At 55.5% G+C, this 55,343-nt stretch carries 58 protein-coding genes and 1 tRNA gene; 25 read left to right on the top strand and 34 right to left on the bottom strand.

The window, feature by feature from the left end; translation table 11 throughout:
- Nucleotides 1-165: 165 nt before the first annotated feature.
- Both rpsB and tsf read left to right on the top strand, forming a co-directional pair.
- On the top strand, nt 166-966 hold the full coding sequence (gene rpsB / locus AC2FEB_RS02465; protein ID WP_117868969.1) for a 30S ribosomal protein S2: 801 nt from the start codon (nt 166-168) through the stop codon (nt 964-966).
- Between the two features lie 76 nt (nt 967-1,042).
- On the top strand, nt 1,043-1,918 hold the full coding sequence (tsf, locus tag AC2FEB_RS02460; protein WP_117868968.1) for a translation elongation factor Ts: 876 nt from the start codon (nt 1,043-1,045) through the stop codon (nt 1,916-1,918).
- Between the two features lie 367 nt (nt 1,919-2,285).
- On the opposite strand, the gene AC2FEB_RS02455 is transcribed toward tsf, so the two are convergent.
- On the bottom strand, nt 2,286-3,041 hold the full coding sequence (locus tag AC2FEB_RS02455; RefSeq protein WP_117868967.1) for an autoinducer binding domain-containing protein: 756 nt from the start codon (nt 3,039-3,041) through the stop codon (nt 2,286-2,288).
- Complete coding sequence (gene aroQ, locus AC2FEB_RS02450; protein WP_496673274.1) at nt 3,038-3,487, bottom strand: type II 3-dehydroquinate dehydratase; 450 nt, start codon at nt 3,485-3,487, stop codon at nt 3,038-3,040. Before aroQ ends, AC2FEB_RS02455 begins: the two co-directional genes overlap by 4 nt.
- 459 nt (nt 3,488-3,946) lie before the next feature.
- Here aroQ and AC2FEB_RS02445 point away from each other — a divergent pair, with 459 nt between their 5' ends.
- Nucleotides 3,947-4,765, top strand: a complete 819-nt coding sequence (locus AC2FEB_RS02445) for an SDR family oxidoreductase (protein WP_496883829.1) — start codon at nt 3,947-3,949, stop codon at nt 4,763-4,765.
- Nucleotides 4,766-4,793: 28 nt separating this feature from the next.
- Here AC2FEB_RS02445 and AC2FEB_RS02440 read toward each other — a convergent pair whose 3' ends face one another.
- Nucleotides 4,794-5,360: a 2-hydroxychromene-2-carboxylate isomerase gene (locus AC2FEB_RS02440; RefSeq protein WP_496883828.1), complete on the bottom strand. Its 567-nt coding sequence runs from the start codon at nt 5,358-5,360 to the stop codon at nt 4,794-4,796.
- A gap of 262 nt (nt 5,361-5,622) precedes the next feature.
- Between AC2FEB_RS02440 and AC2FEB_RS02435 the strand changes: the two genes are divergently transcribed.
- Together AC2FEB_RS02435 and AC2FEB_RS02430 are read left to right on the top strand one after the other, a co-directional pair.
- Entirely contained in the window at nt 5,623-6,855 is a 1,233-nt protein-coding gene (locus AC2FEB_RS02435; RefSeq protein ID WP_496673281.1) for a serine hydrolase domain-containing protein, read from the top strand.
- Nucleotides 6,856-6,906: 51 nt separating this feature from the next.
- Nucleotides 6,907-7,776: an acyl-CoA thioesterase gene (locus tag AC2FEB_RS02430; RefSeq protein ID WP_496673283.1), complete on the top strand. Its 870-nt coding sequence runs from the start codon at nt 6,907-6,909 to the stop codon at nt 7,774-7,776.
- Here the strand turns inward: AC2FEB_RS02430 and AC2FEB_RS02425 are convergent.
- The 11 genes from AC2FEB_RS02425 to AC2FEB_RS02375 form a co-directional block, all read right to left on the bottom strand.
- Nucleotides 7,773-8,540 carry an SDR family oxidoreductase gene (locus AC2FEB_RS02425; RefSeq protein ID WP_117868962.1) on the bottom strand — a complete coding sequence of 256 codons (768 nt, stop codon included), beginning with the start codon at nt 8,538-8,540 and terminating at the stop codon, nt 7,773-7,775. The genes AC2FEB_RS02430 and AC2FEB_RS02425 overlap by 4 nt on opposite strands.
- 190 nt (nt 8,541-8,730) lie before the next feature.
- Complete coding sequence (gene phoB / locus AC2FEB_RS02420; protein ID WP_117868961.1) at nt 8,731-9,420, bottom strand: phosphate regulon transcriptional regulator PhoB; 690 nt, start codon at nt 9,418-9,420, stop codon at nt 8,731-8,733.
- Between the two features lie 12 nt (nt 9,421-9,432).
- Entirely contained in the window at nt 9,433-10,134 is a 702-nt protein-coding gene (phoU, locus tag AC2FEB_RS02415) for a phosphate signaling complex protein PhoU (RefSeq protein ID WP_117868960.1), read from the bottom strand.
- A gap of 16 nt (nt 10,135-10,150) precedes the next feature.
- Nucleotides 10,151-10,948, bottom strand: coding sequence for a phosphate ABC transporter ATP-binding protein PstB (gene pstB / locus AC2FEB_RS02410; protein WP_117868959.1), 798 nt, complete (start codon nt 10,946-10,948; stop codon nt 10,151-10,153).
- A gap of 11 nt (nt 10,949-10,959) precedes the next feature.
- Entirely contained in the window at nt 10,960-12,291 is a 1,332-nt protein-coding gene (pstA, locus tag AC2FEB_RS02405) for a phosphate ABC transporter permease PstA (RefSeq protein WP_496673288.1), read from the bottom strand.
- Nucleotides 12,288-13,760 carry a phosphate ABC transporter permease subunit PstC gene (pstC, locus tag AC2FEB_RS02400; RefSeq protein WP_496883827.1) on the bottom strand — a complete coding sequence of 491 codons (1,473 nt, stop codon included), beginning with the start codon at nt 13,758-13,760 and terminating at the stop codon, nt 12,288-12,290. Before pstC ends, pstA begins: the two co-directional genes overlap by 4 nt.
- A gap of 91 nt (nt 13,761-13,851) precedes the next feature.
- On the bottom strand, nt 13,852-14,892 hold the full coding sequence (locus tag AC2FEB_RS02395; RefSeq protein WP_496673294.1) for a substrate-binding domain-containing protein: 1,041 nt from the start codon (nt 14,890-14,892) through the stop codon (nt 13,852-13,854).
- A 183-nt stretch (nt 14,893-15,075) separates the two neighbouring features.
- Nucleotides 15,076-16,122: a PAS domain-containing sensor histidine kinase gene (locus tag AC2FEB_RS02390; protein ID WP_496673297.1), complete on the bottom strand. Its 1,047-nt coding sequence runs from the start codon at nt 16,120-16,122 to the stop codon at nt 15,076-15,078.
- A gap of 28 nt (nt 16,123-16,150) precedes the next feature.
- Entirely contained in the window at nt 16,151-16,675 is a 525-nt protein-coding gene (locus tag AC2FEB_RS02385; RefSeq protein ID WP_117868954.1) for a gamma carbonic anhydrase family protein, read from the bottom strand.
- Nucleotides 16,672-17,313 (bottom strand): guanylate kinase, encoded by a 642-nt coding sequence (gene gmk, locus AC2FEB_RS02380; protein WP_117872756.1) that lies wholly within the window; start codon nt 17,311-17,313, stop codon nt 16,672-16,674. The genes AC2FEB_RS02385 and gmk overlap by 4 nt, the downstream gene beginning before the upstream one ends.
- 17 nt (nt 17,314-17,330) lie before the next feature.
- The gene (locus AC2FEB_RS02375) at nt 17,331-18,221 is read right to left on the bottom strand and encodes a YicC/YloC family endoribonuclease (protein WP_496673301.1); all 891 of its coding nucleotides are present in this window, start codon (nt 18,219-18,221) and stop codon (nt 17,331-17,333) included.
- Nucleotides 18,222-18,466: 245 nt separating this feature from the next.
- On the opposite strand from AC2FEB_RS02375, the gene AC2FEB_RS02370 reads away from it, so the two are divergent.
- Complete coding sequence (locus tag AC2FEB_RS02370) at nt 18,467-19,141, top strand: PAS domain-containing protein (protein WP_496673304.1); 675 nt, start codon at nt 18,467-18,469, stop codon at nt 19,139-19,141.
- Between the two features lie 71 nt (nt 19,142-19,212).
- On the opposite strand, the gene AC2FEB_RS02365 is transcribed toward AC2FEB_RS02370, so the two are convergent.
- Nucleotides 19,213-20,583 carry a class II 3-deoxy-7-phosphoheptulonate synthase gene (locus AC2FEB_RS02365; RefSeq protein ID WP_299897138.1) on the bottom strand — a complete coding sequence of 457 codons (1,371 nt, stop codon included), beginning with the start codon at nt 20,581-20,583 and terminating at the stop codon, nt 19,213-19,215.
- Nucleotides 20,584-20,752: 169 nt separating this feature from the next.
- Between AC2FEB_RS02365 and AC2FEB_RS02360 the strand changes: the two genes are divergently transcribed.
- Complete coding sequence (locus AC2FEB_RS02360) at nt 20,753-21,757, top strand: GlxA family transcriptional regulator (protein WP_117868952.1); 1,005 nt, start codon at nt 20,753-20,755, stop codon at nt 21,755-21,757.
- A 9-nt stretch (nt 21,758-21,766) separates the two neighbouring features.
- Here AC2FEB_RS02360 and AC2FEB_RS02355 read toward each other — a convergent pair whose 3' ends face one another.
- Both AC2FEB_RS02355 and AC2FEB_RS02350 read right to left on the bottom strand, forming a co-directional pair.
- Complete coding sequence (locus tag AC2FEB_RS02355; protein WP_496673307.1) at nt 21,767-22,294, bottom strand: GNAT family N-acetyltransferase; 528 nt, start codon at nt 22,292-22,294, stop codon at nt 21,767-21,769.
- 96 nt (nt 22,295-22,390) lie between these two features.
- Entirely contained in the window at nt 22,391-23,488 is a 1,098-nt protein-coding gene (locus tag AC2FEB_RS02350; RefSeq protein WP_496883826.1) for a PQQ-dependent sugar dehydrogenase, read from the bottom strand.
- A 153-nt stretch (nt 23,489-23,641) separates the two neighbouring features.
- Here AC2FEB_RS02350 and AC2FEB_RS02345 point away from each other — a divergent pair, with 153 nt between their 5' ends.
- The 8 genes from AC2FEB_RS02345 to AC2FEB_RS02310 all read left to right on the top strand — a co-directional run bounded on the left by AC2FEB_RS02345 (nt 23,642) and on the right by AC2FEB_RS02310 (nt 30,676).
- Complete coding sequence (locus tag AC2FEB_RS02345) at nt 23,642-24,823, top strand: ABC transporter substrate-binding protein (RefSeq protein ID WP_117868949.1); 1,182 nt, start codon at nt 23,642-23,644, stop codon at nt 24,821-24,823.
- Nucleotides 24,824-24,948: 125 nt separating this feature from the next.
- Nucleotides 24,949-25,737: an ABC transporter ATP-binding protein gene (locus AC2FEB_RS02340; protein WP_496673313.1), complete on the top strand. Its 789-nt coding sequence runs from the start codon at nt 24,949-24,951 to the stop codon at nt 25,735-25,737.
- Nucleotides 25,734-26,564 (top strand): ABC transporter ATP-binding protein, encoded by an 831-nt coding sequence (locus AC2FEB_RS02335; RefSeq protein WP_117868948.1) that lies wholly within the window; start codon nt 25,734-25,736, stop codon nt 26,562-26,564. The genes AC2FEB_RS02340 and AC2FEB_RS02335 overlap by 4 nt, the downstream gene beginning before the upstream one ends.
- A 2-nt stretch (nt 26,565-26,566) precedes the next feature.
- Nucleotides 26,567-26,923: a hypothetical protein gene (locus AC2FEB_RS02330; protein WP_496673318.1), complete on the top strand. Its 357-nt coding sequence runs from the start codon at nt 26,567-26,569 to the stop codon at nt 26,921-26,923.
- A 456-nt stretch (nt 26,924-27,379) separates the two neighbouring features.
- Entirely contained in the window at nt 27,380-27,709 is a 330-nt protein-coding gene (locus AC2FEB_RS02325; protein ID WP_299636797.1) for a hypothetical protein, read from the top strand.
- A 208-nt stretch (nt 27,710-27,917) separates the two neighbouring features.
- Complete coding sequence (locus tag AC2FEB_RS02320) at nt 27,918-28,928, top strand: branched-chain amino acid ABC transporter permease (RefSeq protein ID WP_117868945.1); 1,011 nt, start codon at nt 27,918-27,920, stop codon at nt 28,926-28,928.
- Entirely contained in the window at nt 28,925-30,238 is a 1,314-nt protein-coding gene (locus AC2FEB_RS02315; protein ID WP_299897160.1) for a branched-chain amino acid ABC transporter permease, read from the top strand. Before AC2FEB_RS02320 ends, AC2FEB_RS02315 begins: the two co-directional genes overlap by 4 nt.
- 183 nt (nt 30,239-30,421) lie before the next feature.
- Complete coding sequence (locus tag AC2FEB_RS02310) at nt 30,422-30,676, top strand: hypothetical protein (protein WP_117868943.1); 255 nt, start codon at nt 30,422-30,424, stop codon at nt 30,674-30,676.
- A gap of 32 nt (nt 30,677-30,708) precedes the next feature.
- Here the strand turns inward: AC2FEB_RS02310 and AC2FEB_RS02305 are convergent, their stop codons facing one another.
- Nucleotides 30,709-32,256 carry a helicase HerA-like domain-containing protein gene (locus AC2FEB_RS02305; RefSeq protein WP_299897163.1) on the bottom strand — a complete coding sequence of 516 codons (1,548 nt, stop codon included), beginning with the start codon at nt 32,254-32,256 and terminating at the stop codon, nt 30,709-30,711.
- Nucleotides 32,257-32,704: 448 nt separating this feature from the next.
- Between AC2FEB_RS02305 and AC2FEB_RS02300 the strand changes: the two genes are divergently transcribed.
- Nucleotides 32,705-33,283 (top strand): invasion associated locus B family protein, encoded by a 579-nt coding sequence (locus tag AC2FEB_RS02300; protein ID WP_117868941.1) that lies wholly within the window; start codon nt 32,705-32,707, stop codon nt 33,281-33,283.
- A 50-nt stretch (nt 33,284-33,333) separates the two neighbouring features.
- On the opposite strand, the gene AC2FEB_RS02295 is transcribed toward AC2FEB_RS02300, so the two are convergent.
- The 4 genes from AC2FEB_RS02295 to AC2FEB_RS02280 are packed head-to-tail and all read right to left on the bottom strand — an operon-like array spanning nt 33,334 to nt 37,575.
- Nucleotides 33,334-34,542 (bottom strand): beta-ketoacyl-[acyl-carrier-protein] synthase family protein, encoded by a 1,209-nt coding sequence (locus AC2FEB_RS02295; protein WP_117868940.1) that lies wholly within the window; start codon nt 34,540-34,542, stop codon nt 33,334-33,336.
- Nucleotides 34,543-34,551: 9 nt separating this feature from the next.
- Nucleotides 34,552-34,809 (bottom strand): acyl carrier protein, encoded by a 258-nt coding sequence (locus AC2FEB_RS02290; protein ID WP_152458003.1) that lies wholly within the window; start codon nt 34,807-34,809, stop codon nt 34,552-34,554.
- A 32-nt stretch (nt 34,810-34,841) separates the two neighbouring features.
- Nucleotides 34,842-35,933 (bottom strand): UDP-3-O-(3-hydroxymyristoyl)glucosamine N-acyltransferase, encoded by a 1,092-nt coding sequence (gene lpxD / locus AC2FEB_RS02285; RefSeq protein WP_299897169.1) that lies wholly within the window; start codon nt 35,931-35,933, stop codon nt 34,842-34,844.
- A gap of 34 nt (nt 35,934-35,967) precedes the next feature.
- Nucleotides 35,968-37,575 (bottom strand): L,D-transpeptidase family protein, encoded by a 1,608-nt coding sequence (locus tag AC2FEB_RS02280; protein ID WP_496673325.1) that lies wholly within the window; start codon nt 37,573-37,575, stop codon nt 35,968-35,970.
- 350 nt (nt 37,576-37,925) lie between these two features.
- Between AC2FEB_RS02280 and mepK the strand changes: the two genes are divergently transcribed.
- Nucleotides 37,926-38,495: a peptidoglycan L,D-endopeptidase MepK gene (gene mepK / locus AC2FEB_RS02275; protein WP_117868936.1), complete on the top strand. Its 570-nt coding sequence runs from the start codon at nt 37,926-37,928 to the stop codon at nt 38,493-38,495.
- Between the two features lie 63 nt (nt 38,496-38,558).
- On the opposite strand, the gene AC2FEB_RS02270 is transcribed toward mepK, so the two are convergent.
- Nucleotides 38,559-38,888 (bottom strand): hypothetical protein, encoded by a 330-nt coding sequence (locus AC2FEB_RS02270; protein WP_496673329.1) that lies wholly within the window; start codon nt 38,886-38,888, stop codon nt 38,559-38,561.
- Between the two features lie 98 nt (nt 38,889-38,986).
- On the opposite strand from AC2FEB_RS02270, the gene AC2FEB_RS02265 reads away from it, so the two are divergent.
- Nucleotides 38,987-39,220: a hypothetical protein gene (locus AC2FEB_RS02265; RefSeq protein ID WP_496673332.1), complete on the top strand. Its 234-nt coding sequence runs from the start codon at nt 38,987-38,989 to the stop codon at nt 39,218-39,220.
- Between the two features lie 106 nt (nt 39,221-39,326).
- Here AC2FEB_RS02265 and AC2FEB_RS02260 read toward each other — a convergent pair whose 3' ends face one another.
- Nucleotides 39,327-40,523, bottom strand: coding sequence for an NADH:flavin oxidoreductase/NADH oxidase family protein (locus tag AC2FEB_RS02260; RefSeq protein ID WP_496673334.1), 1,197 nt, complete (start codon nt 40,521-40,523; stop codon nt 39,327-39,329).
- Between the two features lie 102 nt (nt 40,524-40,625).
- Here AC2FEB_RS02260 and AC2FEB_RS02255 point away from each other — a divergent pair, with 102 nt between their 5' ends.
- A complete protein-coding gene (locus tag AC2FEB_RS02255) occupies nt 40,626-41,525 on the top strand; it encodes a LysR family transcriptional regulator (RefSeq protein ID WP_496673336.1) in 900 nt (299 codons plus the stop codon).
- Nucleotides 41,526-41,851: 326 nt separating this feature from the next.
- Here the strand turns inward: AC2FEB_RS02255 and AC2FEB_RS02250 are convergent.
- The 10 genes from AC2FEB_RS02250 to iscR all read right to left on the bottom strand — a co-directional run bounded on the left by AC2FEB_RS02250 (nt 41,852) and on the right by iscR (nt 49,658).
- Nucleotides 41,852-41,928: transfer RNA gene (locus tag AC2FEB_RS02250), tRNA-Arg, on the bottom strand.
- 77 nt (nt 41,929-42,005) lie between these two features.
- Entirely contained in the window at nt 42,006-43,226 is a 1,221-nt protein-coding gene (locus tag AC2FEB_RS02245; protein ID WP_496673341.1) for a cysteine desulfurase, read from the bottom strand.
- A gap of 13 nt (nt 43,227-43,239) precedes the next feature.
- Entirely contained in the window at nt 43,240-43,767 is a 528-nt protein-coding gene (locus AC2FEB_RS02240) for a Yip1 family protein (protein WP_496761318.1), read from the bottom strand.
- Between the two features lie 26 nt (nt 43,768-43,793).
- A complete protein-coding gene (locus AC2FEB_RS02235; RefSeq protein WP_496673347.1) occupies nt 43,794-44,279 on the bottom strand; it encodes a YIP1 family protein in 486 nt (161 codons plus the stop codon).
- Complete coding sequence (locus tag AC2FEB_RS02230; protein ID WP_496673350.1) at nt 44,279-45,559, bottom strand: SufB/SufD family protein; 1,281 nt, start codon at nt 45,557-45,559, stop codon at nt 44,279-44,281. Before AC2FEB_RS02230 ends, AC2FEB_RS02235 begins: the two co-directional genes overlap by 1 nt.
- On the bottom strand, nt 45,559-46,314 hold the full coding sequence (gene sufC, locus AC2FEB_RS02225; protein WP_117868927.1) for a Fe-S cluster assembly ATPase SufC: 756 nt from the start codon (nt 46,312-46,314) through the stop codon (nt 45,559-45,561). Before sufC ends, AC2FEB_RS02230 begins: the two co-directional genes overlap by 1 nt.
- A gap of 49 nt (nt 46,315-46,363) precedes the next feature.
- A complete protein-coding gene (locus AC2FEB_RS02220; RefSeq protein ID WP_496673353.1) occupies nt 46,364-46,567 on the bottom strand; it encodes a hypothetical protein in 204 nt (67 codons plus the stop codon).
- Nucleotides 46,567-48,087: a Fe-S cluster assembly protein SufB gene (gene sufB, locus AC2FEB_RS02215; RefSeq protein WP_117868925.1), complete on the bottom strand. Its 1,521-nt coding sequence runs from the start codon at nt 48,085-48,087 to the stop codon at nt 46,567-46,569. The genes AC2FEB_RS02220 and sufB overlap by 1 nt, the downstream gene beginning before the upstream one ends.
- An 18-nt stretch (nt 48,088-48,105) precedes the next feature.
- Nucleotides 48,106-49,149 carry a cysteine desulfurase family protein gene (locus AC2FEB_RS02210; protein WP_496673356.1) on the bottom strand — a complete coding sequence of 348 codons (1,044 nt, stop codon included), beginning with the start codon at nt 49,147-49,149 and terminating at the stop codon, nt 48,106-48,108.
- Nucleotides 49,150-49,199: 50 nt separating this feature from the next.
- Nucleotides 49,200-49,658 carry a Fe-S cluster assembly transcriptional regulator IscR gene (iscR, locus tag AC2FEB_RS02205; RefSeq protein WP_117868923.1) on the bottom strand — a complete coding sequence of 153 codons (459 nt, stop codon included), beginning with the start codon at nt 49,656-49,658 and terminating at the stop codon, nt 49,200-49,202.
- 181 nt (nt 49,659-49,839) lie between these two features.
- On the opposite strand from iscR, the gene AC2FEB_RS02200 reads away from it, so the two are divergent.
- The 6 genes from AC2FEB_RS02200 to AC2FEB_RS02175 all read left to right on the top strand — a co-directional run.
- Nucleotides 49,840-50,493 carry an alpha/beta hydrolase gene (locus AC2FEB_RS02200; protein ID WP_117872752.1) on the top strand — a complete coding sequence of 218 codons (654 nt, stop codon included), beginning with the start codon at nt 49,840-49,842 and terminating at the stop codon, nt 50,491-50,493.
- Complete coding sequence (locus AC2FEB_RS02195; RefSeq protein WP_117868922.1) at nt 50,493-50,738, top strand: hypothetical protein; 246 nt, start codon at nt 50,493-50,495, stop codon at nt 50,736-50,738. Before AC2FEB_RS02200 ends, AC2FEB_RS02195 begins: the two co-directional genes overlap by 1 nt.
- The gene (locus tag AC2FEB_RS02190; protein ID WP_496673360.1) at nt 50,735-51,898 is read left to right on the top strand and encodes an HD domain-containing protein; all 1,164 of its coding nucleotides are present in this window, start codon (nt 50,735-50,737) and stop codon (nt 51,896-51,898) included. The genes AC2FEB_RS02195 and AC2FEB_RS02190 overlap by 4 nt, the downstream gene beginning before the upstream one ends.
- Before the next feature lie 375 nt (nt 51,899-52,273).
- Nucleotides 52,274-52,609 carry a DMT family transporter gene (locus AC2FEB_RS02185; RefSeq protein ID WP_496673363.1) on the top strand — a complete coding sequence of 112 codons (336 nt, stop codon included), beginning with the start codon at nt 52,274-52,276 and terminating at the stop codon, nt 52,607-52,609.
- Nucleotides 52,610-52,685: 76 nt separating this feature from the next.
- On the top strand, nt 52,686-54,503 hold the full coding sequence (typA, locus tag AC2FEB_RS02180) for a translational GTPase TypA (protein ID WP_496673366.1): 1,818 nt from the start codon (nt 52,686-52,688) through the stop codon (nt 54,501-54,503).
- Nucleotides 54,504-54,966: 463 nt separating this feature from the next.
- Nucleotides 54,967-55,343: hypothetical protein (locus tag AC2FEB_RS02175; RefSeq protein WP_496883825.1), on the top strand; the 377-nt coding region annotated here is incomplete at its 3' end.

Genomic DNA, 55,343 nt, shown 5'->3' with positions numbered 1-55,343 from the left:
GGGCATTGACCCTTGCACTGCGTCCAAACCTGCCGTATACGCGCGCCATTCAAACCCGCAGGCGGGGTTTGGGCTTTGTAGGGGAGACATCCCTATCTGGCCCGCCGGTTGGAGCATCCGCTTCTTTCACCCCCGCCGAGGCGTAAACCGGAAAAGGAAAATAGCATGGCTCTTCCCGAGTTCACCATGCGTCAGCTGCTGGAAGCTGGCGTTCACTTTGGTCACCAGACACAGCGTTGGAATCCCCGCATGGGCCCGTTCATCTACGGCTCGCGCAACGGTATCCACATCATGGACCTGACCCAGACTGTTCCGATGCTGGACCAAGCTCTGCAGGCCGTTCGTGACACCGTTGCAAAAGGTGGCCGCGTTCTGTTCGTTGGTACCAAGCGTCAGGCAGCTCAGCCGATTGCAGAGGCTGCAGAAAAGTCGGCTCAGTACTACATGAACCACCGTTGGCTGGGTGGCACGTTGACCAACTGGAAAACCGTTTCCCAGTCGATCAACCGTCTGAACCAGATCGACGAAGCAATGGAATCGGGCGCCGAAGGCCTGACCAAGAAAGAGCGTCTGGGCATGGAACGTGACCAGGGCAAACTGCAGGCATCGCTGGGCGGTATCCGTGAGATGGGCGGCGTTCCTGATCTGCTGTTCGTCATCGACGTCAAGAAAGAAGCACTGGCCATCGCCGAAGCCAACAAACTGGGTATCCCGGTTGTGGCTGTTGTCGACACCAACTGCTCACCCGACGGTGTCGACTACATCATCCCCGGTAACGACGACGCAGCCCGCGCAATCTCTCTGTACTGCGATTTGGCCGCACGCGCGGCTCTGGACGGTATGACCGCTCAGATGGGCGCAGCAGGTGTTGACCTGGGTGCATTCGAAGAAGCGCCGGTTGAGGAAGCCGTTGTGGAAGAAGCACCCGCAGAAGAAGCCGCTCCGGAAGCGAAAGCCGAAGCGTAAGCTGCCCGTCACGTAAATGACATATGGGGCAGGGTAGACCTGCCCCAATTCCGTTTGAATTGAGGAGAGCCAAGAGATGGCAATCACAGCAGCAATGGTTAAAGAACTGCGCGACTCGACCGGCGCAGGCATGATGGACGCAAAAAAGGCGCTGACCGAAACCGGCGGAAACATGGACGAAGCCGTTGATTGGCTGCGTACCAAGGGTCTGGCCAAAGCGGCCAAGAAATCCGGCCGTACCGCAGCAGAGGGTCTGGTTGCAGTGCACGTCAACGATGGCAACGGTGTTGCTGTCGAAGTGAACTCAGAAACCGACTTTGTCGCGAAAAACGCGGAATTCCAGGAAATGGTCGGCAAGATTGCTTACGCGGCTGAAGGCGTAGACAACGTAGAAGAGCTGCTGGCAGCTGATCTGGGCGGCAAAACCGTTGCAGACACCCTGACCGACAAGATCGCCACGATTGGCGAGAACATGTCGGTGCGCCGCATGGCCAAACTGTCGGGCGACACCGTTGTGTCCTACGTCCACAATGCGGCCACCAATGGCATGGGAAAAATCGGCGTTCTGGTTGCTTTGACCGGTGGCGACGAAGCAATCGGCAAACAGGTTGCAATGCACATCGCAGCCGTGAACCCGGCGGCCCTGTCCGAAGCGGACATGGACCCGGCAGTTGTCGAGAAAGAAAAGCAGGTCCAGATGGACATCGCCCGCGAATCCGGCAAGCCGGAGCAGGTGATCGAAAAGATGATCGAAGGTCGTATGAAGAAATTCGTCGCGGAATCGACTCTGCTGAACCAGCAGTTTGTCGTGAACCCTGACCTGACCGTCGAAGCAGCGGCCAAGGAGGCCGGCGCGACCATCACCGGCTTTATCCGCCTGGAAGTTGGCGAAGGTATCGTGGTTGAGAAAGAAGACTTCGCAGCCGAGGTCGCCAAGGCCGCTCAAGGCTAAGTGGCACAGGAAATTGCCGAAAGCGGCATTTTCCAATAAAATTAAAGGGTTACGCATGGCGTGACCCTTTTTCTTTTGCTGTTGGCAAACAGAATACCCCAGCGATCTATAGAAGAATTGGAGGGCCCCGCATGATGGGGATGGTCGAGGCCCCCCAAAATTTCCGACACCGGCACGCGGACAAATAAGCGCCCCCTTGTCAGAGTGATCGGAGAGCTTTGTTATTGCAAAGATCCAACCCAATGTTCCCTGGCTAAAGCCACCACTCACGGAACACTCTCACTTTGCAACTTTTAGGTTTGATTTGAAAAGTAGTGATTTCCTTACCTAAGGTAAACTGACGCGGGATAGCGTCAAAATATTGCGGTTATACTTCCATAATGAACATCTGATTGTGCAGAGACGCCTTGAGAACCGCCTGCGCCGTCGTTTCGACCGAGAGAGCCTCTCGCGCGAGTCGCAGATGCTTTTCTACAGTTGCAGATGTCAGTCCCATCAACAGCGCGATATCCTGAGTGGTTTTCCCGTCTCCGACCCACTGCAACGCTTCGCGTTGTCGCTTGGTCAGTGCTCGGTTTGGCGGATGGAACGGCAATGTCAGTATTTTCAGGTGGGCGACATTGTTCATAAGTAGAATGTCGTCGCCGTGTTCTTCCCAGACCGCATCCACGTCTTCCTGGCTTAGCCCATTGGCAGCAGCCAGAGAAATCGCTCCCTTCGAGCGCATGGAAACTGAGTTGAAGCTGACGGTATAGCCAGAAACCACACCCATGGACTTGTTGAAATCGAAAACTTCGCGCTCCTTCGCGGTCATCGTTCCGCCCGAGTTCATGTCTTGCAGCATTTTCCAGCTGGCAGCGCCTTCATTGTCCAACGCCCACTTCAACATCGGGGCATGAAAATAAAGCCCATCCTTGATGAAACCGTCGACATAGGCCCGTTTGTGGTTTGTCAGAATTACGAAATCTTCGGGATCGCCCAGAGACGTCTCCGTCCTGTATTGCGTATGGCCATAGATCAGGCGGGAAAATCCGAATTCACCCATCTGGCGGCAATGTGCATCCCACAGGTCTTCCAGGGTCTTAGCGTAGCTGACAAACTGAAGATATTCCTTGAGCTTCATGTCGAGTTGCCTGCTTTCAGATGAGCCGCGAGCGCGTCCAGCGCCAGAATATAGCTTTGGGCACCGAAACCACAGATCTGACCCAATGCAACAGAGGCTACATAGGACCTGTGCCGGAAGGCTTCTCGGGCATGAATATTGGAGAGATGCACTTCGACAACCGGTAACTCTACTGATGCAATGGCATCCATGAGGGCAATCGACGTATGCGTGAACGCCCCTGCGTTCAGTATCAAGCCGCTTTGCACACCACGGGCCGCATGAATAGCGTCAAGTAGCACACCTTCGTGATTGGATTGCAGATGCGTTACATCCAGCCCTATCGACGCCCCATGCTGAACGCAGCGGTCCTCGATCATGTGCAATGTTGTGTCGCCGTAAACCTCGGGCTGCCGTGTACCAAGCAGATTGAGGTTTGGGCCATTCAATACCAAGACGTTATGCATGTTTTCACTATCCCCATACTATGGTTCATAGACACGAAAAGGCCGGGTTGTCTACCTGACACTGCCGGATTGCATCCGGTCAGTTGCTCAGAAAACAGAACTCGTGATGGTCGAAAAAACTGAGTTCAAACATCCCACCCGAAAACACCGTGTATCCCTGTGAACGTGGGCCATGCTTTTTCTCTTGGTCTTCCATTGGCGGGAAAACAGGTTTTCAGGTTCTCTTTGATCGATTTCAGGTTCGGCAACTAGGGTCTTTCCAGGATTTTCGGGCGGCCCTGCGCGACGCTGAGTAATACTTGCAAACCGTCTCCGATGAGACTGTAGATTGTTGTGTAAAATTTTTTGTGCAACCCGGGTTCGTGCCAATGCAGTGAACGGTAGATTGCCGTGTCGGCAACAGGCCTTCGAACCGGGTCAGAATGCAGACAAAACCAGACTTGATTGAGGAGCATGACAATGACACCGGATACCCTTTTCTCGTTGCCCGGCAAAACCGCATTGGTAACTGGCGGCGCCACGGGTATCGGGCGAATGGCCGCTGAAGCATTGGTCAGGGCCGGTGCACGTGTTTTGATTACCTCCCGAAACGGGGACGCATGTATCGCGGCCGCCGCCGAGTTGAATGCGCTGAAAGCACCCGGAAGTGCCGAAGGATTTGCCGGAGACATCGGCAGCGAGGCCAGCATCGCCAAACTGGTTTCGGACATTCAGAAACGCACTGAAACTCTTGATATTCTGATGAATAACTCCGGTGTGACCTGGGGTGCTCCCTTGGGGCAGTTTCCGCATGACGCCTGGGAAAAGGTGATGTCGGTCAACGTGGCCGGAGTATTCGAGCTAACCCAGAGGCTACTGCCGATGTTGATGGAGTCTGGCACAGCAGACGATCCGGCGAGAGTTGTAAACGTCGGCTCTGTGATGGGAGAGGTTCCCATGGGGGATGGCGCCTATAGCTATTCAGCCTCGAAGGCCGCTGTTCTGCATCTAACCAGAATCCTGGCCAAGGAATTGTCGCCTTACCACGTGACGGTCAATGCGCTGGCTCCGGGACCGTTCGTTTCGCGGATGACAGCCTTTGCGACAGCGGACGAGGGCAAGCGCGAAAAGGTCGGTAAGTCAGTGCCTCTTGGGCGTGTTGGCTGTGATGAAGATATAGCGGGGTGTATGCTGTTTTTATGCGGGCGCGGCGGCAGTTATGTCACCGGTTCGGTTATCCCGGTTTCAGGTGGGATCAACGTTGTAACGTCAGGCAATATCTTCGCTGACGCCTTTTGAGGGAGGCTGCGTTTGAAACCAAGACCTTTCACAACGCATTGGTTTTACTTCGCTTCTTGTTTCTCGACAGCTCAATTTCCAGGTTCGGCAAGCTGTTTTTGCCAAAGAACATTTCGGATCCGTAAAACAGGCTGGGAACACCAAAAACGCCCCGACGAACAAACGCTTTGGTCTGATCCTTCAAGTTCTGTTTGATTTCAGGACTCGTCATGGCTTCGCGCAGCTTGCGAACCGGCAGTTCGTTTTCTTGCAGAATATCGACGAGAACGGCCAACTCGTCAGCTTTTTGTCCATGCACCCAAATCGCATCAAAAACGGCGCTTATATATCGGATTTCCCATGATTTTCCTCTGGCGAAATGGGCGCCACGCATCGCGAATTTTGTATTTATCGGAAAATGCGGGCTCATATGGAAGCTCAGCCCGCGACGTCGCGCGAACCTATGCAGGTCATGGGTAAGATAAGCGGTTTTCTGACGGTTCTCAGAAAACGCCTGAAATGGGCTCTGGTTGTGCGTGGCTTTGAAAACAACAGGCAGAAGGACTGGGGTATAATTGATCTTGGCACTATGCCGCGCCGCCAGCTCTGGCAGCATCTTGTGGGCCAGAAAGGCATTTGGGCTGCAAAAATCGTAAACGAAATCTATGTTTTGCGTCATGATGTCCCTCCAGGCCGGTCCGGCATGACCCCATCCAAAAATTTACAAGCGAATCTGTATCGGTTTCACTGTATCACTTGGATGAAGGACGTGCCTCTTGGCTCTGCTTATTTAACCGTTTAATTCAGCCCGGGATCTGCTGTTGTTTCAGGCCCCACGCATGCACGATATTGGTCAACAACTGGCGGAACTCAAAAAAATGCTTCAAAAACAAGTCATGTTCGATCAAACGCGGCTTAGCCGGCTTTGCACCTGGATGGACAGCTATGTAGAGCAGCGTAAATATGCAGGTTCGTCCATTTTGCTAAAGCACAAGGGAGATGAGGTTTTTTTCCACTCGAGCGGTCTACGCAGTGTTGAGGACAATCTGCCGTTCCAACGCGACACGCTGGCGCGCATTTACTCGATGACCAAACCCGTCACTTCTGTTGCTTTGATGATGTTGGCGGAACGTGGACTGTTTCACCTCGACGCGCCTCTGTCCGATTTCCTTCCCGAGTTTAAACAGATACAGGCTCTGGTGCCCGGCGCAGAAAAGCTGGATCAAACCGAAGACGCAGCACCCCCAACTCTACATCAGTTACTCACCCACACCAGTGGTCTCAGCTATCCGTTCAATCCCGGAATTCTACCGGACGCGATGGATGAAAAGGGGCTAATCTTCAAACCAGATCAAGGGCCTCTGAGAGATCTCGTATGTGAACTGGCAGAGTTACCATTGGCATTCCAACCCGGAACACAGTGGGAATACTCTGTCGGAACCGACGTGATTGGACGCGTTGTCGAGGTCGTCTCGGGACAGGCTTTGGATCAATTCTTCCGGCAGGAAATTTTGGCTCCCCTCGGGATGGGCGAAACCGGGTTTTCAGTACCAGCCGGGGCAGGGGACCGGTTCGCATCCCTTTACACGCCGCTGGTCGGCGACGCGATGGCGTTGAACTCGCTCGACCAAGGAAGCGATACACTACGATTGATCGATTCTCACGAGGGCTCGCCATTCGAGAACGCGACGACCTTTTCAGGTGGCAGTGGGTTGGTGTCCACAATCGACGACTATGCCAAATTCGTCGAGATGCTACGTAATCGAGGGGCCGGAAATGGCCATCAATTGCTTGGTCCAAGAACAGTGGACTTCATGATGCGTAACCACTTGCCGGGTGATATCGCCTCGATGGGTCCAAAGAGCTTTGCGGAACAACCCATGGAAGGCATGGGATTTGGCCTTGCCGGATCGATTGTTCTGAATCCGGGTCGGGTGCGTGTGCCCGGATCAGTTGGTGATTTCAGTTGGGGTGGCATGGCCTCGACCTATTTCTGGAACGACCTGGAGAACGACCTGACGGCTGTGTTCTTTACTCAATTGTCGCCGTCCAGTTCCTATCCATCCCGTGCTGAACTCAAGGCATTGGTGCACGCCGCCATGATTGAATGATCTTGCTCGGGCTGATACCCGGGTCTCGAGTAATTAGCCTGAGAGCAAATAATGACCGAAGCGGAACGCATCTTACTGGATCTTCTGGATATTGAACGGCTTGAGGTCGACCTTTTCCGCGGCACGGGATCGGGTGGAGAAACACCAACCCGGATTTTCGGCGGTCAGGTCATTGCGCAGGCCTTGGCCGCTGCATACAGAACCGTAGATGACCGGTTGTGCCATTCCCTGCACGCCTATTTCATCCGACCCGGAGACCCGGAGAAGCCCGTTATTTATCAGGTGGATAGAGCGCGTGACGGAGGTTCGTTCACTACCCGCCGCGTCGTCGCAATTCAGAATGGCAAACAGATCCTGAACATGTCGGCATCCTTTCACGTTCAGGATGAAGGTTGGGAGCATCAGCATCCGATGCCAACTGTGAATCCACCCCAGACATACCCATCCCGCTCCGAACTTCGACAAGCATACGTTGATCGCGTGCCTGAAGGATTTCGCAGTGAACTTCTGCGTGAACGCCCGATCGAAGTCCGGGAGGTGGATCATCTGGATCCGTTCAACCCCGAAGTGTCGGACGACCACAACAAAACTTGGTTTCGCATGGCGGCTGCCGCGTCTGCGGACGCGAAAACTCAACATCTTCTTTTGGCCTATGCGTCAGATATGAACCTCATGTCGTCGGGTTTGCGACCTCACGGGCTGAGCTGGTTTTCCGGAGAGTTCAACGGCGCCAGCCTGGATCACGCTCTGTGGTTTCATGCACCCGTGAAATTTCAGAACTGGCATCTGTATGTGATGGATTCCCCATGGACGGGGCAGGGACGCAGTTTCAATCGTGGGTCGATCTACTCGGAAGACGGAACCCTTGTCGCGTCGGTGGCTCAGGAAGGTCTTATGCGGAAGGCTCAGAGAAAACGTTAAATATCCGGCGTAAATATTTGATTCAATTTACACATTCCGCCCAGCCAGCGGTCGTAATCAGCCGCTTTGAGCCGCAAATAATCCAGAACCTGCGGATGTGGAAGAACCAGAAACCGTTCGGATCGGATGGCTTGAACGCAGGCTTCCGCGACGTCTTCGGGCTCCAGCATTCCGTCGATCGATGCTACTGAAACCTCGTGTCCCTCAGTCATCTTCGACCGAACCGCCTGAGGACAAAGAACCGAAACCCGCAGACCTTTGGCGCCATAGGTCAGCGACAGCCACTCAGCAAATCCGACCGCTGCATGTTTCGTGACACCGTATGGCGCTGCACCTGGTTGGTTCAGCAATCCCGCTGCAGACGCCGTTGTCATAATATAACCGCCGCCGCGACCGATCATGCGAGGCACCAGATGTCGCGCGGTCCACACGTGCGACATCACGTTGATTTTCCAAATCTTTTCCCATTGATCGTCCGGAACATCCAGACCGCCAATAGTCAGGATACCGGCATTTGCGCAGAACAGATCAATTGGGCCAACAGTGTTTTCGGTGAAATCGATCAACGTCCTGATCTGATCTTCGCTGGAAACGTCACAAGTGAATGCAACGCCATCAATTTTGTTTGCGACCGCATGCGCTCCGGCTTTGTCTATATCCGAGCAGATGACACGCGCACCTTCTTGTGCAAAGCGTTCCGCCAAACCCTTGCCAATACCATCAGCGGCGCCGGTAACAACGACAGTTTTATTTCTGATCTGCATAGCACGTTCCAAAACAAGTAACTTGCGTGGTCTGGCCAGAGTGTTCACTTTGCAGACAAGTTACAAGTCGACAACTTTAACCATAATACCGATTATACGTCTTTCTGCTGAAGCATGGTGGATTCACAAATTAAATACGTCTCCTGTCAAAATTCAAATGGTTTGCACGTTATAAGCCCACACCAAGTAGCTACCCCAACGCGTATCCTGCGCCACGAACGGTTCGCACTGGGTCATTCCCACCATATTGCGTCAGAGCTTTGCGCAAACGCCCGATATGTACATCGACGGTTCGGGTATCGACATAGATGTCGCGGCCCCAAACCCGGTCCAGCAATTGCTCGCGGCTCCAGACCCTGCCCGGCTTTTCCATAAATGTGCTGAGAAGCCGGAATTCGGTCGGCCCGAGCTTCAGGGGTTTGTTGTCCCGGCTGACTTTGTGTGTTTCGGAATCAAGAACGATGTCATCGAACTCGAGGCGCAAACCAACAGTCGTGGGACGGACGCGGCGCAATTGCGTGCGAACGCGTGCCATCAACTCGACCACTGAATACGGCTTGACCACGTAATCATCCGCCCCGGTTTCAAGACCGCGAACCTTGTCCACTTCCTCGGACCGGGCCGACAGCATGATAATCGGGATTGAACGTGTATCCGGGCGGCTTTTCAGACGACGACAGACCTCTATGCCACTCAGATTGGGCATCATCCAGTCCAGAACGATGATGTCCGGACTGTCTTCGTCAACCAACAGCATGGCCTCATCACCGTTGGCAGCCTTGGAGACCCGAAATCCTTCAGCTTCAAGATTGTAGGCCAGAACTTCACGCTGAGCCATTTCATCCTCTACAACCAGAACGGTAGGTTGATCTGCGGACATCTCACTCGCCTCCTAAACGGTTTGCGACGTGTTGTCGGCCTTGGGCCGAGCCTCGGTCGGGCGGTCGCCAGTGACCAGATACACAACCTGTTCGGCAATCGAGGTTACATGATCGCCCATACGTTCAATGTTCTTGGCGATGAAATGCAGATGCATGCAGGCCGAGATATTGCGCGGATCCTCGGCCATGAAAGTCAGAAATTCGCGAAACAGGCCGTTATACATCTGGTCGACCTCTTCATCGCGGTTGATGACATCTGTGGCCAGCTCTGCATCGCGCTGAATATAGGCATCAAGCGCATCACGCAGCATCCGTTCGACCTCGCGGGCCATACGGCGCAGAGCGGCGGCGCTTCCAGTGATCTCGCCCGCATTGACCAGAACGGTGGTTCGTTTGGCGATATTCTTGGCATAGTCGCCAATGCGCTCAAGGTTGCCGGACACCTTCAGAACCGACAAGATCAGTCGCAAGTCACCGGCCGTGGGCGCACGCAACGCAATCAACCTGGCAGTTTCTTCGTTAATAAGCTCTTCAAGCGCGTCGATGGCTTTGTCGCCCTTGCGCACTTCTTGCGCCAATTCTTCGTCGCGTGTTTCAAGCGAGCGCGCCGCGTTTATGATGGCGGCCTCGACTAGCCCGCCCATCTTCATGATATGCGCCTGGATCGCTTCAAGATCGCGGTCAAATGCAGATGCAATATGTTGTTCGCTCATTGTCAGATACCTGTGCTTAGCCAATACGGCCGGTAATGTAGCTTTCCGTGCGCGGATCGACCGGATTGGTAAAGATCTGTCCGGTTTCGCCGAATTCAACCAGATTTCCCAAGTGGAAGAAGGCCGTTTTCTGACTGACACGCGCAGCCTGCTGCATCGAGTGGGTGACGATCACCACCGAATACCGCGAGCGCAATTCGTCGATCAGTTCCTCGACCTGTGCGGTTGCAATCGGGTCAAGGGCCGAGCACGGCTCGTCCATCAACAGAACTTCGGGTTCGGTGGCAACCGCACGGGCAATGCACAAACGCTGCTGCTGGCCGCCGGACAGGCCCGTTCCAGGCGCATCCAGACGATCCTTGACCTCATCCCAAATTGCACCACGGCGCAAGGATTTTTCTACGATTTCATCCAGTTCCGCCTTATTTCTGGCCATGCCGTGAATGCGCGGGCCATAAGCGACGTTGTCATAGATCGACTTGGGGAACGGGTTGGGCTTTTGGAACACCATTCCGACCTTGGCGCGCAACTGTACTGGGTCGACACGCTTGTCATAGATGTCCTCGCCATCCAGCAGGATATCGCCCTCAACCCGGCAGATATCTATGGTGTCGTTCATCCGGTTCAGGCAGCGCAGGAAGGTGGACTTGCCGCAGCCGGAAGGACCGATGAAGGCCGTGACGGTTTTGTCTTCGATTTCAACGCTCACGTCCTTAATGGCATGGGTCTCACCGTAGAAGACCTGAACATTCTTGGCGTCTATCTTGATGTCTTTGGAGTCCACGGATCTCTCCACTCGTGTCATGTCGTTCATTTCAGCCCCTATTACCAGCGGCGTTCAAAGCGGCGGCGCAAGATGATTGCGATGATATTCATGGTCAGCAGGAACATCAAAAGGATGATGATCCCACCCCACGCCTTCTCGTAAAAGCCGGCGTCAGCGCGTGCGGCCCATGTATAGATCTGGGCGGGCATAGCTGAATTCGGTTCGGTAAAGCCTGCGAGGAAGCCGTCAGGATAACCTCGCGCGACAAATCCAACCATGCCGATCAGCAGGAGCGGCGCTGTCTCTCCCAAGGCTTGTGCAAGACCGATAATTGTACCTGTCAAAATGCCCGGGGCAGCCAGTGGCAGCACGTGATGGAACACCGCCTGCATTTTTGAGGCCCCTACCCCCAATGCCGCATCGCGGATCGAAGGAGGAACCGCTTTCAAAGACGCACGGGTCGAGATGATGATTGTCGGCAGTGTCATCAGGGTCAGAACCAGACCGCCGACAAGCGGTGCCGATTGTGGCAGGTGCATGAATTGGATGAACACGGCCAGGCCCAGAATACCGAAGACAATGGACGGAACGGCAGCCAGGTTCGAGATATTCACCTCGATCAGGTCAGTGAACTTGTTCTGTGGCGCAAACTCTTCGAGGTAGATCGAAGCAGCAACGCCAATCGGCAGTGACAGGCAAAGTACCACCAGCATCATGAAGAACGATCCAACAACCGAGACACCAATGCCTGCACCGCCGGGGTTGTCCACGCCTGCGTCGGCACCAGTAATGAATGGCCAGTTGAATGCCTGCTTGATGATGCCTGCCTCTTCCAGCGCATCGACCAGATCCAGGTCTCTTTTTTGCAGAAACCGGCTGTCCTGCATGGTGTCACGGGACACGCGACCTTTGAAATACCCGTCAACCCGGCTGGATGCCGCCAGATCGAAACTGACCGGCTCGCCCAGCTTATCTGGGTTTTCGGAATAGAAGGTCCGGATTGTTCCGCCGACTTTACCCAAAAGACGCTCGATCGCGGCCTCATCAAAATCAACGCTGATTCCGCGTTCCCCAAGTTCACTGTTCAACTGAGCGACGAACAGGTTGGAATAGGCCTTTGTCTTGAACAAGGTCTCTTCGACCTCGTCTCTTTGCGGTTCAGTCAGCGTGAAATCCACACTGACGACCGTGCGTTGGAAGGCCGGGATCCCCTGCGACAGGATTGAAGCAAACAAGACAACCAGAAAGAACAGGCCAGTTGCAATTGCAGCGATGCCATATGCGCGAAAACGTGTTTCGGCTCTGGCCCGTTTCTTCGTGTGCGCGTCAGTAGCCGTGAGCGAGATCGTATTTCGACCGGATTGCGGGCTTTGCATGCTGGTGTCGGTCATTCGTACTGCTCCCGGTACTTACGCACGATATACAGGGCAAAAACGTTAAGCCCCAAAGTGAGAATGAATAGTGTCATGCCAAGCGCGAAGGCGACCAGCGCCTCGGGGGAGGCAAAGTCAGCGTCGCCGGTCAACTGACTGACGATCTTGGCTGTCACGGTTGTCATGGCTTCGAACGGGTTCAGGCTGAGGCGGGCCGCGGCCCCTGCCCCGAGAACCACGATCATGGTCTCGCCGATGGCGCGCGATGCAGCCAGAAGGATCGCGCCGACGATACCCGGCAACGCGGCGGGCAGAACGACCTGACGGATGGTTTCCGATTGCGTGGCACCAAGACCGTAGGAGCCGTCGCGCATCGCCTGCGGGACCGCATTGATAATGTCGTCAGACAGCGAAGAGACAAACGGGATCAACATGATCCCCATCACCAGACCGGCTGTCATCACGGCGGTGCCGGCTTTCATCCACCCCAGGCCATTGTCACCGAAAACGTCCAGCAGAAGTGGACCGACGGTCAACAGCGCGAAGAGACCGTAAACAATGGTCGGAATACCGGCCAAAACCTCAAGCAATGGTTTGGCAAAAGACCGCAAACGGGACGAGGCGTATTCGCTGAGGTAGATCGCGGCGAACAATCCTATCGGCACCGCAACCAGCAGCGCCACGACGGAGATGTAAAGCGTCCCCCAAAGCAACGGTATTATGCCGAGTTCGGACAACCCTCCGCGGCCCGAAAAGCTGGGTGCCCAGGTCATGCCGAAAAAGAAATCTGATGCGGGGTAGAGCTTGAAGAATTCCCAGGTGTTGAAAACCAGGGACAGGACAATGCCCACTGTTGTCAGAATGGCTACCGACGCGGCGGCCAGAAGAAGGGCTTTAACGCCCTGTTCAACAACGTTGCGCGCACGATAGTCAGCGTTGGTTTGCAACCAGCCCATTATGGCGCCGATCAAAGCAACCGTGAGAACAGCGACGGACATGATTACATAGCCGGTCGAGCTCATGGCCCGATAGCCCTGAGCTGCGCGCAATACCGGCTGGGTGATGTCCGACGTCACCACCTGGCCTGCTTCCTTCAGTTTCCGGGTAATCTCCGTGACATCTGCATGGGCATCGCTGGCGACAGTCTCGGTCAGGTTGCCTTGTGCGACCGCGCTGTCCAGCCCGGCGGCTGTGCGGCGTACTTCCGCCATGACCAGACTGCGGGAAGAGCCTTCCTTGATCACTGTTTCCGGTATCATGCCTGACACCTGCGAGTTAACAAAGAAAGGCTGTGCCAACAGCCAGACAATCATGAGACCGACAGCAGGGACAAGTGTCTTCAGCGCAACGTTCGCGCCATAAAAGGTGGGCAGGGAATGCAGGTTCCGACTGTCACCACCTGCGTTCTGCAATGCGCGTATGCGTCCAAGTATATAGCCGACAGCTGCGATCGCAGACACGATCAGAATAAGCCAAAGTATCGGCATGACACCCCCAGTTACTCTCGATTGCGATGAGAAAAGACAATGAAGGGGCGACGGATCAGTCGCCCCAAGATGCGTTAAACCAGTGTCAGACTTAGCTGCCCGAACCCATGGTGATTTCGTTGGCGATGGCGTCCTGAGTTTTTGCCAGCTCAGGATCAGCAACCAGTCCGTAGTTGGCAAGCGGGCCTGACGGACCGGCAATTTCGTCAGCAGTGAAGAACTGAGCGTATTCCTTCAGGCCCGGCACCACGCCGATATGAGCTTTCTTTACATAGAAGAACAGCGGGCGCGAAACCGGATATTCACCGGTGGAAATGGTCTCGGTCGACGGGGCAACGCCCGACATGGTCGCAACCTTCAGCTTGTCGGCGTTGTTTTCGTAAAACGCCAGACCAAACACGCCGATGCCGTTGGGGTTGGTGTCGATACGCGCCAGAGTTTCGGTGTAATCACCGTCGATATCGACCGATTTGCCATCGGTGCGAACCGCCAGACAAGCATCTTCAGCGTCGTCTTCGCTCATGCCGCCAGCAATCATGGCTTCCATTGCGCCGGTTTCTTCACATCCGATCAGCAGAACTTTTTCTTCAAACACTTCACGTGTGCCGTGCTTGGTGCCCGGGATGAAGCCAGCGATTTCAACATCGGGCAGTTCCGAATTGAACTCAGCCCAGCTGTTGTAAGGGTTATCAACTATCTCGCCGTCTTTCAGCACTTTTGCGCCCAGGGCATTGAAGATATCCGCAGGTTCGAAAGTAGTGAAGTCAGGCCCGGTTTGCTGGCTTGCAAATACGATGCCGTCATAGCCGATACGGACTTCCATGATGTCGGTCACACCGTTTTCGGCACAGGCTTTGATCTCTTTTTCGCGGATCGCGCGCGATGCGTTCGCAACGTCGATGGTGTTTTCGCCAACGCCTTCGCAGAAACGCTTCAGACCAGCCGACGAACCGCCGGATTCAACGACCGGGGTTGGAAAATCTGTGTTTTCACCGAACAGTTCGGCTACGATCGAGGCATAAGGCAGAACGGTCGACGAGCCGGCAACCTGAACGTTGTCACGCGCCGCAGCAGTGGTTGCCGAGACGGCAGCGATAGCCAGCGCAGATGCCGACAGTTTTACAAAGGACATTTCAGTCTCCCTGAAAAGGTATGCTTGATCACCCCCATGATGATCCTGCGGGCACCCCTATGGGGCGTGCGTAAGTCTTTTGTGACAGGTGTGTAACACTTTCATGACAACCAGGACTTTTTTGCGAGTTAACCGCTAAAACGCTGACGACCAAGAAAGCCGGAACAAGGCCGACTTAGGTGTCTATCTGGGCAAAATCACCGTAAAAACAGAACCTTTTCCCAACTCGCTTTCCACACGAAGTCTTCCACGATGACGATTTACGATGTGCTTCACGATCGCAAGGCCCAGTCCCGTTCCGCCCAGTTGGCGCGACCTGTGACTGTCCGCGCGATAGAATCGCTCTGTCAGGCGCGGCAAGTGAACGGCATCTATGCCGGGCCCTTTGTCTATGACCTGAATTCTGACAGCCGGGCCGCGCATCGCCGGATCCCTGTCCGCGGGCAGGACACGTACGGTGACGCTGCCGCCACTGGCGCCATACTTGATCCCGTTCTCGATGAGATTGGTGAAAACCTGCCGTAATTGGTCGCCGTCACCAGTGATTGAAAGCGGACCGTTTGTCACGTCCAGCGACAGTACCACGCCTGCGTCTTCCGCAAGGGGCCGCAGCGAATTTATCGTGGATTGTAGAAGGCCGGTAAGCTCCAGCTGTTGCTTGGGTCGAACACGTTCTTCGCTTTCGACCCGATTCAACGACAAAAGATCTCCGACCAGACGGTTCATCCGGTTGGCTTCATCGGCCATGATCTTGAGAAACCGATCCCGTGCCGCAGGGTCTTCACGTGCCGGACCACGCAAGGTTTCAATAAAACCCATCAAAGCGGTCAGCGGGGTGCGCAACTCATGGCTGACATTGGCTACGAAATCCCGTCGCATCTGGCTGGCATGTTCCAGATGAGTGGTATCCTGAAACGTCACCATGACGGCCCCTTCGGACGCGGCACCTACCCCGTTCAAATATCTGCATTCAACTTCGTACGCTGTGTCCTGCGCGCCATCATTGGACAGATGACGAGTTTTTTTTGCGCTTTTGCTTGTCAGGGCTTGCTCGATGGCATCCAGAACCTGCGGCTGTCTCAAAATGGTCGCGAAATGGCGCCCGACAATTTTCTGTCCCAGAAGAGACGTTGCATCCGTGTTCGCCGCAATGATCCGTTCGGTCTGATCGACCACCAGCGCCGGCAACGGGATCGCAAGGACAATTTCCTGAAGAACGTCTTCGGTCATGCTTCAAAACCCAATCAACCCAATCGCCTTACTGCGCAGGTTTTAAGGTTTCACGAAACTTGCGCATATTTTCCTGGTAGTGCAGCGCACTGAACGTGATCCTTTGTGCCGCAGCCTCGTCCAGCTGGCGCACAACCTTGCCCGGCGATCCCATGACAAGCGAATTGTCGGGGATTTCCTTGCCCTCGGTGATCAGGGCTCCTGCTCCGATCAGGCAGTTCCTACCGATCTTTGCCCCGTTCAGAACGATCGCGCCCATTCCAACCAACGTGTTTTCACCTATGGTGCAGCCATGCAGCATCACCTTGTGCCCGATGGTGCAGTTCCGACCAATCGACAAAGGAAACCCGGCATCTATATGCATCACGCAGTTTTCCTGAACGTTGCTGCCCTCACCGATCCGGATTTCTTCGTGATCCGCGCGAATCGTACAGCCGAACCAGACCGAGGCCCCCTGCTCCAGTACAACCTTTCCAATAAGATTGGCATCAGGCGCGACCCATGTATCCTCATGAATTTGCGGGGCGTGCTCGCCCAAGGCGTAAATGGTCATGACAATCCCTCGAACTCATTCTGCAACTTGCGTACGTGTTGTTGCAACGTGGGTTGCTGAATGCGGCGCATCCGTTCAGCGCTTACGATAGTCTTCAGCTTGTCCTCGGTTGCCTCGAGATCGTCGTTGATCAGGACATAGTCGTAATAGCCCCAGTGACTGATCTCGTCCCAACTTTTGAGCATCCGTCGGCCGATAACGTCATCACTGTCCTGCCCACGGGCTTCCAGACGGCGACGCAGCTCGGAGATAGACGGCGGCAGAATGAAGATCGACAGGGCGTGCTTGCCCAGATCCGAATTTCTGATCTGCACTTCACCCTGCCAGTCGACGTCGAACAATACGTCCCTGCCAGCATTGATCGAGTTTCGGACCGGCTCAGCGGGAGAGCCATAGAAATTACCAAATACATGGGCATGTTCCAGCATCTGCCCATCAGCGACCTGCTGTTTGAATTCGTCCTCGGACAAGAAGAAATACTCGCGCCCATGCTCTTCCCCGGGACGCGGAGCACGAGTTGTCGCCGAGATCGAGAATTCCAGATCCGTATCCCAGGCCATCAGCCGTTTGGCCAGGGTCGACTTGCCCGCGCCGGAAGGAGAAGACAGGATGATTAATAGGCCTCGGCGGTCCGCCATGTCAGTTGTTCCCATTCTTATTCTACGTTCTGCACTTGCTCTCGCATCTGATCGATCAACGCTTTCAATTCCAGCCCGACGGACGTCAGATCCGAGCTTTGCGCCTTGGAACACAGCGTGTTGGCCTCGCGGTTGAACTCCTGCATCAGGAAGTCCAGCTTGCGGCCCACGGCCCCGTCCTGCGCCAACAACTCACGTGCGGCACCTACATGCGCGGTCAGGCGGTCGATTTCCTCGGTGATGTCGGCCTTGACCGCGATCATCGCCAGCTCTTGCGCGACACGATCAGGATCTGCGCCTTGCGTATTCTCCAGCACCCGCGCGAGGTTTTCACGCAGCGCCTCGGCCATTTTGCCCTTGCGTTGCTCTCCAATCGTCGCTGCTTGCGCCGTCAGTTCCGCGACCTGATCCAGTTGCGTGTTCAAGACCGCCGCCAAAGCTTCCCCTTCGGTCTTGCGCATGTCTATGAACGCGGCCAGAAGATCTTTGAATTCGGACGTCAGATGCGCAACAAGCGGAGTCGGATCGTCGGCCTCGGTTTCTGCATCCATCATCCCCTTGAGTGCGAGGAGATCTGACGCACGTGCCGGCGCGAGCGTGATGCCGCGCGCAGCTGCCAGCGCCTCTGTTTGCTCAAGAGCGGTCAGGGCCGCAGCCATCGAGGCTTCGTTCAAGGCCAGCTCCAGTGCGGAATCCTCTCGGTTCACGCGCATCGACAGGGTCACGTTTCCACGGCTCAGAGAATTGGACAGGGTCGCCCGCAGTGAAACTTCGAGGCCGGTCAACCAGTCGGGCACGCGCAGACGCATGTCCAGTCCCTTACCGTTAACGCTGCGAAGCTCCCACGACCAGCTGTGCGGGCCGTAAGTTCCCTTCCCCGAGGCAAACCCGGTCATGGATCTGATCATGATGGCCCTTTCCTGTTCCCCTGCTGTTTCGAGCACGTGCCGCACCTAATGCTATTGACTGGTGCAGAGCAAGAGCTTGCTGAAGATGCATTTGTTTGGCGCAAGTTAACCATTCGTTAAAGAATTACTCCAAAATTGAATTAACCCGAGTCAAACTGCCCCTAGCAATGGCTTACGGGCCGCAGGTGCTTCCATTGTGTTGCATTTTATGAAATTAGCGGCCAATTGACGTTAGGGTAATGAAAATGAAAACCTTTTTCGGGACAGGTTCCGGGTCAGAATTTGGAAAGATCGTCGCAATGGATCGCTTTGACAGTGGGCGCAGCCTATCGCCGATCCGCCAGGCCGAGGCGTATTGGACCGCATTGTTGAGCCGCGACAGCGTACCGATGCGGTCTCAAATCGACCCGCGCGGGCTAGAGAATGTTCTTGAGTATACTTTTATCCTTGAACGTATAGCACCCGGGCTGGCCCGATTTCGTCTGGCAGGCAGCCATCTGAACACACTTGCGGGCATGGAAGTCCGGGGGATGCCTTTGACCGCATTCTTTCAACCCGATGCCCGAGCGCAAACCAAGGATATACTGGAACAGGTTTTTGCGTCCCCAGCTGTTGCCGAACTGGGTTTGATCTCGGGTGGCGTGTTGGGGCGTACGAGGATGCAGGCCCGGATGATCCTTCTGCCGCTGAAAAGTGACCTGGGGGATGTCAGTCGTGTTTTGGGGGTCATGATCGCCGATGGCGCAATCGGCAAGACACCGCGCCGGTTTTTACTATCTGATACACGGATCAAACCGGTTTCTGAAATTCAGGTGCCCGCGCCCACTCCGCGCCGTCCTGTGGAAGGTTTTGCCGAGGAACAACGCGAATTCAAACGCTCTGCCGGCCACCTTCACCTGGTGGTATCACGCGACGATTGAAACCCGTAAGATTGCGGTGAACAAAAAAACAGCGGACCGATGGCCCGCTGTTGTCAGTGTTAAAGTTGCGCTTAGCTTACCGCGCGTTTGGAGCCGTTGCGGCGTAGGTTGGTCAGTTCTTCCGCCACCAGGAATGCAAGTTCCAGCGACTGCGATGCGTTCAAACGCGGATCGCAGGCGGTGTGGTAGCGATCAGACAGGTCTTCTTCGGTCACAGCGCGTACACCACCGGTGCATTCGGTCACATCAAGACCGGTCATCTCGAAATGCACACCGCCGGGGATGGTGCCCTCGGCCTGATGCACACCAAAGAAGTCACGCACCTCGCGCAGAACTGAATCAAACGGGCGGGTTTTGTAACCCGTGGCCGATTTGATCGTGTTGCCGTGCATCGGATCGCAGACCCAGGTGACCTTTGCCCCTTCTTCCTTCACGGCCTTGACCAGACGTGGCAGATGCTCACCAGCTTTGCCCGCTCCGAACCGAGCAATCAGGGTCAGACGCCCCTCTTCGTTGTCGGGGTTCAGCTTGGACATCAGAACCTTGAGGTCCTCGGCCGTGGTGGTCGGGCCGCATTTCAGACCGATCGGGTTCAGAACTCCGCGGCAGAATTCGACATGCGCGCCATCAGGCTGGCGCGTACGGTCGCCGATCCAGATCATGTGACCTGAACCCGCCAGCCAGTTGCCCGAGGTCGAATCCAGGCGCGTCAGTGCCTCTTCATACTCCAGCAACAGACCTTCGTGGCTGGTGTAGAATTCAACAGTCGAGAATTCATGCGTTGTTTCCGCAGTAATACCAGCCGCTTCCATGAAGTCGATGGTGTCTTGAATACGGTCCGCCACCTCGGAATACTTCTGAACGTCCTGTTCATCCGCAAAACCCAGCGTCCAGGCGTGCACGCGGCTCATATCCGCGAATCCACCGGTTGAGAAAGCGCGCAGCAAGTTCAGCGTCGCCGCCGCTTGCGTGTAGGCCTGCAACATCCTGTTGGGATTCGGAATCCTGGCTTCCGGCGTGAAGGCCAATTCGTTGATGATGTCCCCGCGGTAGCTGGGCAGTTCAACGCCATCCACAACCTCGGTCGGGGCGCTGCGCGGCTTGGCAAATTGTCCGGCCATACGACCAACTTTGACCACTGGCACCTTGGCACCATAGGTCAGAACCATTGCCATCTGCAGCATCACCTTGAAGGTATCGCGAATTGCATCTGCGCTGAATTGTTCAAAGCTTTCAGCGCAATCCCCGCCTTGCAAAAGGAAGGCTTCGCCGCGTCCGGCGGCACCCAGATGTTGCTTGAGACGCCGCGCCTCACCGGCAAAGACCAGCGGGGGATACTGTGAAAGCTGAGCCTCGACCTTGGCCAGCGCGGCCGCGTCGGTATACTCTGGCATCTGAACCCGGGGCTTGCTGCGCCAGTTCGATTTTTGCCATTCGGTCATAGCTTTGATCTCCGCTGAAGTTTTCAGGTGGTCTCTATACAAAATGCAAGGAAGAGTGACCATATCCCATTTGCGCCTCTTGACGACGTAAACAAGCTTTGATCATGGTGGCTGTCAAATCAGCAGCTGGATGATCGTCCGTCCCGCCGCGAAGTAAGGACATCTCGCCATGCAAGAGCAACGCCAAGTTGTCACGGTGGAAGACACTGCGGCTCCACCTCGGAATTTCGTTTTTGTCCTCTTGGACAAATTCTCTCTTCTGTCCTTTGCTTCGGCGCTTGACAGTCTGCGCATCGCCAACCGCATGGCGAACAGGCAGCTATATACCTGGAGGTTGCTGGGAGAAGGCGGTGAAACGGTAACCTGCTCGGCCGGGACCGAGTTCAGTCTGGACAGTGATCTGGTAGAGCTGCAGCGCGACGACGTTGTTCTGATCTGCGGTGGCGTAGACGTTCAGGCGGCCACCAGCAGACGCGTGCTGAACTGGCTGCGGCGCGAAGCCCGAAGGGGCTTGCGGATCGGTGGCCTCTGCACTGCGGCCTATACTCTGGCAAAGGCCGGGCTGTTGGATAGCAAGAAGGCGACGATCCATTGGGAGAATTCTGACAGTTTCATAGAGGAATTTGATGAAGTAGAACTGACCAAAGCCGTCTTTCAGATCGATGGCAATCGTATGACGACTGCGGGCGGCACCTCTTCGATTGACCTTATGCTCAAGCTGATTGCGGATGACTATGGCGAGGATCTGGCCAACGCGGTGGCGGATCAGATGATCTATTCCTCGATCCGAACCGATCAGGACACGCAGCGCCTGTCAACTCCGACCCGAATCGGTGTCCGGCATCCGAAGTTGAGCCAGGTTATCCTGATGATGGAAAAGAACATCGAAGAGCCGATCTCGCCCTCGATTCTGGCCAAGGACGTAGGTATGTCGACCCGCCAGCTGGAGCGTCTGTTCCGCCGGTATCTCAGCCGTTCCCCCAAGCGCTATTACATGGAATTGCGGCTGCACAAGGCGCGAAACCTGCTGATGCAGACCGACATGAGTGTCATCAACGTGGCGCTGGCCTGTGGGTTCGCCTCACCTAGCCATTTTTCGAAATGCTACCGGGCGCATTACAACACCACGCCCTATCGCGAGCGTGGTGCGCAAAGTGGAAGATTGTCAGTCTAAGGTTCAGCGTCAAAGCTCTTTGACGAAATAGTGCAAGTACGGTCGGAGCATGGGCTGATCTTTGTAGGTTGTTGTCTTGATCGGAGAGTCCAGTTCAACAAACCCGAGTTTGGGATACAAAGACCGCATTTCCACATTTGGGGTGAGTGTATCTGCGATTAACCGCTTCAGCCCCATAGCTCTGGCGGCTTGTTCTCGTGCTTGAATCAATGCGCGCCCCACTCCAGTGCCCCGAGCATCTTCAGTTACAAATACACGTTTCAACTCGCCGGTATACTGATCAAACCGTTTCATCATTCCACACCCCACTATTTTGCCACCGCGGTTTCTTGCGACGATCAGGCATCCGTTCGGAGGCATATAGTCATCCGTGTTCGCCCAGAATTCCTCAAGTGCGCTTTGCGGTGCGGAAGGATCCAATTCGAACCCCATACCCTGCATTCTTTGAGCAATAAGAGCATAATATTGCTCCAAAATCACATTCAGCTCGGTTCTTGGCGGGATACTTGTGCACAATTCAATGTCGAAATCACTCATTGATATCCTCTTAACCGTGTAACCTGTTGGACAGACTGACTGCGGCGATGGAAACGCGCAAACGGAATTGTAAAGTCTGCTGGCATGCTTCGTATGTCACTGTTTGACAGACATCCTGTAAACCGCGCCCTGCCCGACTGAGATGAACCAGATCGCCCCATCCGGGGCCTGCACGATGTCGCGGACCCGTTCGGTCTCGGGGCCCTTGATCTGCTCGACCTCGCGCAGCGGGTCTCCGGACAGCCGAGCGATATAGTCGAATTTCAGCGAACCCACGAAAATGTCGCCCCGCCATTCAGGAAACATTTCGCCCGAATAGACCATCAATCCCGACGGCGCGATCGACGGGTCCCAGTACAGGCGCGGCTGTTCCATACCGGGCTTGCTGGTGCCCTCGCCGATCTTTTTTCCGGAATAATGTGTGCCGTACGAGATGACCGGCCAGCCGTAATTGGCGCCGGGTTTGACAAGGTTCACCTCGTCGCCGCCGCGCGCACCGTGTTCCGACACCCACAACCTACCGCGCGCGTCCAGATCGGCCCCCTGTGGGTTGCGATGCCCATAGGTCCAGATTTCAGGTCGGATGTCTGCCTGTCCGACGAAAGGATTGTCTGTTGGCACCGAGCCGTCACGGTTGATACGGATCACGGACCCGATGGGGTTCGAACGATCCTGCGCCAGCGGCCCAACCCCTCGATCTCCAATGGTTACAAAAAGCGTGCCGTCCTTCGCTTCTACTACGCGTGAGCCGAAGTGCCGCCCGCCTGATCCGCCGGGGGAAGCCTCGAAAATGAAACGTAGATTTGTCAGGCTCGTGCCGTTCTCGGACAGGCGCGCAACGGCGACAGCTGTGCCCGCGCCACCATTTTGCGGTTTTGAAAAGGTCAGAAAAACCTCGCGGCTTTGATTGAAATCGCGCGGGATCGTGACGTCCAGCAATCCACCCTGCCCTGAAGCTGCGACCTTGGGAGCGCCGGATACGGCATTCGCCTCTCCGTCCTGAACATAAAACAGGTTTCCGTCCCGTTCGGTGACAAGAAAACTGCCGTCAGGCAGGATACCGACGGCCCAGGGTGTATCCAGCCCGCCTGCCATTTTGGTGAGTTCAAGATCCCCGACCGAGGTCGACAATGCCTGTGCCAAGGCACTTTCGGTGCAAAATGTGACGAACAGAATCGCAGCGGCTCTGAGCATGTTGAACCTTCCCCGGACAATCTAAGGCAAACCCTAACAAAACAGATAGATTTCCAATCGATAAAAACACGATTGCGTTAGGACTTTTCTTTTCCGGGTAGCTTGCCTAGGTTCGTGGCCAGAACGAACACGTTCACAATAGGGAGTAACCATATGAAAAAGCTGCTTACAGCAACTGCAGCATCCGCCTTGCTGGCCGGACCTGCGCTGGCCGAAGACATCACGCTGGGCGTTTTGTTCGGGTTCACCGGCCCAATCGAATCGCTGGCACCTGCAATGGGTTCTGGCGCCGAGTTGGCAATTTCGGAAGTCACCGAATCCGGAAAACTGCTGGATGGATCCAAAGTGTCCGCATCGCGCGCTGACACCGGCTGCATTGATAACGGTCTGGCCACTTCGAACGGCGAACGCATGATTGCGGACGGTGTTGCCGGCATCATCGGCGGCGATTGCTCGGGCGTGACCGGTGCGATCCTTCAGAATGTCGCGATTCCGAATGGCATGGTCATGATCTCGCCCTCGGCGACCTCGCCGGGCCTGTCGACCATGGAAGACAACGGCCTGTTCTTCCGCACCGCGCCGTCAGATGCGCGCGAAGGCCAAGTGATGGCGGATATCCTGAAAGATCGCGGCATCAACTCGATCGCTCTGACCTACACGAACAACGACTACGGCAAGGGTCTGGCGGACGCGATCCAGTCCTCTTACGAGGCGGCGGGCGGTGAAGTTACCATCGTTGCAGCGCACGAGGACGGCAAAGCCGACTACTCGGCCGAAGTCGGTGCTCTGGCCTCGGCCGGTGGCGACATTCTCGTTGTTGCGGGCTATCTGGATCAGGGCGGCCTGGGCATCATCCAGTCGGCGCTGGACAGCGGTGCATTTGACACCTTCGGTCTGCCCGGCGGCATGATCGGTGACTCGCTGCCGACCAATGTCGGCCCCGACCTGAATGGTTCGTTCGGCCAGATCGCCGGTTCGGGCGGTGAAGGCGCCGAGAAGTATTTCGCCATGGCCGAAGCGGCAGGGTTTGACGGTTCGTCGCCCTATTCACCCGAGTCCTATGACGCTGCGGCTCTGTTCATGCTGGCCATGCAGGCTGCTGGATCGACCAATCCGGCCGACTATGGTGGCAAGATCATGGACGTCGCCAACGCCCCGGGCGAAAAGATCTATCCCGGTGAACTGGCCAAGGGTCTGGAATTGCTGGCAAACGGTCAGGACATCGACTATGTCGGTGCGTCCGGTGTCGAGCTGATCGGCCCCGGCGAAAGCGCTGGTTCCTATCGTGAGATCGAAGTGACCGACGGTGAAAACAAGACCGTCAACTTCCGTTGATTGATCGTCAAAGGCTATGAATGAAAGCAGCCCGGGCCTTGTGTCCGGGCTGTTTCAATGAAAAAAGACCGCACCCGATAAACGGGGTCGAAACAACAGCGCCGAACAGGCGGCAAGGGGAAAAGATGATCGTCGTCGAGGACGTGCACAAGCATTTCGGCGGATTTCATGCGGTGGACGGGGCATCGCTGGGAATCCAGAAAGGGTCGATCACCGGCCTGATCGGGCCAAACGGGGCAGGAAAAACCACTCTGTTCAATGTGATCGCAGGTGTTCTGCCGCCGACCAGCGGCAAGGTGGTGATGGACGGCGAGGATATCACTGGCTTGCCCCCTCATGAACTGTTCCATAAGGGTCTGTTGCGCACGTTTCAGATTGCACATGAATTCCCGTCGATGTCTTGCCGTGAAAACCTGATGATGGTGCCTGGCGCGCAATCAGGCGAGTCGCTCTGGAACACGTGGTTCGGCCGCAAACGCATCGCTGACGAAGAACGCGCGCTGAAGGCCAAGGCCGATGAGGTGCTGGAGTTTCTGACGATCGAACATCTGGCCGATCACAAGGCGGGTCAGGTTTCCGGCGGTCAGAAGAAACTGCTTGAACTGGGCCGCACCATGATGGTGGACGCCAAGATCGTGTTTTTGGACGAGGTCGGCGCGGGTGTGAACCGCACCCTGTTGATGACCATTGCCGATACCATTCTGCGCTTGAACAAAGAGCGGGGCTATACCTTCGTCGTCATCGAGCATGACATGGATTTCATCGGCAAGATCTGCGATCCGGTCATCTGTATGGCCGAAGGCAAGGTTCTGGCCGAAGGTACTTTGGATGAGATCAAGGCCAATGAGCACGTGATCGAGGCCTATCTGGGCACCGGCCTGAAGAACAAAGACAAGCTGGAGGCCGGGGCATGAGCGACAACCCCTATCAGGATGACAAGGGCAACAAGGACGCCTCGATTACCAATCCGCACGGTGTCGGCACCATGACCCCGGCCCATCGCAAAAGTGGTGCGACGCACAAGGTCGAGGGCGGCCCTTTTCTGATCGGCGACACCATGACGGGTGGCTACGGCAAAGGGCCGGACATCCTGCATGATTGCACTATCGCCGTGGACAAGGGTGAAATTGCAGTCATCGTCGGCCCCAACGGTGCCGGCAAGTCGACAGCGATGAAAGCTGTGTTCGGGATGCTGGATGTCCGTTCAGGGTCTGTGCGTCTGGACGGAGAGGACATCACCAACCTCTCCCCGCAGGACCGTGTAATCCGTGGCATGGGATTTGTGCCGCAAACACAGAACATCTTCACTTCGATGACGGTGGAAGAGAACCTTGAAATGGGTGCCTTCATCCGCCGTGACGACATCAGCCAGACGATGGAGCAGGTCTATGACCTCTTCCCGATCCTCCGCGACAAGCGCAATCAGGCCGCCGGAGAACTGTCAGGCGGACAACGCCAACAGGTCGCAGTGGGCCGCGCGCTGATGACCCAGCCCAAGGTGCTGATGCTGGACGAGCCGACTGCGGGCGTTTCGCCGATCGTGATGGATGAACTGTTCGACCGGATCATCGAGGTGTCCCGCACCGGCCTGCCGATCCTGATGGTCGAACAGAACGCCCGCCAGGCTTTGGAGATTGCCGACAAGGGATACGTTCTGGTTCAGGGGCGCAATGCCTATACCGGCACGGGCAAGGAACTGCTGGCCGATCCGGAGGTTCGGAAGAGTTTCTTGGGGGGGTGAGGATGGTTAAACTCGCCGCAGCTTCAATTTTTCTCGCAATCGCATCAACCACCGCTCTGGCATATTCGGGACCGCAAAGTCTCTACTTGGAGTTGGAATGCACGATCTTTGAAAAATGCGACCACCAATTTCTGTGCAAAAAGACCAATGAATCAACCAGTATAACCTACACTTTTCTGGTTTATGATTTAGAAGACATCGACCCAATCGATAGACAAGCGCTATCTTTTCTTGATTGGCAAGAAGAAACGGTTTGGGTGGACTTCATTAATCCGAAAGCGGGCAAACTTCCTCTCCCCGTTTGGTACGCCGCAGATTTGGAGTACGCGCCCGAAGTTACCTTTCGTTTGCAAGATTGATTGGCTGGAGCGCAGTCCTCCCCATACGGCATAAGTTGGTTTGCCTTTGTTGTTACAAGCGACTTGTACGAGGTTGGTAATAGCAGAGCCAATTCAGACAGGAGGGATGATCTGCCGTTTGAAGTTTCCGTCTACAGGAAACTTAACGGAAAATACGCCATCCAGAACCTAAACTGTGACTCCGGTTGGTATTAGATATGGACTTCCTCAACGCCATTGTGGCGCTTTCCAACATCATCCTTGTTCCCGGAGTTTTCTGAAGTCGATTAAATACTTTATCCGAAGTTACCCGAAATTTCCCTACCATCCCAAGATTTCCACGCGTCGGCTGCAATCCGGTCACATTGTGCGTTTAGCGCCGGTCGCTGTGAAGGAAACGGTTTCCCGGTCAAACAAATCAAGTTCTGTGAAATCAAGCGAACCTTCTGAATGAAAAACTCTGTTCAGGACCCAAAAATGAAAAAATGGATGTGTGTGGCCATTGCCACCTTGTGCGCGACCGCCGCAACTGCGGAAGAACGTCACTTTGTCTGTGTGTCGGACCGCGACGGCAGTGAAGTGCGCCTAAATCGGGCACCGGAAGGAGACAAAGGCAACATCGAAACTGCAAGTGTTTCTGGCGACGCGATGGTGTTCAAAGGCGTAGGCAACATGACGTTTGTCCATATTGAAGGCGAAGATGTCATGACCTTTGTCGTGCATTATGACGACATGTCCTTTGACCTCTCGGTCAAGGGTCCCCACGCGGGAACCGATCACGGCACCTGCACCGAGACGGACGCCTGAACCCCCTTCGGACCATCTCGACCACGCACCGGAATTGGCCGGTGCGTGACTGAGCCAGACTACAATTGAAAAGTCTGACCTGCTTCCGTGTTTCCCGTGGATATTTTTCGCAACCAGCAGAAAAATATGACGCAAAACCGCGCGGGAAACATTGTGCCTGCGCGGACCGTCATGCCATAAGACCGCACCCGGACAGTGAGAAGAAATAATGGATCTACTCAACGCGCTTGTTGCGCTTGCGAATTTTGTGTTGGTGCCTGCGGTCGCTTATGGCAGCCAACTGGCGTTGGGCGCGCTTGGCGTGACCCTGATCTACGGAATCCTGCGGTTTTCGAACTTTGCCCATGGCGACACCATGGCCTTTGGCGCGATGATCGCCGTGCTTGTCACATGGGCGTTGCAGGCCGCCGGGATCAGCTTTGGACCGTTGCCGACCGCCCTGCTCGCCCTGCCCTTTGCCATCCTGGGCTGTATCGTGCTGGTGCTGATCACCGACAGGCTGGTCTACAAATTCTACCGTGAACAGAAGGCGAAGCCCGTTATTCTGGTGATCGTTTCAATGGGTGTGATGTTCATCATGAACGGCCTTGTCCGGTTTATCATCGGGCCGGACGACCAAAGGTTTTCGGACGGTGCTCGGTTCATTGTGTCGGCGCGCGATTTCAAGGCGATGACCGGTCTGCGCGAGGGGCTGGCCATCAAGACGTCGCAAGGTATCACGGTGATCGTCGCCGTTGTTGCCGTGGCGCTGCTGTTCTGGTTTCTCAACAAAACGCGCACCGGCAAGTCAATGCGGGCCTATTCGGACAACGAGGATCTGGCGCTGCTGTCAGGCATCAACCCGGAACGTGTGGTGATGATCACATGGATTATCGTGGCCGCGCTGGCGACGACTGCTGGTGTTCTCTATGGGCTGGACAAGAGCTTCAAACCCTTCGTGTATTTCCAACTTCTGCTTCCGATTTTTGCCTCGGCCATCGTGGGTGGTTTGGGGAACCCACTGGGCGCCATTGCAGGCGGGTTTATCATCGCGTTTTCAGAAGTGACAATCACGTACGCCTGGAAGAAAGTCCTGACCTATCTTGCGCCTGAAAACCTTGAACCGTCAGGTTTGGTGCAACTTCTCTCGACCGATTACAAATTCGCCGTCAGCTTTGTCATCCTGCTGATAGTGCTTCTGTTCAAGCCCACGGGCCTTTTCAAGGGGAAAGCAGTATGACCGACGCTGTCAAAAATACGCTGCTCTTCGCAATTGTCGGCGGCTTGATCCTGTTGACCGGCTTTACGCAAAGCTGGAACACCGCGATCCTGATCCTGAATATGGGGCTGATTTCCGCAATCATGGCGATCGGTGTAAACCTGCAATGGGGTTTTGCTGGTCTGTTCAACGTGGGCGTCATGGGCTTTGTCGCGCTGGGCGGACTGGCCGTTGTACTGGTCTCGACACCACCCACTCCCGGCGCGTGGGCTGCGGGCGGCTATGGAATCGTTCTGGCTTTGCTGCTGGGTGCAGCAACAGTGGTGGCGGCTGTTCTGGTGGCAACGAGAATACCGAAAGGTCGAGTGCAAACCCTCACCATCATCGCAGTTCTGGTGGTCGGCTTTTTCGTCTATCGCGCGGTTTTCGACCCCAGCATTTCAGCGGTCGAGGCAATCGACCCGGCGATTTCCGGCAATATCGGCGGTCTTAACCTACCTGTTCTGCTGGCCTGGCCCGCGGGCGGTTTGCTGGCGGCGGGCGCTGCGTGGCTGATCGGTAAAACGGCGCTGGGCCTTCGTTCGGATTATCTGGCGATTGCCACATTGGGTATCGCGGAAATCATCATTGCAGTCATGAAAAACGAAGACTGGCTGGCCCGGGGCGTCAAGAATGTCTATGGCATCCCACGCCCGTCCCCGGTAGTGGGCTACGAAGTGGACTTGCAGAGTGACCCGGCCTTTCTTGCACGGGCCGAATGGTTCGGGTTGGATCCCGTTACCGCGTCAACGCTAACGGTCAAACTTGGTTATTCTCTGCTGTTCATGATTGTACTTCTGGTGCTGCTCTGGATGGCTCAGATGGCGCTGAAAAGCCCGTGGGGCCGCATGATGCGCGCAATCCGTGACAATGAAGTGGCGGCCGAGGCCATGGGCAAGGATGTTACCCGTCGTCATCTGCAAATCTTCGTGCTGGGGTCAGCGGTTTGCGGTATTGCGGGTGCAATGATGACCACGCTGGACGGCCAGTTGACGCCAAGCGCTTACCAACCGCTGCGCTTTACCTTTCTGGTCTGGGTGATGGTGATCGTTGGTGGATCCGGCAACAATTTCGGGGCTGTTCTAGGCGCATTCCTGATCTGGTTCCTGTGGGTTCAGGTGGAACCGATCGGGTTGTGGCTGATGAATGTCATTACCGCAGGCATGCCGGATGGAAGCGCATTGAAAACCCACCTGTTGGACAGCGCCGCACATATGCGTCTGTTTACGATGGGCCTGATCCTGTTGATTGTTCTCAGATTCAGTCCAAGAGGGCTGATCCCCGAGAAATAGGCCACTTCCACCTTCAATAGGCGAAACCGTGCCTTTCATCCGGCACGGTTTCTTGATTCTTAACAATTTTCTGAATAAACGGACCCACCGCAGTGTTTTCTTTTTTTGCGGTATGTTGCCGGCGCTCACACCCGTCTACGCCGATCTGTAACGATCATTCACACTTGTTGAAAAGAGTTAGAAATGAAAGCACCACGCCTCAAGACACTTGTTCTGTTTCCGGTTATTGCCGTTGCAACAGCCGCCTGTATTCCCACTCCAGAAGAACTGGAGACGACACCTGTCAAGGTCCAGACACCCAAAGGTGTCGTAACCTGTCAGTTGTACCGCCAAGATCGGGTGACCTGGGATCGTGCAATTGATTACCCGGCCACAAAAATGTCTGTTCCCGAAGCGGATGCCTATTGCCGTCAGGAAGGTCAGCGCCGCTTGAAATAAACATTGCGGCGCCCGCGATGGGCGCCGTTCCGTCATTTGTTTCGGAACAAACCGCCAAGAATACCGCGCACGATCCGACGTCCGGTCGTTCCCTTCAGTTCCTTGATCACCGCGTCGGTCATCGCCGATGCAAAGGTATCTTTGCGGCGTTGCACCCGGGAAGAGGACCTGCCAACCCGGCTTCCCGAGTATCTGCGTGCCGAAGCATACTCCCGCTCCATCGGTGACTGCGTTTCCAGAACCTCATCGGCCTCTGCCTGTTCAGCGGCCCCGGCGGCTGCCTCTGCCCGGGCTTGCAGGATTTCAAAAGCCGACTTTCGGTCTATTCCCTTGTCATATTTTGCCGCCATCGGGGAGGCACCGAGAATGGTCCGACGCTCGGCATCAGAGATCGGCCCCAACTGAGACCCCGGTGGGCGAATCAGCGTGCGCTCGACGATTCCGGGAACCCCTTTTTTCTGAAGCATTGACGTTACCGCCTCACCGACGCCTACCTCCCGGATTGCGACTTCGGTGTCGAAGGCCGGATTCTCACGATATGTTTCGGCCGCGAGGCGCAGGTTCTTTCGGTCACGCGCCGTGAAAGCCCGCAAAGCGTGCTGAACGCGATTGCCCAACTGCCCCAGAATATCCTCGGGTATATCGGCGGGGTTCTGAGTTATGAAATAAACCCCCACCCCTTTGGAACGGATCAGCCGGGCAACCTGCTCGACCTTGTCCACCAACACTTTCGGAGCGCCATCAAACAGCAGATGTGCCTCATCAAAAAAGAACACCAGCTTGGGTTTTTCAGGATCACCGACTTCGGGTAGTTCCTCAAACAATTCACTCAGCAGCCACAGCAGGAACGTTGCATACAACCTTGGTGAGGCCATCAGCTTGTCCGAAGCAAGGATGTTCACCATCCCCTGCCCGCTTTCATCGGTGCGCATCAAATCGGACAGATCAAGCGCGGGTTCGCCAAACAGCTTTGTTCCGCCCTGATTTTCCAATACCAGCAAACGCCGCTGGATGGCACCGATCGAAGATGTCGAAACATTGCCGTATCGTAATGAAAGCTGGGTCCTGTTCTCTCCGATCCAGACCAACAATGCCTGAAGATCCTTGAGATCCAGAAGCGGCATTCCCTCTTCATCGGCCACCCGGAACGCTATATTCAAAATGCCTTCCTGTGCTTCGCTCAATTCCATCAACCGGGACAGCAGCAAGGGCCCCATTTCGGTTACCGTCGTTCGCACCGGATGGCCCTGTTCACCAAAGAGATCCCAGAACGTAACCGGGCAGGCAGAATAGGAAAAATCGTCAAATCCAATGCGGCCGGCACGGTCCATAAACGCCTGATGCAATTTCTGCGTATCGCTTCCGGGCAAAGCCAGACCCGACAAATCACCTTTGACATCGGACAAAAACACCGGAACCCCGGCTTGGGAAAACCCTTCCGCCAGGATTTGCAACGTTACAGTCTTACCGGTCCCGGTCGCACCGGCAATCAGCCCGTGGCGGTTCGCATATTTCAGCGCCAGTTCCTGCGGCAGGCCATAGCCTTCGCCACCGCCGCCCAAAAAAATATTATTGCCCATTAACACTGCCTTATATTTCACCGATCCGTCACCAGCATACAAAGTTAACCTTTGACTGCGATAGTCAATTTGCCCTGCGTTTGTTTCCTTCACGTGGGGCAGATATCCTCCCTGTCGACTGGCCGTGCCTTCGGGCACGGCTTTTTTGTCAGTCCAGGAAAGGTTTTAAAGTTCTGACGGACAGATTAAAATTTGAGGATAGCTGTTGACCCGTCAGCGCCCCTTTCGTAGGGTTTGCGCATAAATAAGTCGGCCAGTCCGACGGGGAGAACCTTTTGGGAAAGAGAGCTGGCTAATACAGCTCTCTTTTTCTGGTTCAGGACAGTTCGGTTTCGATGATCTGGCAACAATCCGTTCACGTTCGGACAAGCTTTTCTGTTAGTGCCTGACACCAGTTCAGAAGAGTGTTAAACGAGGCAAAAAGCTCAATCATCAAATCGAGGCATTCATGACTAAGAAAATCCTCTCGCTTAGTACAGTAGCGGCAGTTCTGCTATGTGGTGCGGTATATGCGCAGGACACAACGACTTCTGAACCGGATGCCGGGCTCGATCTGGGTCAGGAAGGACCGCGCCCCGGAGAACAGTTCGTCAAGGAAGAGTTCGGAGATTGGGACGTGTCCTGCATCAAGGCGCAGGAAGGTGAAGACCCGTGCGCCATCGTTCAGATACTGAAGGGCAATCAAGGTGATCCGATTGCAGAAGTGTCGATCGGGAAACTGCCCGAAGGCGGCGCGGCAGTTGCATGGGCCAACGTGATTGTTCCTTTGGAAACACTGCTGCAAGCACAGCTCGCCCTGTCCATCGATGGCGCGCCCCGCAAGCTGTATAACTATCACCATTGCTTGCCTGTTGGCTGCGTCGCGCAACTGGGCCTGAGCCAGGGCGACATCGAAGCAATGAAATCTGGCACCAAGGCTGTCTTCTCGTTGGTACCGGCCCGATTCCCGGACCAGGTTCTGGAAATGGAAATGTCGTTGTCCGGCTTTACGTCCGGCTTTGATTCCCTGACCGTCAACGGGAACTAAGAGCGCGTTTCGAATACGCCGCCGCATCCTATGCGGCGGCGCTGCGCGGACTAAATCCGCTTCAGCGCTAAAACCGCATTCAGTCCGCCAAAGGCAAACGCATTGCTGAGTGCGACGTCAACTTTGGCTTCCCGAGCTTCGTTCGGCACAACATCAAGCGCGCATTCCGGATCGGGTTCCTCGTATCCGATGGTGGGTGCAATAACACCATCCCGTAGCGCCATGATACAGGCCAACAGCTCCACCGCACCGGTTCCTCCGATCAGATGGCCATGCATGGATTTGGTCGACGATATCATCAGATCGTCGGCATGGGGTCCAAATACATCTGCCACTGCGGCACACTCAGTTTTGTCATTCGCTGCCGTTCCGGTGCCATGCGCGTTGATGTAGCAGACATCGCAGGCATTCAAGCTGGCATCGGCCAAGGCACCTGACATGGCCCGCGAAGCCCCTTGTTTGCTGGGCATCACGATATCGGCCGCGTCTGACGACATAGCGAAACCGACGACTTCGCACATTATCTCGGCGCCCCGGGCACGGGCGTGTTCGTATTCCTCGAAAACAAAGATACCGGCCCCTTCCCCTTGTACCATCCCGTTGCGGTTGGCACTGAACGGTCGGCACGCATCCTTCGACATCACGCGCAGCCCTTCCCAGGCTTTGACGCCACCGAAACACAACATGGATTCGGACCCGCCTGTGACCATGACCGGTGCAATACCGCTGCGGACCATCTGAAAGGCCTGAGCCATGGCATGGTTCGAAGATGCACAGGCAGTCGACACGGTGAAGCTGGGACCCTTGAGGTTGTGTTCCATGGAAACATGGCTGGCCGCCGCGTTGTTCATGAGTTTGGGAACAACAAAAGGGTGTACCCTGTTCTTGCCATCCTCATAGACCGATCGGTAATTGTCGTCCCAGGTCGACACACCACCACCGGCAGTCCCCAAGACAACACCTGACTTTGCAGCAAGCTCTCCGTGAAACTCGATGCCCGACTGATCTATAGCCTCTTTGGCAGCGGTCAGAGTGAACTGAGTGAACCGGTCATACAGCGACATCTGTTGACGGTTGAACCGACCTTCGGCCTCAAAGTCACGAACCTGCCCGCCGATCTTGATGGCCAACCGGTCAACGTCCCGGAATTCCAGTTCCGAGATCCCACAGCGACCTTCCCGCATGGCTTCCAGCGTGTCAGGAACCGAATGGCCCAGTGAATTGATCGTACCTGCGCCGGTAATGACAACACGTTTCATGAGCGTTTGTCAGACCTTTTCCGACACGAGCTTTTCGATCCCGGCAATGATCGCAGCAACATTCGAGATATCAAAATCGTTGGCTTCGGGTTCGTTGGCATTGAAAGGAATTGAGATGTCGAACTCTTCCTCGATCGCGAAGATGCTTTCGACCAGACCAAGGCTGTCGATACCCAGATCTTCCAGCGTGCTTTCGGGCGTCACGTCCGATGGCTCCAGCACGGCCTGCTCTGCAATGATTGCGATGACGCGGTCGCTGATGCTCATGTCGATCCCCTGAATTTCAGTTTGACGATGATTTAATCGCTTGGGGTCTGTTTGAAAACAGCCTTTTTCAATGCCTCAACGTCGCGTGCCATGCGGGGCAGTCGTCGCTGCGCCTTGTAGACATCTGTATGAGTCTCCATTTTGATGCCTGGATACCCCATGATTACACGACCGGCCGGAACATTTGACAGAATCTTTGTGCCCCCACCTGAGATGACGCCATCCCCTATGAAAATATTGTCGACCACTCCGGTCTGCCCGCCCAGAACGACGTTGTTGCCGATCTCAACCGACCCGGACACGCCCGTCTGACCGCACAACAGACAATCCTGCCCGATGCGGGTGTTGTGCCCGACATGGACCAGATTATCCAGCTTGGAGCCGTTGCCGATACGCGTGTTGCGGATGGTTCCATTGTCGACGGTGCAATTGGAGCCAACTTCCACATCGTCCCCGATCTCGACCGCACCCAAAGAGTGGATGCGAAGCCAGTTTTGGGCCTTTGCATCACCCTGATCGCCCAACGTTTTGCGGGCGTTCTCAGCGCCGGAGACCTCGGGTGTCACAAAACTGAATCCGTCACCGCCAATCCTTGCTCCAGGTTGCGCAATAAACCGATCCCCGATTTGAGCGCGCGCGCCAATGCTGACCATTTCGCGCAAAAAGGCCCGTTCGCCCAGAACGGCGTCGATACCCACCACGCAGTGCGCCCCGATTATCGAACCCGAACCAATTCGAGCCCGCGCGCCAACAACAGTCAGCGGTCCAATCGCCACATCTGATCCAATTTCAGCCGTTGGATCGATCACTGCGGAAGGGTGAATGCCCGGTTCAACCCCTTGCCCGCGATCCAGCATCGCGGTGATCCCGGCCATTGCCATGCGCGGACGTTTCACGAAAACGGCCGCTCGCAAACCCATGGCCCGCCAGTCCGCACCTTCCCAGAGAACGGCGGCGCGCGCTTCCCCGTTCGAAAGCGCCTCGGCATATTTCGGGGACATGGCCATCGCCAGATCGGTTGGTCCGGCATCGCCCGGTTCGGCCGCCCGCACGATCGTCAGGCCACCATCACCTTGGCACTCGGCACCCAAAGCGTCGGCGATTTGCTGAATGGTAAACTGCATCACGGGCTTCCTTTTGGCAGGATTTGCCCTGTGCTTAACCCTGAATGTCCGGCAGGGCCACCCCTGCCTTTAGCAGGGCCTCCCAAGTCTTGCTGTCCCGGCCATAGACATCACGGCGATACTGCACGTCGCCTTTTGGTCCGACATAGGCTGTTCGATAAATCAAGTGCACCGGAACTTTTTGTTCCAAATCGACCTTGGTTTCCTTCCCAGTGTTCAGAACGCGATGGAAGAAGGCCTTGGGATCCTCTTCCTGTTTGGCCAGCAATGCATAGGCAAATTCGAAGGGCTGAGCCAGCCGGATGCAGCCGTGCGAGAACGCACGCACCTCACGCGAAAACAGACTTTTCTGAGGCGTATCATGCAGATAAATGTTGTGCTTATTGGGGAACATGAACTTGACCAGCCCCAAAGCATTGCTTTTGCTGGGTGGCTGACGCATCGCAAAAGGAAAGCTCCGAGCAGTGAACTGATTGAAGTCAACAGCCCCGCGATTAACCTGCCGCCCCCTGCGGTCAGTAATCTGAATATGACCGACCGCATTGGGATTCGCTTTCAGCTTGGGCAGATATTCCTTGGTGATGATCGAGCGTGGAACATACCAGCTGGGGTTTATCACCATATGCTCCATCACATCCGAGAACTCCGGGCTGCGGCGATCATGTGTGTTTTTGCCGATCACCGCACGGGTTTCAAAGGTGACTTGCCCGTCGTCTACGATCTTTGCCGAAAAATCGGTCTGGTTGACAAGAATATGACGTACGCCGCGATCCCGAGGCAACCAGCGTTCCCGCTCCAGAGCAACATATACAGCCTTGAGCCGATCCGAAGCTGGTCGGTTCACCTCGGTAATCGTACCATTGCCTGCAACGCCATCGGGTTCTAACCCATGCGCGGTTTGAAAAGCTCTAACGCCTTCCAGAAGCGCCGCGTCGAAAGACGGGCTGGCCGAGGGCTTCATATAGCCCATTGACACCAACCGATTGCGAAGCTTCACGACATTGGGTCCTGTGTCGCCGTATTCCAACTTGCTTACGGGTACAGTCGCCCCCCAACCGCCCTGATCTATCAAGTTTTGCAGCGTGAGCTTTTGCTTCATCAGGGCCCGGTATTGACGCGTCTGAGGTGCCAGCTGCGCAATATACGCGGTGCCATGTGTGTCTAGTCCGTTCAGATGTTCGGCTGCGCTGAGTCGATCCACCGACCGAACAAGCCCGTCGTCGACACTGCCGGGCCGAACAGCACCTGAGTACAATGCGTCGGCGAATTCCACGAAAACCCGACTCAGTTCCGCTTCAACTTCCCCAAGGTCGCGCGTCGAGCGTGCACCTTCCATTTTCTGCAGCAAGGATGATACTGTTGCGTCGGCCTGCGGCAGACCGTGCAGGTGAGCATTTGACAGTGCCTGGATCAATGCAGCCCGGCGTTGCATATGCTCATTGGTTTCCCCCACCCATATTGGCGAAAACCCGTTTGTCCGATAGAACTCAGCGATCTGTGATGCCTGCGGTGTGTGTTCTGCTATCGCCATTTGAAACGCCATGCTTGGCGCGGGTTCAGAAGTGGTGTTTGCCACACTGGCTGTGGCCGCAAAACAAGCGGCAAGCAGGATACTGGTACTGGTTCGGAAAACAGAAAACATTGGATGGCCTTGGAATCAATGGCTTGGGTAGGTGATACGTGCGTCGAGCAACTATGGATTTTACTGCGAAGGCTTGTCTATTCACAAATTCCTTACCAAATCGCTTCTGCTTTCGCCTGATGCGCGTTTGCATCGGCCCGGTGGCACGGGGTCCACAGCTGCAAAATTTCTGTGCCTAGCTGTGACATTTGCGCAAAAAGCTGCCGAAAATTCCCCCTTGAAAAGGTAACTGTGAAACACTTCTTGGCCGCCGAATCCGATTGTGTCATAAATTTCGCATCTGGGATGGGAAAAATTAAGACAGTGCACGTAACATCGTGTGCAGGCAGGAACAGTACGGGACGACCAAAATGACCAAGAGCAGTTCCTCGGGCTTGACCCGACGTGCCCTATTGGGTGCGTTTGCAGCAACCGCAGTTGCAGCAGCACCCACATACTCCAATGCAGCAGGCTTTTTGCGCGGTGGCGGCGATATTCGTCGCATACGTATGTATTCCGGTCGCACGGGCGAACGGTTGGACATGATTTATTGGGTCGATGGTAAGTATATCAAGGACGCTGTCAAAGAAGTGCATCACTTCATGCGTGATTGGCGTACAGATCAGGTAAAATCCATCGATTTACGCGCGATTGATATCATGGCGGCATCACACAACCTGCTGGATGTCAGTGAACCTTACATGTTGCTGTCGGGCTATCGTTCTCCACAGACCAACGCCATGCTCCGCTCCAGATCTCGCGGTGTTGCCCGGAAATCGCTTCATATGCAGGGACAAGCAGCAGACTTGCGCCTGGCGTCCCGTTCTGTTTCGCAGATGGCAAAGGCCGCTATGTCATGCAGGGCTGGCGGAGTTGGTCAATACTACGGATCCAATTTCGTGCATATGGACTGCGGTGTCGTGCGCACCTGGCGTGGTTAAGACGCAAGCCTTATGAATTCAATGCACCCGACAACATATGTAACTGGTTGACCGTCATACCAGTTACATACCTGCGTCGCCTCCTCCGCCAACGTCGCCGCCTCCGGATCCGCTGCTGGATGCTGTTTCCGCAGTCGAACTGCTGCTCTCGTGCGTCTTCTCGTCATCGACATGAGAGTTGGCATTGGATTCTGATATTTTTTCGCTTTCTGAGTCATCATCACTATCCCAATCCTCGTCAGTAAGTCTGCCGAGGATCAGTGCAATTATTACTCCAAGTACAAGCCAACTTATGACGCTTAGGATTGAAAAACCCGAAATAAAGTAACAGCCCAAAAGCGCTAAAACCAGCACTTTGATTATGAACGTCTTATTTGAAAAGATCACTTGCACGTTCTTTCCTCCATTAAAGCGGACGCGATCCAGCCTCGTCCTGAAAGTGTACATCAAAAACCACGGGTAGAGAGGTCTATGCCGAGGAATAAGCGTCAATGATTGTTCCGCGCATGGTGCAAGACAGGACATGCAAGATAATTGGAGTTGCTCAAGCGACCAAGGAGATCGCGCACCTGAGCGGAGAGAGAACGATCGCCCTGATCGTGACGCTTGCGGACTGGGATCGCAATCCCGCGCCACATGACCTTGTTGGTGGAAGGTGCCTCGACGAAGTGTCCGAACAACAATATCAACAACTTAAGTCGCTCAAACACCTTGAGCTTTGCTGACAGGTGCGAAAGGGATTGTGACCTTGCCCCCGAAATCCCCAGAGCACTATCCTCCACTCACAGACATACGGCTTTAATGGCGCAGCCCGAGACCAAAAGGAAATACCTAATGACCCAGTGTTCTTTGCTTCCAGAGCGCAACGCGCCGTTCATCACGTTCTTCATACTCAGCAATGGCCTGGGCAATATCCCTATCCGTCATTTTCTCTTGCTCTGACCCAAGGTCCGTCATGCGCATAGTGAACCACGCGGTCATCCCACCTGGCGGCAAGGTGGCAAAGCGAGGAAAGGCGGGAGCGTTCTTTCCCGCCCGCCACGTGGTTGGCAGGGACGGATCAATGACAAAACCCCTGGCCAAACCCACTGCATCCACGTCCCCGGAAAGGACCGCGGATTCAGCTTCTTCACGGCGCTTGAACCCTCCCGTAGCCATAAGCGGGACCGATGTCAGTTGACGTGCGGCGCGGGTAAATTCGACAAAGTAAGGACCCTGACTCATGCGCTCCGAACTCGGCGGAGCACCGGGGAAATAGGTGCCTCCGCTGATATCCAAAAGGTCAGCCCCCTTCCCTTCAAGAGCGGCCACGACTACGAGCGCATCTTGTTCTGTCAGACCACCGGCAAGCTGATCCGTCGCGTTCAGCTTTACCGCAACCACAAAATCAGGCGGGACCGCCGCACGAACAGCCTCGACCGTTTCGATGAGCAATCTCATCCGTGCATGTATCGAACCACCATAGGCATCTGTTCGTTGATTGAAGAGCGGGGACAGGAACTGGCTCAGAAGAAACCCGTGTGCGGCATGAATTTGCACACCGCCAAATCCTAAATCCGCTGCACGGCGCGCCGTATTGGCAAAACACGCGGGAACGGTCGCGATTTCGGCACGTGGCATGGCTTCACTGCGGAAGTCAGGGAATTCCATCGCACTTGGCCCCTTGGGGGTACTGATTGGCAGATGGGCCAGTGCCCCGGCATGCCCAAGCTGTAACCAAAGCTGCGCGTTGTTTGCCGATCCTCGTCGGGCTAGCTCACGAAATGCCGCCATATTGGCGTTGTCATCCAGAACCAGATTTCCGGGCTTTTCTGGGTATCGCGGATCACCTTGGACCTCTCCGACAATCGACGCTGCCAGCCCGCCTTCTGCCCAACGTTCATAAAGTCGAATTTGCGTGGGCGTCGGGTTGCCCTGGCCATCCCCCAGCGAATCCGACATCGCAGATTTGATGATCCGGTTCTTCAGCACTTGGCCGTTCGGCAGGGCCAACGGTGTGAAGAGAGTTGGGGGCGAAGTGGCGTGCAAGGCAGGTCTCCTCGGACTTTTCTGTCCTTATCTGAGATAGTTTGGATGACTTATATTGATAATCGGGTAATCTGGATCAAATCTTGATCGTTTTTGGAACAGATGTCACAGAAGACCGAGCTGGAAATCCTGTTGGCTGTTGTTGATCATGGCAGCTTTTCTGCCGCAGCCAGAGCGTTGGGATACACCCCTTCTGCCGTTGGCAAGAGGGTCCACCAACTGGAGCAGCGGTTGAATGTGCCGCTTCTGGTCCGCTCGACCCGACGGATGACTCTGACTGAAGCAGGTCGGAGATATGCAGAGGAAGCACGTGACCTGATTGCCCGCCTGACAGCACTGGAAGAGGATATCTCAGATGATGCTTCCACGTTGCGCGGCACGGTACGCCTGACAAGTTCAGCCGCGCTTGGGCGACGGTTTGTAGTGCCCCTTGTGATCGAATTCATGGAACACCACCCGGAGGTCGAGGTTGAGCTGTTGTTGACGGACAAGATCATCGACCTGATCGGCGAAGGCTTTGATCTCTCAATCCGAACAGGGATATTGCCGGACTCGTCGCTCGTCTCACGAAAGCTGATGAGCAACCCACGCATTCTGTGTGCGGCGCCTTCCTATATTGAACAACACGGCAGTCCCGGAAAGCCCGAGGATCTCACGATCCACAGATGTCTGCGTCTGGGGCAGGAAAGGCAGCTTTCAGATTGGGGATTTGCTCAGCCACAGGGCGGAAACGCGCGGCTTGGATCAGGCTTTTCATGCAACAACCTGGAAGCGCTCCATGCGGCGTGTATATCGGGGCGCGGCATTGCATGGCTGCCTGAGTTCCTCACCGCGAGCGATATCAACAAGGGACGCCTTCTTCCATTGCTGAAGGAATACGCATGTCCGGATGCTGGTGGTGGTGTGTTCCTTCTGCGCCCTGAAACGACATTTCTACCGCAACGCATTCGCACCTTGATTGACTTCTTTGCAGAGCGGTTCAACGAGATGAGACGCGATTGAACAGGGAAAGACTTGTGCACTGAGTTGGGTGCACGACCATTCTCAAACATGGGAAGAAGGCACAACACTGAAACCTAAAGGTTCGTCGACGTTGAAACCTCCCTTTTGACAGCAACTCAAAGGAGGAGAAACGCCGTGGAACTCCACAAGGCCCCGAAATCACACCCGTTTGTTCCTGAAAACCGTCCGAACTCAAGTAGTTGCGGGCGAACTGATGGTACCGAAGTTGAACGGAACCAAAATGAAGTCAAAGGAATCTGAGCTGAAATGAGTTTCTCGCCCTCACAGCTATTCTGCTGAGATCATTTAAAAATGTGATTGATTTTTGGCGCACCTGAGAGGATTCGAACCTCTGGCCTCTGCCTTCGGAGGGCAGCGCTCTATCCAGCTGAGCTACAGGTGCCTTGGCCGTTAGCTAACCTTGTTCCAATCCGGGTGCAACTGAAAATCGTGATTGTTGCACCCTCTTTGAAACCAAAATCAGGCGAAGAGATCATGCGCCAATTCAAGCGCTTCGATCAGCGTATCGACCTCATCCGTCGTGTTATACAGACCGAAGCTGGCACGACAGGTCGCCGTGACGCCCAGATGATCCATAAGCGGGCCTGCGCAGTGATGACCGGCGCGGACGGCAACACCTTTTTTGTCCAGAATGGTGGATACATCATGCGCATGGCCGGCCCCATCCAGCGTAAAGCTGAAGATGGCTGCCTTGTCTGGCCGCGTGCCCTGAACCTGAAGCCAGTTTAGACCGTTCAGGCGCTGCATGGCATAGTCCCGCAGGCCGGATTCATGGGCGGCAATGTTGTCCATTCCCAAATCCATCATGTACTCCAGTGCAACACCCAGGCCGATAGTTTGGACAATGCCGGGTGTTCCGGCCTCGAACTTCATAGGCGGATCGTTGTAGATCACCTGATCCTTGCTGACCTCTTTGATCATGTCACCGCCACCGACAAAGGGGCGCATCTCGGCCATGCGTTCGGACTTGATGTAGATCGCACCCGACCCCGACGGGCCATACAGCTTGTGGCCGGTGATGGCGTAAAAGTCGCAACCGATGTCCTGAACGCTCACCGGCATATGCACCGCGCCCTGACTGCCATCAACCAGAACCGGAACGCCCTTGGCATGCGCACCTTCGGTGATGGCTTTGACATCCACGACAGTTCCCAGCACATTGGAACATTGCGTCACGGCCACAAGTTTGGTTTTCGGGCCGATTGCATCGATCACCGCCTGGGGATCCAGTCCACCGTCAGCGTCGACATCCACCCACTTCAGAACGACGCCCTGCCGCTCGCGCAGAAAATGCCAGGGCACGATGTTGGCGTGATGCTCCATGACGCTCAGAACGATCTCATCCCCGGCTTCCAGGCGCGGCATGGCCCAGCCATATGCAACAAGATTGATCCCTTCGGTCGTTCCTGAATTCAGAACAATCTCATCCTCGTTCGATGCCCCAAGGAACCGGGCGATGATGCCGCGGACGGCTTCGTACTTCTCGGTTGCCAGATTCGACAGGAAATGCAGTCCGCGGTGAACGTTCGAGTATTCCTCGGCATAGGCCCGTGTCACCGCATCGATGACAATTTGAGGCTTTTGCGCCGAGGCCCCATTGTCCAGATAGGTCAGCGGCTTGCCGTTCACTTCACGCGCCAGAATTGGAAAGTCTGCACGGATATTTTCTACGTCATACATGGTTTTCTTTTCCCTATACCGGGGCGTTGGGCATCAATGCGAGTACAAAGGGCACGGCAACCACGCCGGCCAACAAAATGACCCCAAATGCTTTCCAGAGCGATCCGAATTTATGGGCTTCATTCAGGAAATGAAGCGTGACGTAAAGGCTCAGAACAAACGTTGCGAGAGAAAACATCAGCATCAAGAACGGAAGGACCATCGCCAAAACAAGAGTGATGAGCATCGCAACGATCTGAAGGTATTGCAGCCAGACTATCAGTGTCATGATGCCACTAAACGTCGCGACGCCGCCAAGTAAGCGCCCTGCAAATAAAAACGCAAGAATGCTGACAAGCAACAAGGCAGCCGAACGTATCAGGTAAAGACCGACTGACTCTGATACTGGCGCCAGTTCCCCCTCCTGGAGCGGCAGAAACTGAAGCCTCCCAACCTGCACCAGGCAACTCAGAACAACCGCCAGGAAAAACGCCAACCAAAGAACCTCGCGCCCGAGGCGGATATCCAACAACTGCCGGGCGACCACGGCCGGATTGATCACAGTTTGAACGGCAAGGTTAACAACGTTCATTCTGCTTGCCTTTGCGCTTGTCTGAGACCGGCCAGCCAGAACCAGAAAAACACCCCGAGCCAGGTCAAACCGACCAGAGTCAATGCCGGCCCCGGTCCGATGAACCCGGCGACCAGACCATTCAACAGAACCAGAGGGGTTGATGACAGCAGTGCCCAGAACAACGCAAGACGGGCTCCGTAAGCTGTTCCGCGCCCTCCGACCAAACGGGCGGCTCCAAAAGATGCAAAAGCCAGCGCGTAGAAGAACAGCGGCAGGATGATGACAGTGCCCAGCAAGGCCCCGCCCATCAGCATATTTAGCTCAAGCCCTTCCAAGTGCGCTTTTCGGGCAAGGCTGGGCAATTGCGCGACAAAGGCCACCACGCAAAAGGCCATGACAAACACCAGCGCCCTGTCTTCCCGCTGACCCACTTCAAGAAGCCGACGCACCACGCGCCCCGGCCCCCGGTATGTGGCCAGTATGTCTGACGAAACGGCCATCAACTACGACGCGCCAGCCACCCTTCCAGACGGCTTACGATCTCTTCCGCCAGAGCGCTGTCTTCGATCTCATCCACCGCTTCGGCCAGGAAAGCCAATGTCAGCATGTTGGTCGCGTCTTTGGTCGGAACACCACGGGACCGCAGATAAAACAGCGCGGTTTCGTCGATCGCACCCGAGGTTGAACCGTGCGAACACGCCACATCATCGGCGTAGATCTCAAGTTCAGGCTTGGCGAGGAACTGGCTGTCACCGTCCAGAAGCAGCGATTGGCTGATCTGATAACCGTCAGTCTTCTGGGCACCTTCCTTCACAAGGATCTTTCCCTGAAACACACCGGTCGCCCCGTTGCGCAGCACTTTCTTGAAAACCTGGCGGCTTTCGCAATTCACCGCGTCATGGGTGATGAAAACCGTGTCATCATGGTGGAAGTCGCCATCACCAACGCATGCCCCTGCGACATGTGCAATGGCGTCATCGCCGGTCAGCTCGACAATCTGCTCATTGCGGGTCAGCACGCCATTCACAGTCAGTGTGAAGGACTTGTAGACCGACTCCGTGCCCAGTCGGGTAAATAAATGGGTCGCAGCGCGACGCTCATGATCCCTGCCCTGCGCGCGCACATGGTGCAGCGTGCCCTTGTCAGCAATGTCGATCTCCATGCATTTATTGAAGCGTGACGCCGCCGGGCCGGTTTCCAGAATGGTCGCCTCGGCGTCGCTTTCCACGCGAACGACATGGTGCAGGATCGCATCAGAGGTCGGCGACGCATGACGATAGATCAGGTTGATCGGTTTGGGCGGTTTGCCAGTTACGTGAATCGCCACGCCATCTGATGCAAAGGCCGTATTCAGTGCTGCCAAGGGGCGCTGGACCGGGGACTGACCGCGCGTTTCAAGTACGCCATACAGGTCTTTCGCCCAATGAATGTCCTTGCAGCAGATGTCCTCAAGTCGATCAATGGTCACGCCTTCCAGCGATAGGTCGTCCGACTCTTCGGCACTGAATTCACCATCCACAAAGACGATGTTCAGCCGGTCGAGTTCGCTGAACATCAACGGCTCGTCATCAGCAAACACCGCAGCCGGGGTTGCGTCTGGTGAGACCAGCGTATCCGGTTGAGTGTACTTCCAGTATTCGTCACGCCGCCCAGGCAGACCGGTTTCAAGAACACGGGCCAGCGCGTCTTCGCGCGCGGCGCGGGTACATCCCGCGTCAGGCATGGTCAGAGCAGACAGCCGTGCCTCGGTTGCGGATTGTTTGACTTCGGGCAAGGCCATCAGTTCACCTCGGCAAGAATGTCGGCATAACCGTTGTTTTCAACCTCAAGCGCCAGATCGGGGCCACCGGTTTTGACAATGCGGCCATCGGCCATGATGTGAACAACGTCAGGTTTGATGTGATCCAGCAGGCGCTGATAATGCGTAATGACCAGGAACCCACGACTTTCATCGCGCAACGCATTCACGCCTTCAGCGACGAGTTTCATCGCGTCCACATCCAGACCCGAGTCGGTTTCGTCCATGATGCACATCTTGGGTTCCAGCATTGCCATCTGCAGGATTTCATTGCGCTTTTTCTCACCACCCGAGAAACCAACATTGACCGGACGCTTGAGCATATCCGCGTCGATCTTCAGCGTCTTGGCTTTGGCACGCACTTCCTTGAGGAAATCCGCAGCGGACAGTTCGTCCTCACCGCGCGCCTTGCGTTGCGCATTCACAGCGGTGCGCAGGAACGTCATGTTTCCCACGCCCGGAATTTCGACTGGGTACTGGAACGCAAGGAAAACGCCGGCCGCAGCACGTTCTTCCGGTTCCATCTCCAGTAGGTCATTACCGTCCAGCGTGGCAGAACCCTCGGTCACTTCGTACCCGTCGCGACCCGACAGCACGTAGCTGAGTGTTGACTTGCCTGACCCGTTCGGCCCCATTATTGCGTGTACCTTGCCGGCCTCAACCGTCAGGTCCACACCCTTTAAGATCTGCTTGTCTTCTTCTTCAAGCTTTACGTGCAGATTCTTGATTTCCAGCATTTTTTATCCTTTTGCGTATCGCAAGGGGCACTCTGGCCCCGAAACCTTCTTATCCCAGAAACTTGCGGATCAACCTCGCGGCGATCCAGCCCAGGATCGCCCCTCCGCCAACCGCCCAAACCGGGTTGATGAATTCCATGTGGTTGATGTTGACGTAAGCCATGCCAAGCAGACCGCCAAGAACCGGCAATGCGTACCCCAGCCAGGTCAGCACGTCTTCTTTCCGGATGCTGTTTCGTGACGCCCGCGTCATCAGCCGACCGACCCTTCCAGCGAGATTGCCACAAGTTGCTGCGCTTCCATGGCGAACTCCATCGGCAGTGCTTGCAAAACGTCTTTGCAGAACCCGTTGACCACCAAGGCCACGGCCTCTTCTTCGTCCATGCCGCGCTGACGACAGTAGAACAGCTGATCGTCATCCACCTTGGATGTCGTCGCCTCATGCTCAACCCGCGATGAGTTATTCTTGACCTCGATATACGGAACCGTATGTGCCCCGCATTTGTCGCCAATAAGCAAGCTGTCGCATTGGGTATAGTTCCGGCTGTCCTTGGCTTTCGGATGCATCGAAACCAGACCGCGATACGTGTTCTGTGCCTTGCCCGCGCTGATGCCCTTGGACACGATGCGCGACTTGGTATTCTTGCCCAGATGAACCATCTTGGTGCCGGTATCTGCCTGCTGGTAATTGTTGGCAATTGCGATCGAGTAAAACTCTCCTTGGCTTTCTTCGCCCCGCAGAATGCACGACGGGTATTTCCATGTCACGGCCGAACCCGTTTCGACCTGCGTCCACATCACCTTGGATCGATCGCCACGGCAGTCGGCACGTTTGGTCACGAAGTTGTAGATGCCGCCCTTGCCGTTCTCATCCCCGGGGAACCAATTCTGAACGGTCGAGTATTTTACCTCGGCGTCTTCTTCCAGAATGATTTCAACCACGGCTGCATGCAACTGAGCGGTGTCGCGCTGAGGTGCGGTACAGCCTTCCAGATAGGAGACGTAAGAGCCTTTGTCAGCGATGATCAGCGTGCGTTCGAACTGGCCTGTGTTTTCCGCGTTGATACGGAAATATGTGCTCAGCTCCATCGGACAACGAACACCTGGCGGGATGTATACGAATGACCCATCCGAAAACACGGCCGAGTTCAGTGTCGCATAAAAATTGTCCGACACCGGAACTACAGTGCCCAGATACTTCTTGACCAGTTCAGGATGTTCCTTGATCGCTTCTGAAATCGAACAGAAGATCACGCCGGCCTTTTTCAGTTCGGCCTGAAAGGTCGTGCCAACCGAAACGGAATCAAACACCGCGTCGACAGCAACCTTGCGGCCCTCAGCCGGGGCGTCTTCAGCACCTTCGACACCGGCCAAAATCATCTGTTCTTTCAGCGGGATACCCAGCTTTTCGTATGTGGCCAACAGCTTGGGGTCGACCTCATCCAAGGATTTTGGCTTCTCTTCCATCGATTTCGGACGGGCATAGTAATACTGGTTCTGAAAATCGATTTTGGGATAGGTGACCATGGCCCAGTTTGGTTCTTCCATTTTGGTCCAGCGTTCAAACGCGGCCAGACGCCATTCGGTCATCCATTCCGGTTCTTCATTCTTTTCCGAGATCAGACGGACGATGTCCGGGTTCACACCTTTCGGCGCGTACTCCATCTCAATGTCAGTGTCCCAGCCGTATTTGTAGGTTCCGGCCTCGCGCACCGCATCAACGGTTTCCTGATCGACACCTTCTTTAACCTGGGTCTGGTCCAAAGCGGCCATGACTTACCCTCCGTCAGATCACGCAGCTCGCGCGCGATGCTTTTTCTCTTTCTCAAGCCACGTCTCGGCGAAACGCAGCACATCTTCTTCCGTTGTCCGAGGTCCCAGCGACACGCGGATTGCGCTGCTGGCTGTCTCCTCGTCAAAACCCATTGCGGTAAGCACCGCGCTGGCACGAACTTTGCCACTGGAACAGGCAGAGCCCGCACTGACGGCAAAACCCGACAGGTCCATCTGCATGACCTGGGTTTCACCCTTCCAACCGGGCGCAGCAAAACACAGGGTGTTCGGCAGGCGTCGCCGCCCTTTCCCGACAAAAATAGGTGATTTTACAGCGGCCTCAAGAGCGTTTTCTAGAATATTTCTAAATTCTTCGACCTGCTCCCAAACGCCATTGGCCAGATCCCGTGCAGCAGCTTCAGCTGCCGCGCCGAACCCCACGATACCAATGACATTTTCGGTCCCTGATCTGCGGCCCATTTCCTGGCCGCCCCCCTTGATCTGCGCCGCCAGATCTGTTCCTCGCTTCATCACAACGGCACCGACACCCTTTGGGCCGCCCAGCTTATGGGCGGAAACCAAGGCCATCTGCGCACTCATCCAGTTGAACGCGACGGGCAGCTTGCCAAAAGCCTGTGTGGCGTCTGTCACGGCCAGACCGGACGGCAGTGTTTGAACAATCCCTGTCTCTGAGTTTGCCAGTTGCAATGTCGATATTTCAGGTGCGCCCACCTGCACGTCTCCGAACTCAGAAACCGAAAGATCCTCTTTGATCCAGGCTCTTACCGCGTCATGCTCAATCGCTGCGCCGTGCAATTGGCGCCTCGACAATGTCAGCGCCGCACCTTCGGTTGAACCAGATGTAAAAACAATATCCGCTCCATCCGCCCCAAAGGCCGATGCAACCTGAGCCCGAGCACGTTCGATCAGAGCTTTGGCGGCACGACCTTCCGCATGAACCGACGAGGGGTTGCCACAGACATCCATGGCTGCAATCATCGCGTCCCTCGCTTCTGGACGCAGCGGCGTTGTTGCGTTGTGATCCAGATAAACACGTTTCATAGATACATCTTTTTGCCGACAGACTTCATTTCTTACCTCGCCTGTTCAGATCATTCATCTACAACAGAAAACAGGCTCGGCACGGCCGGGCACGGGGCGAGGTCGTTCTTGATCACATCCGACAAGCGGGTTTGATGCAGGAACACATAGACATGTGCGCTGAGACTTTCCCAAAGCCGATTGGTCAACGATTGCGCGCGACTGCCGGATGAAGCTCCGGACGCTCCTGCCCCTTTTTGCAGGGCATCAACGGTTTCGTCTACGGCCGCCAGAATCTCGACAACGCGAATTTCAGACGCAGGGCGAGCCAGTCGGTACCCACCACCGGGCCCGCGAACGGAAGACACCAAGTCCGCCCGACGCAGTTTGACAAAGAGCTGCTCGAGATACGGTAACGAGATGTCCTGCCTCTCGGAGATTTCCCCAAGCGTCACCAAGCTTTCTGTCGGATGAAGCGCAATATCCGCCAGAGCGACCATTGCGTAACGCCCCTTGGTCGACAGCTTCATTCCATGTCTCCTCTCAGCAGGATTTGCGCGAAATCATTGACGCCGACGCTGCCAGTGCGTATCTCCGATTGGCAGCGAAAAAAAACGCCATGCAATGTAATTAGAACCGTTCTAAGGTGTCCGACGATTATCGTCAAGTTTATCCGGGCATCTGTACGAAAAAGACAGGACCAAAGCACACATGCCCGAGGTGATTTTTCCCGGACCCGAAGGCCGCCTGGAAGGCCGCTACCACCCGCAAAAGGAAAAAGACGCACCGATCGCCATCGTGCTTCACCCGCATCCTCAATTCGGCGGGACTATGAACAACAAGGTGGTCTATAATCTGCACTACGCCTTTTACAACATGGGCTTCACCGTGTTGCGCTTTAACTTCCGCGGTGTCGGTCGCAGTCAGGGCGAATATGATCAGGGCGTGGGTGAGCTGAGCGATGCAGCCTCGGCGCTAGATTACCTGCAATCGATGAACAACAATTCGAAGCACTGCTGGGTTGCAGGTTTCTCGTTCGGTGCCTGGATCGGTATGCAACTGCTGATGCGCCGCCCTGAAATCACGGGATTCATCAGTGTATCGCCCCCTGCAAACATGTACGACTTTTCGTTCCTTGCCCCCTGCCCGTCTTCCGGCCTGATCATCAACGGCACGGCTGACAGGGTGGCGCCTCCGGCTGACACAACCTCGCTGGTGAACAAGCTGCACGAGCAAAAGGGAATCACCATCACCCACACCGAGGTGGAAGGGGCCGATCACTTTTTTCAGGATCGACACATGGACACGATGATCACCGAGGTCAGTGACTATGTGAAACGGCGCCTGACCGAGAACACCCGCTAATGTCCGACACCATCACATCTCTTGCGGCCAAACTGGCCGAAGATACGATGAAGGTTATGGATGAGACAGGCGAAGACAGATTTTTTGTCGAAGTTGGTGAAGTGCTCGGGGCAGCATCTCAGTCTCTGGAAGAAGCGTTTCTGACGGAAATTCGTGTTCGTTTGGCTGAACGGAAGGCCAGGCAGTTTGTGATCAAACGCCTGTCCGCGCATCGCGCAAAACTGAAGGCCATCGAAAAACAATGACCAACCGTTTGTCGGCGCAAGTCGCATTTCTGAAACGGGCTGACGAACTGAAAATGGTCGAGCGGGCAAATGTTCTGCTTGACCAGTCGAGACCCGAGAATTCCGCGGAGCACAGCTGGCATCTGGCCTTGTGGGCCCTGGTCATGGCCCCGTTGGCAGGGTCGGATGTCTCGATTGATCGAGTCATCCGTATGCTTTTGCTACATGATCTGGTTGAGATCGTTGTTGGCGACCACCCAATTCATCTTGAAACCGATTGGGCTTCGGTTGCCAAGGCTGAGCAAGCCGCAGCTTTGGAGCTGTTTGGACTTTTACCAAAGGATCAGGCTGATGCGCTCCACGCTTTCTGGCGTGAATTTGAGGAGGATCAGTCCCCCGACGCCCGGTTTGCCAAGATACTGGACCGGTGTCAGCCACTGTTTCAGGTTCTGTGTGCCCCTAACCCCAATCCGGACCACGTGGACATAGCGCGTTCAAATCTCGAAGGCGGCCGTGCAGCCTATCTGGCACAGGTTTTTCCGTTGGCCTACGAGCATGCCATCAACCTGCTGGCCGGCACAGATACGCGCGCCAATGCGTTTACGACCCGGTTGCCGTTTCTGACTGAAGCCGATCAGCTAAAATCCGTTCTCCGCGCCTCGCGGCTGATGGCGGGTGATCGTTTTGAAAACTCGGCGGAACACTCGTGGCACATCATGCTCTACGCCTGGGTCCTGTCCGAAAGCGCGCCTCAGAAGATCAGTGTTGATCGGGTGATTCAGATGCTGTTGCTGCACGATATCGTCGAAATCGACGCCGGCGATAATCCGATCCACGGGCAGGTCGATCACGCGGCGCAAGCTGCCAAGGAACAAGCGGCGGCCAAGCGGTTGTTTGGTCTGTTGCCTGACACTCAATGCAAGGGCTTCACCACGCTGTGGCAAGAGTTTGAAGCTGCAGACAGCCCAGACGCCAAGTTCGCCAAAGCCGTCGACCGTTTTCAGACACCTATCGCCAATCTGGAAACCGGTGGCGGGTCATGGGTCGATTACAAGGTAACATATGCTCAGCTTGAGGCGCGAGTTCAGCCTGCAATTGCAGCGGGGTCTCCTCGGCTTTGGGATTGGCTGCAACCGCAACTGGCTGCGTATTTCCAAAGCGGCGAGGCTTTTCATCACTAGACAACAAAGGAAAAAAGGAGCCGGAAGGCTCCTTTTTCCCTGCTTAGTTCTACGCGGCGCTAAAAAACACTACTACCATCAAACTGTTGAACCATGTTGGCTGCTTCAACTTCGACGGACCCCCCGTCAGCAAGCCACCCAATCACCACAATCAGACCCGAAGCAAATATGACGGATTTCGAAAATGTCGTCATCACTCAATACTCATTAACAAAAGATAAAATATGTTGAGAGCATTACACTAATTCGATTTTCAGAACAGTAAGGTATACCTGACCTCGGCTGACGTTCTACCTGGTTGAGATGGAAATTTACCTTGCTCAGACCTTCAATTTCATGCTCAACGCGATGTGTCTTCCCCATTTGAGGATTCAAATGCCCCAAGCGTATCTGTATCTGATGCTAGCCGTTATTGCGGAAACCATTGGCACCACCGCGTTGCAGGCCAGTCAACAATTCACGCGGTTTTGGCCGTCCGTCCTTGTGGTCGTGGGGTACGGAGTCGCTTTCTACTTCATGGCGTTGACGCTGAAATTCATGCCTGTTGGCATTGTCTACGCGATCTGGTCAGGTCTGGGAATTTTTCTGATCGCCGTGATCGGTTTCATCGTTTTCGGTCAAAGACTGGATTGGCCGGCGGTACTTGGCCTTACCATGATATTGGCGGGAATCCTGATCATTCACCTCTTTTCCAAGACTGCTGGTCACTGATCCACGGTTAGGGCTGGTATATTTTGTCGCGCCGCGCTATGCGCGCGGCAACTTCCCGTTCAAAGGCTGACCTCTCATGGACCTGCGCAATATCGCAATCATCGCTCACGTTGACCACGGCAAGACGACCCTGGTGGATGAGCTGCTCAAACAATCCGGCGCGTTCCGGGAAAACCAGTCCGTGGCGGAACGCGCCATGGACAGCAACGATCTTGAACGCGAACGTGGTATCACCATTCTGGCCAAGGCAACTTCGGTCGAGTGGAAAGACACCCGCATCAACATTGTCGACACACCCGGCCACGCCGATTTCGGCGGTGAAGTGGAACGCATTCTCAGCATGGTCGACGGAGTTGTCCTACTGGTTGACGCCGCAGAAGGCCCGATGCCGCAGACCAAGTTCGTGACCTCCAAGGCCCTGGCGCTGGGTCTTCGCCCAATCGTGGTTCTGAACAAGGTCGACAAACCGGACGCGGAACCTGACCGCGCACTGGACGAATGCTTTGACCTGTTCGCAAACCTCGGTGCCGATGACGACCAGCTGGACTTTCCGGCGATGTACGCCTCGGGCCGTTCGGGCTGGGCAGACATGGAGTTGGACGGCCCCCGCAAGGACCTGAGCGCCCTGTTTGACCTGATCGTCGATCACGTCCCTGCCCCCAAGCAGGTCGAGCACAAGGACGAGCCGTTCCGGATGCTGGCCACAACTTTGGGCAGCGATCCGTTCATCGGCCGCATTCTGACAGGTCGTGTGGAAAGCGGCACTCTTAAGGCAGGCGACAACCTCAAGGCGCTCAGCCGCGATGGAACGGTGATCGAAAACTTCCGCGCGTCGAAAATACTTGCATTCCGCGGACTGGCACAGCAGCCCATCGACGTGGCAGAAGCCGGTGACATCGTCACCATCGCTGGCATGAGCAAAGCCACAGTGGCAGATTCCCTTGTTGCTCCGCAGGTCGAAGAAGCCCTGCCTGCACAACCCATCGACCCGCCGACGATTACCGTTACTTTTGGGATCAACGATTCTCCGTTGGCCGGTCGGGATGGCAAGAAGGTTCAGTCACGCGTTATCCGTGATCGCCTGATGAAAGAAGCCGAATCGAATGTCGCGATCCGCATCACCGACACGCCCGGCGGCGAGGCATTCGAGGTCGCAGGCCGAGGCGAATTGCAGATGGGTGTTCTGATCGAGAACATGCGCCGTGAGGGTTTCGAACTCAGCATCTCGCGTCCGCAGGTTTTGTTCCGCGAAGAAAACGGGCAACGTCTGGAACCCATTGAGGAAGTCACCATCGACGTGGATGATGAATACTCCGGCTCGGTGATCGAAAAGATCACCGGCGCACGCAAAGGTGAGTTGGTCGAAATGCGCCCCGCAGGTGCAGGCAAGACCCGCATCATTGCCCACGTACCGTCCCGCGGCCTGATCGGCTATCACGGCGAGTTCCTGACCGACACGCGCGGTACGGGCGTATTGAACCGCGTGTTCCACGACTGGGCTCCGCACAAAGGTCAGATCCCGGGGCGTCGGGCGGGCGTTCTGATTTCGATGGAGAACGGTCAGGCCGTCGCTTACGCCCTTTGGAACCTGGAAGAGCGTGGCCGGATGTTTGTCGGTCCCCAAACGGATGTCTATCAAGGCATGGTGATTGGCGAGCATTCTCGCGATAATGATCTGGAAGTGAACCCGCTGAAAGGCAAGAAACTGACCAACGTACGCGCCAGCGGTTCAGACGACGCCGTTCGCCTGACGCCTCATATCCAGTTCTCTTTGGAAGAGGCAATTGCCTATATCGACGACGATGAACTGGTCGAAGTCACCCCGAATGCGGTGCGTTTGCGCAAGCGTTATCTTGACCCTCACGAGCGTAAGCGGATGGCCAAGTCGGCCTGATCATTCGGGCAACCCGCCGTCGCAATCAGAAACAATTGCCTCAGTGTGGCATTTTTGCGTCCAAACGGACAAAAGATGAAAAATGGACAACCGGGCAATACGCCCGGTTTTCTTTTGAAAAGAGTATTCTTTCTGCTTTAAGTTGCATTAAGATTTTGCCACTCACCCATTCCACATATTGTGATTGAGACCCATTTAAGGTGAAAATATGCCAGTTGTGTGACGTGGTTCATAAACACCGGCGCATCGGTGGTTCATATGAACACGTAGTTGAATATCGAGTTTCGAGGAGTTTCAAATGGGTGTCCAATCAAGCAGTATCCCGCTTTTTTTTGTAGCCACTACTTTTTTGTTTTCGCCCACTGGCGAAGCATTCGCAGCCGGGATGTGTACGATTCAAACGGCCAGACAATCCGCTGCGTCCGCGCAGGTTCTATGTGAGTGCGACGCTGTAACATCGGGTATGATCCGATACATTCAGCGCCGGCACGATTTCGATCAAATTCTTGCGCGTGTCGGAGCTGAATGTACGCCACTTGCAGACTTGCTTTCTGATTTTCCGACAGCATCGATCGGCGCAAGTGATCAGCGGTCCGGTGATGGTCCGTCTGATGAGACTGCCGACAGCAGCCCCGCTTTCGGTGGTGGCGGCGGTTCAGGCGGTGGAGCTGGCACCACTGGCGCTGGAGGCGGTGGCACTGGCGGTGAAGGTGGCGGCACTGGTGGTGAAAACGAAGGCGGCGGCGAAGGCGGCGGCGGTGGCGAAGGCGGCGGCGAAGGTGAAGGCGGCGGCGAAGGTGAAGGCGGCGGCGAAGGTGAAGGCGGCGGCGAAGGTGAAGG

This window comes from Ruegeria sp. YTSC106 (assembly GCF_059609765.1).
This window is presented reverse-complemented; position numbering and strand designations above follow the sequence as displayed.

Coding starts and splice junctions, on each gene's coding strand:
- AC2FEB_RS02185 (WP_496673363.1), top strand. CDS start 52,274: ATGCCCCAAGCGTATCTGTATCTGATGCTAGCCGTTATTGCGGAAACC.
- AC2FEB_RS02265 (WP_496673332.1), top strand. CDS start 38,987: ATGATTGTTCCGCGCATGGTGCAAGACAGGACATGCAAGATAATTGGA.
- AC2FEB_RS02335 (WP_117868948.1), top strand. CDS start 25,734: ATGAGCGACAACCCCTATCAGGATGACAAGGGCAACAAGGACGCCTCG.
- AC2FEB_RS02305 (WP_299897163.1), bottom strand. CDS start 32,256: ATGGGCAATAATATTTTTTTGGGCGGCGGTGGCGAAGGCTATGGCCTG.
- AC2FEB_RS02210 (WP_496673356.1), bottom strand. CDS start 49,149: ATGAAACGTGTTTATCTGGATCACAACGCAACAACGCCGCTGCGTCCA.
- AC2FEB_RS02345 (WP_117868949.1), top strand. CDS start 23,642: ATGAAAAAGCTGCTTACAGCAACTGCAGCATCCGCCTTGCTGGCCGGA.
- aroQ (WP_496673274.1), bottom strand. CDS start 3,487: ATGCATAACGTCTTGGTATTGAATGGCCCAAACCTCAATCTGCTTGGT.
- AC2FEB_RS02455 (WP_117868967.1), bottom strand. CDS start 3,041: ATGAAGCTCAAGGAATATCTTCAGTTTGTCAGCTACGCTAAGACCCTG.
- AC2FEB_RS02310 (WP_117868943.1), top strand. CDS start 30,422: ATGAAAGCACCACGCCTCAAGACACTTGTTCTGTTTCCGGTTATTGCC.
- pstA (WP_496673288.1), bottom strand. CDS start 12,291: ATGACCGACACCAGCATGCAAAGCCCGCAATCCGGTCGAAATACGATC.
- AC2FEB_RS02195 (WP_117868922.1), top strand. CDS start 50,493: ATGTCCGACACCATCACATCTCTTGCGGCCAAACTGGCCGAAGATACG.
- AC2FEB_RS02350 (WP_496883826.1), bottom strand. CDS start 23,488: ATGCTCAGAGCCGCTGCGATTCTGTTCGTCACATTTTGCACCGAAAGT.
- phoU (WP_117868960.1), bottom strand. CDS start 10,134: ATGAGCGAACAACATATTGCATCTGCATTTGACCGCGATCTTGAAGCG.
- typA (WP_496673366.1), top strand. CDS start 52,686: ATGGACCTGCGCAATATCGCAATCATCGCTCACGTTGACCACGGCAAG.
- lpxD (WP_299897169.1), bottom strand. CDS start 35,933: ATGCAGTTTACCATTCAGCAAATCGCCGACGCTTTGGGTGCCGAGTGC.
- AC2FEB_RS02440 (WP_496883828.1), bottom strand. CDS start 5,360: ATGCTGCCAGAGCTGGCGGCGCGGCATAGTGCCAAGATCAATTATACC.
- AC2FEB_RS02360 (WP_117868952.1), top strand. CDS start 20,753: ATGCAAGAGCAACGCCAAGTTGTCACGGTGGAAGACACTGCGGCTCCA.
- AC2FEB_RS02330 (WP_496673318.1), top strand. CDS start 26,567: ATGGTTAAACTCGCCGCAGCTTCAATTTTTCTCGCAATCGCATCAACC.
- AC2FEB_RS02295 (WP_117868940.1), bottom strand. CDS start 34,542: ATGAAACGTGTTGTCATTACCGGCGCAGGTACGATCAATTCACTGGGC.
- mepK (WP_117868936.1), top strand. CDS start 37,926: ATGACCAAGAGCAGTTCCTCGGGCTTGACCCGACGTGCCCTATTGGGT.
- pstB (WP_117868959.1), bottom strand. CDS start 10,948: ATGAACGACATGACACGAGTGGAGAGATCCGTGGACTCCAAAGACATC.
- gmk (WP_117872756.1), bottom strand. CDS start 17,313: ATGGCGGACCGCCGAGGCCTATTAATCATCCTGTCTTCTCCTTCCGGC.
- AC2FEB_RS02395 (WP_496673294.1), bottom strand. CDS start 14,892: ATGTCCTTTGTAAAACTGTCGGCATCTGCGCTGGCTATCGCTGCCGTC.
- AC2FEB_RS02365 (WP_299897138.1), bottom strand. CDS start 20,583: ATGACCGAATGGCAAAAATCGAACTGGCGCAGCAAGCCCCGGGTTCAG.
- AC2FEB_RS02445 (WP_496883829.1), top strand. CDS start 3,947: ATGACACCGGATACCCTTTTCTCGTTGCCCGGCAAAACCGCATTGGTA.
- AC2FEB_RS02390 (WP_496673297.1), bottom strand. CDS start 16,122: ATGACCGAAGACGTTCTTCAGGAAATTGTCCTTGCGATCCCGTTGCCG.
- AC2FEB_RS02315 (WP_299897160.1), top strand. CDS start 28,925: ATGACCGACGCTGTCAAAAATACGCTGCTCTTCGCAATTGTCGGCGGC.
- AC2FEB_RS02425 (WP_117868962.1), bottom strand. CDS start 8,540: ATGCAGATCAGAAATAAAACTGTCGTTGTTACCGGCGCCGCTGATGGT.
- AC2FEB_RS02320 (WP_117868945.1), top strand. CDS start 27,918: ATGGATCTACTCAACGCGCTTGTTGCGCTTGCGAATTTTGTGTTGGTG.
- tsf (WP_117868968.1), top strand. CDS start 1,043: ATGGCAATCACAGCAGCAATGGTTAAAGAACTGCGCGACTCGACCGGC.
- AC2FEB_RS02290 (WP_152458003.1), bottom strand. CDS start 34,809: ATGAGCATCAGCGACCGCGTCATCGCAATCATTGCAGAGCAGGCCGTG.
- AC2FEB_RS02430 (WP_496673283.1), top strand. CDS start 6,907: ATGACCGAAGCGGAACGCATCTTACTGGATCTTCTGGATATTGAACGG.
- AC2FEB_RS02200 (WP_117872752.1), top strand. CDS start 49,840: ATGCCCGAGGTGATTTTTCCCGGACCCGAAGGCCGCCTGGAAGGCCGC.
- sufB (WP_117868925.1), bottom strand. CDS start 48,087: ATGGCCGCTTTGGACCAGACCCAGGTTAAAGAAGGTGTCGATCAGGAA.
- rpsB (WP_117868969.1), top strand. CDS start 166: ATGGCTCTTCCCGAGTTCACCATGCGTCAGCTGCTGGAAGCTGGCGTT.
- AC2FEB_RS02355 (WP_496673307.1), bottom strand. CDS start 22,294: ATGAGTGATTTCGACATTGAATTGTGCACAAGTATCCCGCCAAGAACC.
- AC2FEB_RS02375 (WP_496673301.1), bottom strand. CDS start 18,221: ATGATCAGATCCATGACCGGGTTTGCCTCGGGGAAGGGAACTTACGGC.
- AC2FEB_RS02435 (WP_496673281.1), top strand. CDS start 5,623: ATGCTTCAAAAACAAGTCATGTTCGATCAAACGCGGCTTAGCCGGCTT.
- phoB (WP_117868961.1), bottom strand. CDS start 9,420: ATGTCCGCAGATCAACCTACCGTTCTGGTTGTAGAGGATGAAATGGCT.
- AC2FEB_RS02255 (WP_496673336.1), top strand. CDS start 40,626: ATGTCACAGAAGACCGAGCTGGAAATCCTGTTGGCTGTTGTTGATCAT.
- AC2FEB_RS02190 (WP_496673360.1), top strand. CDS start 50,735: ATGACCAACCGTTTGTCGGCGCAAGTCGCATTTCTGAAACGGGCTGAC.
- AC2FEB_RS02385 (WP_117868954.1), bottom strand. CDS start 16,675: ATGACCATTTACGCCTTGGGCGAGCACGCCCCGCAAATTCATGAGGAT.
- AC2FEB_RS02220 (WP_496673353.1), bottom strand. CDS start 46,567: ATGACGCGGGCGTCACGAAACAGCATCCGGAAAGAAGACGTGCTGACC.
- AC2FEB_RS02325 (WP_299636797.1), top strand. CDS start 27,380: ATGAAAAAATGGATGTGTGTGGCCATTGCCACCTTGTGCGCGACCGCC.
- sufC (WP_117868927.1), bottom strand. CDS start 46,314: ATGCTGGAAATCAAGAATCTGCACGTAAAGCTTGAAGAAGAAGACAAG.
- AC2FEB_RS02280 (WP_496673325.1), bottom strand. CDS start 37,575: ATGTTTTCTGTTTTCCGAACCAGTACCAGTATCCTGCTTGCCGCTTGT.
- pstC (WP_496883827.1), bottom strand. CDS start 13,760: ATGCCGATACTTTGGCTTATTCTGATCGTGTCTGCGATCGCAGCTGTC.
- AC2FEB_RS02340 (WP_496673313.1), top strand. CDS start 24,949: ATGATCGTCGTCGAGGACGTGCACAAGCATTTCGGCGGATTTCATGCG.
- AC2FEB_RS02370 (WP_496673304.1), top strand. CDS start 18,467: ATGAAAACCTTTTTCGGGACAGGTTCCGGGTCAGAATTTGGAAAGATC.
- AC2FEB_RS02235 (WP_496673347.1), bottom strand. CDS start 44,279: ATGGCCGTTTCGTCAGACATACTGGCCACATACCGGGGGCCGGGGCGC.
- AC2FEB_RS02300 (WP_117868941.1), top strand. CDS start 32,705: ATGACTAAGAAAATCCTCTCGCTTAGTACAGTAGCGGCAGTTCTGCTA.
- AC2FEB_RS02245 (WP_496673341.1), bottom strand. CDS start 43,226: ATGTATGACGTAGAAAATATCCGTGCAGACTTTCCAATTCTGGCGCGT.
- iscR (WP_117868923.1), bottom strand. CDS start 49,658: ATGAAGCTGTCGACCAAGGGGCGTTACGCAATGGTCGCTCTGGCGGAT.
- AC2FEB_RS02230 (WP_496673350.1), bottom strand. CDS start 45,559: ATGGCCTTGCCCGAAGTCAAACAATCCGCAACCGAGGCACGGCTGTCT.